The organism is Streptomyces sp. BL1, from assembly GCF_057628045.1.
Genome location: NZ_JBXYWZ010000002.1, coordinates 7959196 through 8015803, shown reverse-complemented (window position 1 = coordinate 8015803; position 56608 = coordinate 7959196). Strand labels below are relative to the sequence as shown.

52 protein-coding genes and 1 pseudogene (2 of these 53 running past the window's edge) are annotated in these 56608 nt (G+C 71.9%); 29 read left to right on the top strand and 24 right to left on the bottom strand.

Going from position 1 to position 56608, the window contains the following annotated elements; all coding sequences use genetic code 11:
- From AC3AGO_RS35415 to AC3AGO_RS35390, 6 genes are all read right to left on the bottom strand, one after another.
- On the bottom strand, positions 1-1565 hold the 5' portion of the coding sequence (locus AC3AGO_RS35415; protein ID WP_487824919.1) for a C69 family dipeptidase. 244 nt of this gene lie to the left of the window's left edge; 1565 of the gene's 1809 nt are visible here — the first part of the coding sequence; it begins with the start codon at positions 1563-1565; the stop codon falls past the left edge of the window.
- Between the two features lie 262 nt (positions 1566-1827).
- A complete protein-coding gene (gene larC, locus AC3AGO_RS35410; protein WP_487824410.1) occupies positions 1828-3027 on the bottom strand; it encodes a nickel pincer cofactor biosynthesis protein LarC in 1200 nt (399 codons plus the stop codon).
- Positions 3024-3791 (bottom strand): nickel pincer cofactor biosynthesis protein LarB, encoded by a 768-nt coding sequence (gene larB, locus AC3AGO_RS35405; RefSeq protein WP_487824409.1) that lies wholly within the window; start codon positions 3789-3791, stop codon positions 3024-3026. Before larB ends, larC begins: the two co-directional genes overlap by 4 nt.
- A complete protein-coding gene (larE, locus tag AC3AGO_RS35400) occupies positions 3791-4618 on the bottom strand; it encodes an ATP-dependent sacrificial sulfur transferase LarE (protein ID WP_487824408.1) in 828 nt (275 codons plus the stop codon). Before larE ends, larB begins: the two co-directional genes overlap by 1 nt.
- Before the next feature lie 45 nt (positions 4619-4663).
- Entirely contained in the window at positions 4664-5962 is a 1299-nt protein-coding gene (larA, locus tag AC3AGO_RS35395) for a nickel-dependent lactate racemase (protein WP_487824407.1), read from the bottom strand.
- Between the two features lie 36 nt (positions 5963-5998).
- Positions 5999-7765, bottom strand: coding sequence for an L-lactate permease (locus tag AC3AGO_RS35390; protein ID WP_487824406.1), 1767 nt, complete (start codon positions 7763-7765; stop codon positions 5999-6001).
- Between the two features lie 167 nt (positions 7766-7932).
- On the opposite strand from AC3AGO_RS35390, the gene AC3AGO_RS35385 reads away from it, so the two are divergent.
- The 4 genes from AC3AGO_RS35385 to AC3AGO_RS35370 all read left to right on the top strand — a co-directional run bounded on the left by AC3AGO_RS35385 (position 7933) and on the right by AC3AGO_RS35370 (position 11568).
- Positions 7933-8595, top strand: a complete 663-nt coding sequence (locus AC3AGO_RS35385; protein ID WP_487824405.1) for a GntR family transcriptional regulator — start codon at positions 7933-7935, stop codon at positions 8593-8595.
- Positions 8596-8741: 146 nt separating this feature from the next.
- Complete coding sequence (locus tag AC3AGO_RS35380) at positions 8742-9275, top strand: 2,4'-dihydroxyacetophenone dioxygenase family protein (protein ID WP_487824404.1); 534 nt, start codon at positions 8742-8744, stop codon at positions 9273-9275.
- Positions 9276-9301: 26 nt separating this feature from the next.
- A complete protein-coding gene (locus AC3AGO_RS35375; protein WP_487824403.1) occupies positions 9302-10402 on the top strand; it encodes a 2,3-butanediol dehydrogenase in 1101 nt (366 codons plus the stop codon).
- A gap of 182 nt (positions 10403-10584) precedes the next feature.
- A complete protein-coding gene (locus tag AC3AGO_RS35370) occupies positions 10585-11568 on the top strand; it encodes a helix-turn-helix domain-containing protein (RefSeq protein WP_487824402.1) in 984 nt (327 codons plus the stop codon).
- A gap of 39 nt (positions 11569-11607) precedes the next feature.
- Here the strand turns inward: AC3AGO_RS35370 and AC3AGO_RS35365 are convergent, their stop codons facing one another.
- From AC3AGO_RS35365 to AC3AGO_RS35340, 6 genes are all read right to left on the bottom strand, one after another.
- Positions 11608-13848 (bottom strand): 2-dehydropantoate 2-reductase, encoded by a 2241-nt coding sequence (locus AC3AGO_RS35365; protein WP_487824401.1) that lies wholly within the window; start codon positions 13846-13848, stop codon positions 11608-11610.
- Positions 13849-13957: 109 nt separating this feature from the next.
- A complete protein-coding gene (locus AC3AGO_RS35360; RefSeq protein ID WP_487824400.1) occupies positions 13958-14761 on the bottom strand; it encodes an SDR family NAD(P)-dependent oxidoreductase in 804 nt (267 codons plus the stop codon).
- The gene (locus AC3AGO_RS35355; protein ID WP_487824399.1) at positions 14761-16077 is read right to left on the bottom strand and encodes an MFS transporter; all 1317 of its coding nucleotides are present in this window, start codon (positions 16075-16077) and stop codon (positions 14761-14763) included. Before AC3AGO_RS35355 ends, AC3AGO_RS35360 begins: the two co-directional genes overlap by 1 nt.
- The gene (locus AC3AGO_RS35350; protein ID WP_487824398.1) at positions 16074-17027 is read right to left on the bottom strand and encodes a polysaccharide deacetylase family protein; all 954 of its coding nucleotides are present in this window, start codon (positions 17025-17027) and stop codon (positions 16074-16076) included. The genes AC3AGO_RS35355 and AC3AGO_RS35350 overlap by 4 nt, the downstream gene beginning before the upstream one ends.
- A gap of 182 nt (positions 17028-17209) precedes the next feature.
- Positions 17210-18202 carry an Lrp/AsnC family transcriptional regulator gene (locus tag AC3AGO_RS35345; protein WP_487824918.1) on the bottom strand — a complete coding sequence of 331 codons (993 nt, stop codon included), beginning with the start codon at positions 18200-18202 and terminating at the stop codon, positions 17210-17212.
- 234 nt (positions 18203-18436) lie between these two features.
- On the bottom strand, positions 18437-19030 hold the full coding sequence (locus AC3AGO_RS35340) for a TetR/AcrR family transcriptional regulator (RefSeq protein WP_487824397.1): 594 nt from the start codon (positions 19028-19030) through the stop codon (positions 18437-18439).
- Positions 19031-19189: 159 nt separating this feature from the next.
- Here AC3AGO_RS35340 and AC3AGO_RS35335 point away from each other — a divergent pair, with 159 nt between their 5' ends.
- Both AC3AGO_RS35335 and AC3AGO_RS35330 read left to right on the top strand, forming a co-directional pair.
- Positions 19190-20044, top strand: a complete 855-nt coding sequence (locus AC3AGO_RS35335; RefSeq protein WP_487824396.1) for an NAD(P)H-binding protein — start codon at positions 19190-19192, stop codon at positions 20042-20044.
- Positions 20045-20376: 332 nt separating this feature from the next.
- Positions 20377-20619 (top strand): hypothetical protein, encoded by a 243-nt coding sequence (locus tag AC3AGO_RS35330; protein WP_487824395.1) that lies wholly within the window; start codon positions 20377-20379, stop codon positions 20617-20619.
- Between the two features lie 178 nt (positions 20620-20797).
- On the opposite strand, the gene AC3AGO_RS35325 is transcribed toward AC3AGO_RS35330, so the two are convergent.
- Positions 20798-21496 carry a GNAT family N-acetyltransferase gene (locus tag AC3AGO_RS35325; protein WP_487824917.1) on the bottom strand — a complete coding sequence of 233 codons (699 nt, stop codon included), beginning with the start codon at positions 21494-21496 and terminating at the stop codon, positions 20798-20800.
- A 166-nt stretch (positions 21497-21662) separates the two neighbouring features.
- On the opposite strand from AC3AGO_RS35325, the gene AC3AGO_RS35320 reads away from it, so the two are divergent.
- The 4 genes from AC3AGO_RS35320 (at position 21663) to gndA (ending at position 24487) form a co-directional block, all read left to right on the top strand.
- The gene (locus AC3AGO_RS35320) at positions 21663-21854 is read left to right on the top strand and encodes a toxin-antitoxin system HicB family antitoxin (protein ID WP_487824394.1); all 192 of its coding nucleotides are present in this window, start codon (positions 21663-21665) and stop codon (positions 21852-21854) included.
- The gene (locus AC3AGO_RS35315; protein WP_487824393.1) at positions 21851-22147 is read left to right on the top strand and encodes a hypothetical protein; all 297 of its coding nucleotides are present in this window, start codon (positions 21851-21853) and stop codon (positions 22145-22147) included. Before AC3AGO_RS35320 ends, AC3AGO_RS35315 begins: the two co-directional genes overlap by 4 nt.
- A 236-nt stretch (positions 22148-22383) precedes the next feature.
- A complete protein-coding gene (locus AC3AGO_RS35310; protein WP_487824392.1) occupies positions 22384-22737 on the top strand; it encodes a DoxX family protein in 354 nt (117 codons plus the stop codon).
- Positions 22738-23041: 304 nt separating this feature from the next.
- Positions 23042-24487 (top strand): NADP-dependent phosphogluconate dehydrogenase, encoded by a 1446-nt coding sequence (gene gndA / locus AC3AGO_RS35305; protein ID WP_487824391.1) that lies wholly within the window; start codon positions 23042-23044, stop codon positions 24485-24487.
- Positions 24488-24977: 490 nt separating this feature from the next.
- On the opposite strand, the gene AC3AGO_RS35300 is transcribed toward gndA, so the two are convergent.
- Entirely contained in the window at positions 24978-26498 is a 1521-nt protein-coding gene (locus AC3AGO_RS35300; RefSeq protein WP_487824390.1) for a potassium/proton antiporter, read from the bottom strand.
- A gap of 42 nt (positions 26499-26540) precedes the next feature.
- On the bottom strand, positions 26541-26840 hold the full coding sequence (locus AC3AGO_RS35295; protein WP_487824389.1) for a DUF3040 domain-containing protein: 300 nt from the start codon (positions 26838-26840) through the stop codon (positions 26541-26543).
- Positions 26841-27079: 239 nt separating this feature from the next.
- Here AC3AGO_RS35295 and AC3AGO_RS35290 point away from each other — a divergent pair, with 239 nt between their 5' ends.
- The gene (locus AC3AGO_RS35290) at positions 27080-27751 is read left to right on the top strand and encodes a response regulator transcription factor (RefSeq protein ID WP_487824388.1); all 672 of its coding nucleotides are present in this window, start codon (positions 27080-27082) and stop codon (positions 27749-27751) included.
- Between the two features lie 314 nt (positions 27752-28065).
- Positions 28066-28905, top strand: a complete 840-nt coding sequence (locus AC3AGO_RS35285; RefSeq protein WP_487824387.1) for a response regulator transcription factor — start codon at positions 28066-28068, stop codon at positions 28903-28905.
- A 213-nt stretch (positions 28906-29118) separates the two neighbouring features.
- Here AC3AGO_RS35285 and AC3AGO_RS35280 read toward each other — a convergent pair whose 3' ends face one another.
- Positions 29119-29535 (bottom strand): hypothetical protein, encoded by a 417-nt coding sequence (locus AC3AGO_RS35280; RefSeq protein ID WP_487824386.1) that lies wholly within the window; start codon positions 29533-29535, stop codon positions 29119-29121.
- 24 nt (positions 29536-29559) lie between these two features.
- Between AC3AGO_RS35280 and AC3AGO_RS35275 the strand changes: the two genes are divergently transcribed.
- Complete coding sequence (locus AC3AGO_RS35275) at positions 29560-30564, top strand: sensor histidine kinase (RefSeq protein WP_487824385.1); 1005 nt, start codon at positions 29560-29562, stop codon at positions 30562-30564.
- 261 nt (positions 30565-30825) lie between these two features.
- On the opposite strand, the gene AC3AGO_RS35270 is transcribed toward AC3AGO_RS35275, so the two are convergent.
- Together AC3AGO_RS35270 and AC3AGO_RS35265 are read right to left on the bottom strand one after the other, a co-directional pair.
- Positions 30826-31545, bottom strand: coding sequence for a GNAT family N-acetyltransferase (locus AC3AGO_RS35270; protein WP_487824384.1), 720 nt, complete (start codon positions 31543-31545; stop codon positions 30826-30828).
- Positions 31542-33074: an APC family permease gene (locus AC3AGO_RS35265; protein ID WP_487824383.1), complete on the bottom strand. Its 1533-nt coding sequence runs from the start codon at positions 33072-33074 to the stop codon at positions 31542-31544. The genes AC3AGO_RS35270 and AC3AGO_RS35265 overlap by 4 nt, the downstream gene beginning before the upstream one ends.
- Positions 33075-33470: 396 nt before the next feature.
- Here AC3AGO_RS35265 and AC3AGO_RS35260 point away from each other — a divergent pair, with 396 nt between their 5' ends.
- The 12 genes from AC3AGO_RS35260 (at position 33471) to AC3AGO_RS35205 (ending at position 47635) form a co-directional block, all read left to right on the top strand.
- On the top strand, positions 33471-34619 hold the full coding sequence (locus AC3AGO_RS35260) for an acyl-CoA dehydrogenase family protein (RefSeq protein WP_487824382.1): 1149 nt from the start codon (positions 33471-33473) through the stop codon (positions 34617-34619).
- 126 nt (positions 34620-34745) lie between these two features.
- On the top strand, positions 34746-35882 hold the full coding sequence (locus AC3AGO_RS35255; protein WP_487824381.1) for an SDR family oxidoreductase: 1137 nt from the start codon (positions 34746-34748) through the stop codon (positions 35880-35882).
- A complete protein-coding gene (locus tag AC3AGO_RS35250; protein ID WP_487824380.1) occupies positions 35879-37243 on the top strand; it encodes an aspartate aminotransferase family protein in 1365 nt (454 codons plus the stop codon). Before AC3AGO_RS35255 ends, AC3AGO_RS35250 begins: the two co-directional genes overlap by 4 nt.
- Positions 37244-37247: 4 nt before the next feature.
- Entirely contained in the window at positions 37248-37844 is a 597-nt protein-coding gene (locus tag AC3AGO_RS35245) for a type II toxin-antitoxin system RatA family toxin (protein ID WP_487824379.1), read from the top strand.
- A 1-nt stretch (position 37845) separates the two neighbouring features.
- Positions 37846-38361, top strand: a complete 516-nt coding sequence (locus AC3AGO_RS35240; protein ID WP_487824378.1) for a flavin reductase family protein — start codon at positions 37846-37848, stop codon at positions 38359-38361.
- 115 nt (positions 38362-38476) lie between these two features.
- A complete protein-coding gene (locus tag AC3AGO_RS35235) occupies positions 38477-39415 on the top strand; it encodes an SDR family oxidoreductase (RefSeq protein ID WP_487824377.1) in 939 nt (312 codons plus the stop codon).
- The gene (locus AC3AGO_RS35230) at positions 39412-40059 is read left to right on the top strand and encodes a sterol desaturase family protein (RefSeq protein WP_487824376.1); all 648 of its coding nucleotides are present in this window, start codon (positions 39412-39414) and stop codon (positions 40057-40059) included. The genes AC3AGO_RS35235 and AC3AGO_RS35230 overlap by 4 nt, the downstream gene beginning before the upstream one ends.
- On the top strand, positions 40056-41246 hold the full coding sequence (locus AC3AGO_RS35225) for a nitric oxide synthase oxygenase (protein ID WP_487824375.1): 1191 nt from the start codon (positions 40056-40058) through the stop codon (positions 41244-41246). Before AC3AGO_RS35230 ends, AC3AGO_RS35225 begins: the two co-directional genes overlap by 4 nt.
- Positions 41247-41575: 329 nt before the next feature.
- Positions 41576-42958 (top strand): MFS transporter, encoded by a 1383-nt coding sequence (locus tag AC3AGO_RS35220; protein ID WP_487824374.1) that lies wholly within the window; start codon positions 41576-41578, stop codon positions 42956-42958.
- Positions 42958-43866 (top strand): shikimate dehydrogenase, encoded by a 909-nt coding sequence (locus AC3AGO_RS35215; RefSeq protein WP_487824373.1) that lies wholly within the window; start codon positions 42958-42960, stop codon positions 43864-43866. The genes AC3AGO_RS35220 and AC3AGO_RS35215 overlap by 1 nt, the downstream gene beginning before the upstream one ends.
- A gap of 87 nt (positions 43867-43953) precedes the next feature.
- Positions 43954-45786 (top strand): bifunctional sugar phosphate isomerase/epimerase/4-hydroxyphenylpyruvate dioxygenase family protein, encoded by a 1833-nt coding sequence (locus AC3AGO_RS35210; protein ID WP_487824372.1) that lies wholly within the window; start codon positions 43954-43956, stop codon positions 45784-45786.
- Positions 45787-46066: 280 nt separating this feature from the next.
- On the top strand, positions 46067-47635 hold the full coding sequence (locus AC3AGO_RS35205) for an acyl-CoA synthetase (protein WP_487824371.1): 1569 nt from the start codon (positions 46067-46069) through the stop codon (positions 47633-47635).
- A gap of 252 nt (positions 47636-47887) precedes the next feature.
- On the opposite strand, the gene AC3AGO_RS35200 is transcribed toward AC3AGO_RS35205, so the two are convergent.
- Positions 47888-48310 (bottom strand): (deoxy)nucleoside triphosphate pyrophosphohydrolase, encoded by a 423-nt coding sequence (locus AC3AGO_RS35200; RefSeq protein ID WP_487824370.1) that lies wholly within the window; start codon positions 48308-48310, stop codon positions 47888-47890.
- Between the two features lie 95 nt (positions 48311-48405).
- Positions 48406-49347, bottom strand: coding sequence for an SDR family oxidoreductase (locus tag AC3AGO_RS35195; protein WP_487824369.1), 942 nt, complete (start codon positions 49345-49347; stop codon positions 48406-48408).
- A 345-nt stretch (positions 49348-49692) separates the two neighbouring features.
- Here AC3AGO_RS35195 and AC3AGO_RS35190 point away from each other — a divergent pair, with 345 nt between their 5' ends.
- The 3 genes from AC3AGO_RS35190 (at position 49693) to AC3AGO_RS35180 (ending at position 52556) form a co-directional block, all read left to right on the top strand.
- Positions 49693-50376 carry a TetR/AcrR family transcriptional regulator gene (locus tag AC3AGO_RS35190; protein ID WP_487824368.1) on the top strand — a complete coding sequence of 228 codons (684 nt, stop codon included), beginning with the start codon at positions 49693-49695 and terminating at the stop codon, positions 50374-50376.
- A gap of 95 nt (positions 50377-50471) precedes the next feature.
- Entirely contained in the window at positions 50472-50831 is a 360-nt protein-coding gene (locus AC3AGO_RS35185) for a 5-carboxymethyl-2-hydroxymuconate Delta-isomerase (RefSeq protein WP_487824367.1), read from the top strand.
- 162 nt (positions 50832-50993) lie between these two features.
- On the top strand, positions 50994-52556 hold the full coding sequence (locus tag AC3AGO_RS35180) for a hypothetical protein (protein WP_487824366.1): 1563 nt from the start codon (positions 50994-50996) through the stop codon (positions 52554-52556).
- Positions 52557-52574: 18 nt separating this feature from the next.
- Here AC3AGO_RS35180 and AC3AGO_RS35175 read toward each other — a convergent pair whose 3' ends face one another.
- The 3 genes and pseudogenes from AC3AGO_RS35175 to AC3AGO_RS35165 all read right to left on the bottom strand — a co-directional run bounded on the left by AC3AGO_RS35175 (position 52575) and on the right by AC3AGO_RS35165 (position 54935).
- Positions 52575-53609 (bottom strand): zinc-dependent alcohol dehydrogenase family protein, encoded by a 1035-nt coding sequence (locus AC3AGO_RS35175; RefSeq protein ID WP_487824916.1) that lies wholly within the window; start codon positions 53607-53609, stop codon positions 52575-52577.
- 142 nt (positions 53610-53751) lie between these two features.
- Positions 53752-53946: pseudogene (locus tag AC3AGO_RS35170) on the bottom strand (DUF6891 domain-containing protein); the annotation flags it as partial.
- A 44-nt stretch (positions 53947-53990) separates the two neighbouring features.
- A complete protein-coding gene (locus AC3AGO_RS35165) occupies positions 53991-54935 on the bottom strand; it encodes an alpha/beta hydrolase family protein (protein ID WP_487824365.1) in 945 nt (314 codons plus the stop codon).
- Positions 54936-55080: 145 nt separating this feature from the next.
- Here AC3AGO_RS35165 and AC3AGO_RS35160 point away from each other — a divergent pair, with 145 nt between their 5' ends.
- The gene (locus tag AC3AGO_RS35160; protein WP_487824364.1) at positions 55081-55668 is read left to right on the top strand and encodes a TetR/AcrR family transcriptional regulator; all 588 of its coding nucleotides are present in this window, start codon (positions 55081-55083) and stop codon (positions 55666-55668) included.
- A 112-nt stretch (positions 55669-55780) separates the two neighbouring features.
- On the opposite strand, the gene AC3AGO_RS35155 is transcribed toward AC3AGO_RS35160, so the two are convergent.
- Positions 55781-56608: the 3' portion of a cytochrome P450 gene (locus AC3AGO_RS35155; RefSeq protein ID WP_487824363.1), read on the bottom strand. Its footprint extends 411 nt past the window's final position; only the last 828 of its 1239 coding nucleotides appear in the window; its start codon lies beyond the right edge, outside the window — the gene reads right to left on this strand; it ends in the stop codon at positions 55781-55783.

Below are 56608 nucleotides of genomic sequence, written 5' to 3'. Positions count from 1 at the left end.
CGTGCGGATTCGGCCCCTCGCAGTCCCATCGGCCGGGAGCGCGCCGACGCGGTGCTGCCGTCGTCCTTCGCCGTGTCGCCCTTGCTCGGCTCGTGGAGGCCGCCCTCGGCCCGTGACGTGCTGAGAATGTCGTCGAGCAGGTGGTTGCCGAGCCTGAGCCCGTCCAGCGCCTGCTTGTCGGTGTAGCCGGTGAGGATGTCCCCGGCCCGGCCGGGGTCGGCGGCGGCCTTCTGCTGCACCTTCTTCCAGTCCTTGAGCTGCTGGGCCTCGAACCCCTCGAAGGCGTCTGTCACCTCGCCCAAGTAGAGACGCGGGCGGGCGCACGTGGCGTACATGAGGCGCTTGAAGGTCTGGGTGGCCGACTCGGTCGCCTCCTGTTCCGCGTACTCGGGTTCGAGGTACTCGGCCGAGGCTCCGGCTGTCAGGTACCGGTGCTGGGTGTATTCGACGGGAAGTTTGCCGGTGCCGATCGCCACGGGGATGTACGGGGCGGTCACGGCGGCTGTGGGCGCCATCCACAGAGTGGCGAGGCGGGGGTCGGGGAGCTCGGGGTCGAGGTCGGCGACCTGCCCGTATCCCGACCGGTCGTCGGACCAGCGGGGGTCACGGACGATCCGCATCATGTCCTCCAGCCTCACCTTGCCCAGTTCGGCGAATTCCTTCTCCAGTGAGACCGGGTTGCGGTACGGAGCCGGGTCCCCGGGGTCGGCGTTCTTGCCCACCGGGAAGGACTTTGTGGGGAACGGCTCCTGATAGACCTTCTGCAGGTCGAAGGTCTTGTCCTCCGACGGGTCGTACCAGCCCTTCTTCTCGGCGAACGAGACGAGGTTCTTCGAACCCATGAAGTCCGGGTTCTTGCCGTCCACGGCGTCGGTGGGGAACTTCTTGATGTAGCCGGGGTAGGAGACGCGGATGTCGTCGGGGCCGAGCCGTTCGGCCGCCCAGAGTCCCTTGCCGCCCGCGTATTCCACGAAAACCCAGCCCTCGTCGCCGTCCGCGAACAGGTGCGAGTTGCCGCCGTATGTGGTGTATCCGTGGGTGTCGATGAGATCGCCGAGTATCTCCACTGCTTCCCGAGCCGAACCGGCGCGTTCCATCGCGATTCTGGAGAGATCGGAATACTGCGGCCCGGTCTGGTCCTTCGGGGTCATGTCCAGCAATTCCTTGCGGGAGTTGGACCAGACGTCCCGCGCGGCGACGCCCTTCTCGTTCAGCCCTCCATTGGTCAGCGGCGCCGGCATGCCGGTGAACTCGGAGTAGTTGGAGGTGAGATAGCGGTAAGTGTGCCTGGCCTGCGGTATCTTGGTCTGCTTGCCGGGCATGTCGGCCTCGTCGGTGGCCCCGACAGTGATCTTGGAGCCCTTCGGGTGGTCCTGTGCCGGCACCACCTCCATCCAGTGACTCGACGGTTCGTGCCCGAAGCCGCCGAGCATGGTGTGGCCGGTCGACGACCGGTTCTTGCCGACATACGCCGCAAACGATTTGTCCGGCTGCCGAAAGCTCTTCTGCCCCGCTTCCGTTGACCTGTCGGGTCTGTGGCGCTCACCGTCCTCCGCGACAGCCACAGAGGGCGTGCCGAGTGCGGCGACCGCCAGAACGGAGACGGCGAGAGTTCCAACGGTGGCCCGACGAGGCCGAGATCGAAGCACATTCTCTCCTGAAATGAAAACTGACTGGATTCACCAGCGAACAAATCAGGAACACGATACAGACCGACCGGTGACGGGAACCGCGCGCAACTTCCCCTGTACTCCGCATCCATGCGGAACAACGCGAGCAGCGGACGTCCCCGAAAGGCCGATTACGTGAGCGTAAACGGGTGGCCGCTCACGGGAACCGGCCGCGCTGGCTTGGCTCTTGGGAGCCCGTACCGGAGATCTGGGCGAGGGCCAGGTCGGTGACCTCTCGTAGCGGGAGGTTGAGGGCTGTGGAGGCTGCCGCGAGGTCGTCGTATTCGGGCTTGGCTCGCCAGGGGCCCTGCTTGATGCGGATGGTGTGGCCGCGGACGGTCACGGTGGTGTGCTCGCGGGGAAGTGCGCGTCGCTGGACGGCAGTTGTGCGCAATCCGAGGCTGCCCGTCTCGGCGAGCAACAGCCGTTCCAGGGCGGGGGCCTGGTCCGGGCGGCACAGGACGTGGATCTCGTGTGCCGGTCGTCCCTTCTTCATCACCATCGGCGTGCACCAAGCGTCGGCGGCGCCTTCGTCCAGGGCCGAGGCGATGACATGGCCGAGTACCTCACCGCTGATGTCGTCCACGTTCGTTTCGAGCAGGAGCAGTTGTTCGTCAACTCCAGTTCCGGACACGGGAGATGAGCCAACCGGTTCGCCCAGGACTGCACTCAGTACGTTGGGCCGCCCGGGGAAGACCTTGGTGCCCGCTCCGAAGGCGTTCGCCCGTACGGTCATGGCGGGTGGTGGCCCGTACGTCGTGCCGGCCGCCCGCAGCAGCGCGGCGCCCGTCGGGGTGACCGTCTCGCCCTGTACGTCGATGCCCACGGTCTGCGCCCCGTGCAGCAGCGCGAGCGTGGCCGGGGCGGGTGCGGGCAAGAGGCCGTGGGCGCAGCGCACCACTCCGCTGCCCAACCCGACCGGCGCTGACCGGACTTCGGTGATGCCGAGCAGGTGCAGGGCCGCGGCGACGCCCACGGTGTCCACCACCGTGTCGTGGCCGCCGATTTCGTGCAGGTGGACGCGGTCCGGGTCGCTGTCGTGGAGGTGGGCCTCCACGTCGCGGATGGCCCGTACGGCCTCGGTGGCGACCGTCGCGACAGGTTCGGGGCGTGCCCGGTGTACGAGGTCGAGGAGTTCGGCGGCGTGCCGCTCGGTGCTCTCGTCGTCGACGTGCACCAGGGCGCGCGTGGCGCGGATTCCGCCGTTCTGGACGTCCTCGTGCTCGAGCCGCCAACCGGTCAGCCCGGTACGGGAGATGGCGTCGCGGATGCCGTCGACGGGAGCGCCGAGGCCGATGAGCGCGCCGAGCAGCATGTCGCCCGAGACTCCGCTGCACGGGTTGAGCCACAGGATCATCGGCCGGACTCCCCCGCGTGACCCGCCGGGGCGGTGGAACCGGCAAGGTCCGTACGGGAGTTCCGCATGACGTGCGCCAGCCGGTGCGCGGCCATGGCCGCCCCGAATCCGGAGTCGATGTTGACGACGGTCATGCCGGCGGCGCAGGAGGTGAGCATCGCGAGCAGTGCGGTCACTCCCTCAAGTGCGGCCCCGTAGCCGGTGGAGGTCGGTACCGCCACGACCGGGCAACCCACCAGGCCGCCCACGGCACTTGCCAGCGCGCCTTCCATCCCGGCGACGACGATCACGATGTCGGAGGCCTGCAACTCCGGGGCGCGGGCCATCAGTCGGTGGATTCCGGCGACGCCGACGTCCGTGATCAGCTGCGCGTCCAGGCCGATGGCGCGGGCCACCCGCAGTGCCTCCTCGGCGACCGGTCCGTCCGCGGTCCCCGCGCTCACCACGCGCACCCGCGTGTCGTGTTCGGACGCCGCCCGCCAAGTGAGCAGCCGGGCCCGCGCGTGATACGTACCGTCCCGCACATCGGAAACGTCCTGCGAGCCGGGCGCATGCCCGTCCACCGCGCCGAGGACGGCCTCGGCATCCTCCGCTTCGATACGGGTGACGAGGACGGGACCGCTGCTCTCCGCGAGCAGCCGCGCCACGATGGCGACGATCTCGTGCCGCTCCTTGCCCGGCGCGTACACCACTTCCGGGAGCCCCTGGCGCTGCTCCCGGTCGGTGTCCACCGAGGCGAAGCCCAGGTCGGCGATGCCGCTCATCACGCCGCCCCACTGCCCACGACGGTCAGCGGCAGCAGCGCGTTCATCCGCCCGCTGCTGAACCCGGCCAGGTCCAGCGCGCAGAACTCGAAACCGGCTGCCCGTACGGCGGCGTCCAAGTCGCCCCTCACGCCCGCCGCTTGCTGGATCTCGCCGTCCGGTACCTCGATACGGGCGACCGTGCCGTCCGCGTGAGCCCGCACCCGGAACCGGGTGAAGCCCAGCGCCCGTACGGCCTCCTCCGCCGCCTCGATCCGGGCCAGGAGCTCCGGGGTGACCTGATCTCCGTAGGCCACCCGGGAGGCGAGGCAGGCGGCGGCCGGTTTGTCGGCGGTACGGAGGCCGAGGGTGCGGCTCGCGTCGCGTACCTCCTGCTTGCCGAAGCCGGCGTCGACCAGGGGTGCGACCGTCCCGCGTTCGGCGGCCGCGCGCAGTCCCGGCCGGTGGTCGCCGAGGTCGTCCTGGTTGGTTCCCAGGGCGATGCGGGCTCCGAGCGCGTCGGCGAGCGGGCCGATCGCGTCGAACAGCGCGGACTTGCAGTGGAAGCAGCGGTCCGAGCCGTTGGCCACGTACTCCGGGCGTTCCGCCTCGTCGGTGCACACCTCCACGTGGGCGATCCCGTGGTCGGCGGCGAACTGCTTGGCCTTCCGGCGTTCCGAGTCCGGCAGGCTGGGCGAGACCGCGGTGACGCTCAGTGCGGCCGGGCCCAGTACGTCGCTGGCCACCGCGGCGAGCAGCGCCGAGTCCACGCCGCCGGAGTAGGCGACGATCAGCCGCTCCTCCCGGTCGATGCGGTCGCGCAGCGCTGCTAGCAGGTCGTCTGTCACGTCAAGTCCTTCCCGTTGCGGGGGTGTTGCCGTCGCCTGGCGCATTCAGCTCGCCTCGCCCGCGACGAAGGGGATGGTCTGCGGGCCCTCGGGCAGGACGCACACCCGGGCGTCGGGCCCGGCCTCGGCCAGCGCCGTGTCCACGGCTGCCGCGATGTCCGGGGCGGGTTCGAGGTGGGCGGAGCGCAGGTCGTCGTCGGCGAGGTATCCGCTGTGGACCAGCACCCTGGCCTTGCTCTGGATCTTGGCCTGCACCTGTACCTGCCACTGGTCCGGCACCGTACGTTCGCGCGCCGCGATCTCGCCGAGAAGGCCCTCTGGTGACGGCGCGGAGGAGAGTACCTCGCGGTAGGAACCGTGGTCGGGGAAGCCGTCCTCGCACTCCGCGGCGCAGATGATCATTCCGCCGGGCCTGACGACCTTCGCGGCTGCGGACATGCCCTTGACCGCCTGGTAGAGGTTCTGGTCCAGCGGATAGCCGGAGTTGGTGGTCACGACGACGTCGAACGGCGCCGGCACCTCCCGCATGGCGATCCGCCTGGCTTCCGTACGGGCGGCCAGGTGCATCTCCTCCAGCCGCCCGCCGAAGGCCCGGACGATCTCGTGCTCGCGGTTGAGGATGACATCGAGGGAGAAGTCGACGCCGGTGCCCGCGGCGATCGCCCGGATGTCGTCGTGCACCGGATTGCCCTCGCAGCGGCCCCAGGTGGCGTTGGGATGCCCGATGCGGGAGGCGTCGTGCAGGGTCAACACCGTTTCCAGGCCCGCAAGTCCGGGCGCCGCGAGCTTGGGTCCGCCGGAGAATCCGGCGAAGAAGTGCGGCTCGACGAACCCCGTCGTGATCCGCACATCGGCCGCGCGCCACTCCCGGTTCATCCACACCGGGACCCCGTTGCCGTACGTGCCGCACCACACCAACGAGGCGTCGTCGCGGGCGTCGTGGTTGACCACGCGCACTGTGTCGACGATCTCGTCGCCGAGCATCTCGCGCAGTTCGGCGTCGGTGTTGGCGCGGTGCGTACCGGTGGCGACCAGCAGCACCACGTCCTCCAGCCGCACCACGCCGTCCAGTTCCTCCAGCAGCGCCGGGATCATGAGGTGGCGCGGCTGGGGCCGGGTGCTGTCGCAGAGGGATACCGCCACGGTCTGCCCCTTGCCGACCAGTTCGCGCAGCGGAGGTCCGGCCACCGGTTCGCGCAGCGCCGACCGCAGTTCCGCGCGCGGGTCCTCGGCGCCGGGCAGGTACTGCGGCTCCACGACGGTGGTGCGGTCCGCGGGCAGATCGACGAGCAGGCCGGTCCGGCCGTAGGCCAGTCGTACGGACGTCGTCGGGGACTCAGGCATGGTGCTCCTGGCGGTGGTTCGAGGGGGCGGCCGGGCTCACGGGACCATCCAGCCCAGGACCGGGGTGGACTGGAGGTAGACGATGACCGAGAAGATCACGAGCAGGCCGAGGCTCCAGCCGATGACCTTGCGCAGGATCTCCGGTTCGCTGCCGGGCTTGTCGATCGCGGCGGCGGCCACCGCGAGGTTCTGCGCGGAGATCATCTTGCCGAGCACGCCGGCGGAGGAGTTGGCGGCGGCCAGCAGGACCGGGCTCAGCCCCGTCTTCTCGGCGGCGGCCACCTGGAGCGCGCCGAAGAGGGAGTTGGAGGAGGTGTCCGAGCCGGTGACGGCGACGCCGAACCAGCCGACCACCGGGGAGAGCAGGGCGAACAGTCCGCCCGCCGAGGCCAGCGCGTTCCCGAGGCTGGCGGTCTGGCCGGAGAAGTTCATCACGAAGGCGAGGCCGAGCACGGCGGTGACCGTCACGATCGTCCACCGCAGCTGGACGAGGGTGGCCCAGTAGCAACCGGCGCCCTGGCCGGGCTTCAGCCGGTAGACGGCCATGGTGAGCAGGCCGGCGAACAGCAGGAACGTACCGGTGCCGTTGAGGTGTTCGAGCTCGAACGCCGTGTCCACCGGCTCTCCCCCGGCGGCGACCATGTGCAGACCGGGCCAGTTGAACGTCGTCGTGCCGACCTCGGCCAGCCAGGCGTTGACCGGGCCGATCTGTTTGATCGCGAACAGCCCGATGATGAGCAGGTACGGAGCCGCGGCCATCAGGGTCGACGCCCGGCCGGCGTCGGCCCCCTCCGGCGCGCCGTCGGCGCCCGCACCTCCCGCGGAACGTGAACCGTGGCCGGTGCCGGTCCCGGAGCCGGTGCCGCCGGTGGCCGGGCCGTCCGCGGAGCCGGAGCCGCCGCTCGAAGCGCCCGCGGTCACTGCGACCTTCGTCCCGTCCGCCGGGGCCGCCCCGTCCGCCGGGATCCCGTCCGCCGAGACCGTCTCGCCCGCGGGCTGCCAGACGCGGAGGAACCCGAGCACCGCCGCGATGGTGACGATGCCGGCCACGATGTCGGTGATCTCCACGCTGATGAAGTTCGCACTGACGAACTGGCTTATCGCGAAGGCGAATCCGCCGACCAGCGCCACCGGCCAGGTCTGGCGCAGACCGCGGCGGCCGTCGACCAGGTACACCAGGATCAGCGGGACGAACACCGACAGCAGCGGCGTCTGACGGCCCGCCATCTGCCCGAGGACGTCCACCGGCAGGTTCGTCACGGAGGCCAGGGCGGTGATCGGTACGGCCATGCTGCCGAAGGCGACAGGCGCGGTGTTGGCGACCAGCGCCACGACAGCGGCCTTGATCGGCCGGAGGCCCACGGCGATGAGCATCACGGCGGAGATGGCCACCGGTGCGCCGAAGCCGGCCAGCGACTCCAGGAGCGCGCCGAAACAGAACGCGATCAGAATCGCCTGCACCCGCATGTCGGGCGAGACGAGGCGGATCTTGCTCCCCAACACGGTGAACCAGCCCGAGACTTCGGCCATCTTGTAGATCCACACCGCGTTGACGAGGATCCACAGAATCGGGATCACCCCGTACACGGCGCCGTAGACGGCCGCGCTCACGGTCTGGCCCAGAGGCATCTGCCAGCCGAGCGTCGCCAGGCCCATGGCCAGCAACAGGGTTGCCATCGCGGCCACATGGGCCTTGACCCGGAACACCCCCAGCAGCACGAACAGCGTCACCGGCGGGAGCGCGGCACAGATCGCGGTCAACGGCAGTGACCCCGCGATCGGTGCCAGTACTTGCTCGAACATCCAGCCTCCTCCTTGAGGCGCGGACACGGTGTCCACAGACCCGTATACTTGTAAGACAATATTTCTCCGCTGGTCAAGAGGTGGTCTGGAATACTTCGGCGGCGGAGCGCGGGCCTGCCCCGCCGGAAGGGGGCGCCCGAGCGGAACGACTGGGAGTGGGGAGCGGCATGTCACGCAGGCTGTCGGTGCTGTCGGTCACGGACGCGCTCGCGGAGGACCTGCGGCTGCAGATCTTCCGCGGTGAACTGTCCGGCGGCGCCCGGCTCACCGAGACCGAACTGGCCGGCCGGTACGACGTGGCCCGTCCGACCGCCAAGGCCGCGATCGAGAAACTGGTGGCCGAGGGCCTTCTCCGCCGGGACGCCCACAAGACCGCGCACGTACCGCAGATGGGCAAGGCGGACATCGAGGACCTCTACTTCGGCCGCGCCTGCATCGAGAAGGAAGCCGCGCGCACTCTGGCTCCCGATGGCGCCGTGCCGCAGGCCGTCCACGACGCCCAGGCCGAGATCGCCGCGGCCGGGGACGTGTGGACGATCGACATTGTCGAGCCGGACGTCCGCTTCCATCAGGCGCTGGTCGACGCCGTCGGCAGCCCCAGGATCAGCCGGCTGTACCAGGTGCTGATGGGCGAGATGCGGCTGTGCATGGCCCAGATCCAGACGTACGGCGTGACGCGGGCCGGCACCATCCACGCCGAGCACCAGGCGGTGGTGGAACGGATCGAGGCCGGCGACGCCGACGGCGCGGCCCACGCCGTCGCAGCCCACCTCGAACGCGCCTGCGGCGACCTCACTCACTCCCCGCGGGAATCCGGCACGGAGAGCTGACAGGCCCTCAACTGCCGCACTGGTTTCCGCTGCGCCCGTCTCTACGCCCGTCCGGAACGGGCAACCCGTGATGTCCCTCCCGGGCAAGACATGCGCGGACTCTGCGGGTTCACTGTCGGCGACCGACAGGCGGAAGGGAGCCCACCGTGCCCGAGGAAGCCGGCAGCGAGTTCTGGAAAGGCCTCAAGCCGATCCCGAACTCCTTCAAGCCGGACGCGTTGCCCGAGGTCCACCTCTCGCAGGTGGCCACCGACGACGACCGCTACTACGTACCGTTCACCGAGACCGTCGGCTCGCGTCCTCTGTGGATCAACGTCAAGGACAACTCCTGGTCCGACATTCTGCGGGCCAAGGAAGCGGGACTGGTCAACCGGCATTACCACCCGCACGAGGTGTTCGCCTACACGATCTCCGGGAAGTGGGGCTATCTGGAGCGCCCCTGGACCGCACACGCCGGCGACTTCGTCTACGAAGCACCCGGCGAGGGGCACACCCTGGTGGCCTACGACAGCGACGAGCCCATGAAGACGCTCTTCATCGTCAAGGGGCCGCTGATCTGGCTGGACGAGAACGGCGCGACCGCCGGCTACTTCGACGTCCACGACTACATCGACATGTGCCGGAAGCACTACGAAAGCGTCGGCCTCGGCGCGGACTCCGTCGACGCCCTCTTCCGGTGAACCGGCCCTCCCCCACCGGCCGTTCGATGAGAGCCGCGGTCTGGTACGGAGCCGGGGATGTCCGCGTCGTCGATGCGGACTTCCCCGTACCCGGCCCCGGCGAGGTGCTCATCAAGGTGGCCGCCTGCGGAATCTGCGGCAGCGACCTGCACGAATACACCGACGGCCCACTCGCCGTGCCGGTCGCCGAACCGCACCCGGCCTCCGGCCGGAAAGCGCCCCTCGTCCTCGGCCACGAGTTCTGCGGTACGGTCGCGGCCCTCGGCACGTCGGTGACCGGGCTCGCCATCGGAGACCGGGTAGCGGTCGAGCCCAACTACCGGTGCGGGACGTGCCCGCGCTGCCGGGCCGGCGAGTACAACGTCTGCCGGCACTTCGGCTTCGCGGGCCTGATGGGTGACGGCGGGCTGGCCGAATACACCGCCGTCCCCGCCTACATGGCGCATCCCCTCCCGGCGGCCGTACCGCTGGAGCAGGCCGCACTCTTCGAGCCGGCCTCGGTCGCCCTCCATGCGCTGCGGCGTGCGGGAACTCCCGTCACCACGGCGGTGGTTGGCCTGGGGCCCATCGGCCTGTTCACCGTTCTGCTGGCCGCGGAACGCGGCGTACGGCGGATCGTCGCCGTCGACGTGGACCCGGCCCGGGTGGAGACCGCCGCGCGGCTCGGCGCCACCGACGTCGTCGTCGCCGGCCGGGGCTCGGACGGGGGCGAGGAGATACGCCAACTGACCGGCGGGGAGGGCGTGGACGTGGCGTTCGAGGCCGTCGGCTCCGAAGGCACCCTCGGCACCTGCCTCACCGCGACGCGCCGCGGCGGACGGGTCGTCCTCATTGGACTCGCCCAGCAAGTTCGCCTCAACGCCTTCGATCTGGTCAACAACGAGCAGTCGATCGTCGCCGCCGTCGGATACCGGGACACCTACCCCGAGCTCATCCGGCTGGTCGCTGAGCGCGGCCTCGACCTGACACCGGTCGTCACCGCCACCATCCCCCTCGAGGACGTGGTCACGGACGGCTTCGAAGCGCTCCTGCACGGCACCGGACAGCACGTCAAAATCCTGGTGGATCCCGGACGTTCACCCTCCGACGCCTCCCCTCCGCCGGCCGGACGCGGAAGCCTGAGGTGACCCCAGGGCTCCCCCGACGCGTGCACCGGCCGAAGCAATCACTGGTGGGGTCTCCGGCATCGCTGCCACGACGGCCTTCCTGCGCCCCGTTACCGACGCCGGGCAGCACGCTCCCTGCTTGCGCGGACCCGTGGGAGCATCATCGCTGTCCCGTCGAAGAGCGCGCGGCAAGGAGGCCCGAGATGCCCGTACACACCGTCTCCACCGTCTCGACCCGGTCCGTCGCCCCCGCGGACCGGGTCGGCTTCTGGGAGGAGTACAACCGGCGGGCGCTGGTGGGGCTGACTTGCTCGCCCTACTCCGAGAAGGGTCTGCTGGCCACACAGACCAACATCGGTCTCGGCAGCCTGCGGCTCGCGGACATAGCCGGCAACGAACACGTCATCGAGCGAACTCCGCGCACGTGCCGGGACCTTCCGAAGGACTCCGTGTTCGCCACCTTGCTGACCGCCGGCACGGGAATGTTCTTCCACCAGGGCGGCTGCCTCCTCGTGGAGGCGGGCGACCTGATCCTCTACGACACCCGCCGCTCCTACCTGTTCGGCTTTCCGCAGGCGATGCGTCAGTTGCTGGTGGACATTCCCCGTGAGGTTTTCGTCGAGCGGTGCGCCGCCGGCGAGCTGACAGCGCCGTTGCTCTTCGGCCGAGGGGCGGCAGCCGAGGGGGCGACGGTCGCCACGCTGCGGTCGGTGCTCTTCAGCTGGGCCGCGCGGGCGGCGGAGGGGGCCGAGGATCCCGCGAGCGCCGAGGCCTCCGTACTGAACCTGGTCGGGTCTCTCGCCGGACCGGCGCTGGGCGACCGCAACGCGACCGCCGGCCGGTCCTCTCAACTGGCCGTCGCCACCGACTACATCCGCCGCCACCTGTCCGACTCGCGGCTGTGCGCCGAGCGGGTCGCGGACGCAGTCGGTGTGTCCGCCCGGCACCTCAGCCGGATCTTCGAACCCACCGGAGTGAGCCCGGCACGCCACATCCTCGAACAGCGGCTGGCGAAGGCACGCGAACAGCTCTCCGAGCCGGGCTCGTGTCACCTCACCGTCGCGCAGGTCGCCCACCGCTGGGGCTTCGCAAGCCAAGCGCACTTCACCCGGGTGTTCCGGGACCGCTTCGGACACACCCCCGGCGAGGGACGCCCGGCCTCCACCCGGCGCCGGGCGTGCTCGTGACGCAAACTGAACGGAGCACGCCCGGCCGGGAGTTGGGGCTCAGGCGGTGAAGGCGACCAGGAGGGCAGCGGCGAGCGCGGCGCGGGTGGTCATGCCCGAGACGGTGGCGTGTTCCGTACGGGCGTGCGCGCCGCCGCCGACGGCGCCGAGTCCGTCGAGCACCGGAGTGCCCGCGGACTGGGCGAAGTTGCCGTCGCTGGCGCCGCCGACGGCGGCCTCGCGCAGGTCGAGCCCGAGAGGTGCGGCGCAGGCGCGGGCCAGCGAGTAGAGGGCGGCGACGTCGGGGGTGCGTTCCAGGACGGGGCGGTTCCAGTCGCCGGTCACGCGGACCGTGGTGTCCGGGTGCGCGGGTTCCCGTGCGGCGAGGGCCGTGGTGATGCGCTGTTGTTCGGCGGCGCCGGCCACCCGTACGTCCAGGTCGGCGACGGCCTGTCCGGCGGTGACGTTGCTGCGTGTTCCGCCGTGTACGACACCGACGTTGACGCTGGTGCCCGCCGGATGGTCTGCGAGCGCGGCGAGGCCGAGGATCTGGTGCGCTGCCTCGTGGACGGCGCTGGCTCCCACGGTGGGGTCCAGCCCGGCGTGCGCCTCCTGCCCCTCGACGGTGAGGCGGAACAGGCCGACGCCCTTGCGGGCGGTCTTCACGGCGCCGTCGGCGCTCGCCTCGAAGACGAGCGCCGCGCGCGACGTACGGGCCTCGGCGACGATCGTCTCGCTGGAGGCGAGGCTGCCGGTCTCCTCGTCGCCGTTGAGCAGCAGCGTGCAGGCGGGACGCGGCAGGCCCAGCGCATCGAGTGCGCGCAGCGCCCAGACGGCCTGTACGAGACCGGACTTCATGTCGAAGACGCCCGGCCCTGTCATCACGTCGCCGTCGCGGTGGAAGGGCCACTGTGCGAGCGTCCCGGCGGGCCAGACGGTGTCGTAGTGGCACAGGAGCAGGAGGGGTCGCGGGTCGCCGCCATGCGCCGGTCCGGCGGCTGCGTAGCGGCGGATGAGGATGTCTCCCGCGTTGTCGCGGGGCAACAGTTCCTCGGTGTCGGGTGCGCCGAGAGCCGTGTCGAGCCATTGCCGCAGCCACTGCAGGCAGGTGTTGAGCGCGGCGGGGTCGTCGCTGGGGCTCTCCAGGCGGGTGTAGGCGGCGAGTTCGGCCACCATCTCCTCTTGGTGCTCGGCCAGCCAGGTGTGCACCGCGCGGGTCTGTTCCTCGGTGAGGGCCGGTCGCGCGGGCAGTGCCGCGGGCTGCGGTGCGCGGTCCGCGGCGAGGGCGTCCAGAGCGTCGAGCCGGGTCTCGCTCATGCGGTCCGGGGCGCCCTCCAGTTCCTTCAGTCCACCGATCACCGCGTGCAGTACGGGAGTCGGTATCCCGGCCCGGTCTGCCTGTGCGAAGACGGTCTCGTAGTGCGTGGTGACTTCGACGGGGCGGTGGCGTACGGCGAGGTCGCGCCAGATGCCGCTGCGGTTCTTGGGCTGGGAGCGCAGCCAGGCGGTGAGGCGTGTGGTGGCCGCGGCGCGTGCGGCGGGGCCGGCGGAGCGCCGGAAGGCCGGCGCGTCGAAGGCGTCGAACGGCTCCAGGCGTACGCCCAACGCGTCGGCGACATCGAAGACTTCTCGTGTCACAGCGTGCATGGCGGCGGGGTGCCGGTCGATGAGGTCGGCCATCGCGTCGTCGGCGAGTGCGGTTGCCGCCAGCATGGCGCCGAACCCGGCCTTGGCCCACAGGTAGCCCTCGACGTTGTCGCAACTCTCGGCGCCGGTACCGGGGTTCAGGTCGGCCACCAGAGCGCGGACCCGGTCGCCGGCGGGGGCACCGTCCGGTTCGCCGATGACGAGGGCGCCGGGACCACCGTCCCGTACGACGCCGGGCTCCGCGACGTCGGCGAAGATGTTGACGAAGGCCGGGACGGTGCGTGCGGTGCCGATGTGCTCGGCGATGAGCGGCTCGTTGAACCCGTTCTGTACGGACACGACGAAGCCGTCGTCCGCCAGGCGGGGCGCGATCCAGCGGATGGCGGTCTCGGTGGCCTGGGCCTTCACCGCCAACAGCACCTCGTGCAGGGGGCCTTCGAAGTCTTCGGGGGTGCAGGCGTGGAGGCGGACGGTGTCGGTGCTGCCGTCCTGGCGCAGCATCCGCAGCCCGTGCTCGCGGAGGGCGGAGACGTGGGCGTGGTCGCTGTCGACGAGGGTGACGGGGTGTCCGGCGCGCGCCAGTTCGTACGCGAGGGTGCCGCCGATGGCGCCACCGCCGACCACGGTGCGGGCCCGTACGGGCTGCACGGTCATGAGGTGTCCTTTCCGGGTGCGGTCTCCTGGTGCCGCGCGGCCCGGTGCGACAGGGCGTGGCGCGGCGGCCCGCCGGCTGGGCCGGTACGGGCGGGGGCAGGAGGCAGGCTCAGGTGTGTGAGGTGGGCCGGAGGCGGGGCAGGTGGGCGGCCCCGGCATTCGAGCCGCCGTCGACGCGCAGCACCTCGCCGGTGATCCACTCCGCTTCGTGGCCGGCGATCCAGCGCACGGCGCGGGCGATGTCGGCGGGTGTGCCGGGGCGGCCCAGCGGGTTGCGGGAGACGATCGCCGCGTACTCGGGTGCGACGGGATTCACGTCGCTGTCGACCGGCACGAAGCCGGGGCTGACGGCGTTCACGCGGATGCCGTACGGGCCGAGTTCGAGTGCGGCGGCCCGGGTCGCCATCTCCAGCGCCGCCTTGGTCGCCGCGTACGGGCCGCCGCCGGGGCGGGAGCGCAGGGCGGCGCCGGAGGAGATGTTCACGACGGAGGCGGGGCGGCCCGACTCGACGGCGCGGCGGCCGAGTTCGGCGGTGGCGAGGACCGGAGCGCGGGTGTTGAGCGCGAACAGGTCGTCCCAGTCGGTGGCGGTCACTTCCAGCATGTCGATGGACGGGTAGGCGCCCGCAGCGTTGACCAGTACGTCCAGTGGGCCGTCCGTCGTCCAGGCCGCCGCCACGGCCGCGCCCGGCGCGTCGGGGCCGCTCAGGTCCAGGTCCTGGACTGTCACGCGCACGCCGTACCGTTCCCGCAGCCCGTCCGCCGTACGGGTCAGCGGTTCGGCGTCCCGGTCCACCAGGGTCAGCAACCCCCCGTCGGGGCCATCCTGTTCGCTCCAGGCGCGGGCGTACTCCTCGGCGACGGCCCTGCCGATGCCACGGGCCGCGCCGGTGACCAAGACGTGCGGTGCCATCAGTCGAACTCCTTGTCCTTGGTCTCCGGCATCGTCAGATACACGACGAGGGAGATCAGCGAGGCGGCGGCGACGTACAGCCACAGCCAGTCGCGGTGCCCGGCCTCGTTGAGCCAGGTGGTGACGTAGGGCGCGGTGCCGCCGAACAGGGCGACCGCCAGCGCGTAGGGCAGGGCGATGCCGGTCGCGCGAACCTCCGGCGGGAACTGTTCGGCCATGATGACCGCGCAGTTGGCGGAGTAGCCGAGGATCAGCAGCATGCCCGCGAGCTGGACCAGGAAGAGACTGAGGAAGCTGCCGCTCATCAAGTGCAGCAGCGGCCAGGCCAGCAGCACGAACCCGGCGGCGAAGACCGTCATGGTCGGCTTGCGCCCGAAGCGGTCGGAGAGCAGCCCGGCGAAGGGCAGCAGCACCACGAAGACGACCAGGCACAGGGTCTGCGACAGCAGCGCCTTGTTGAGCGGGATGCCGGTGGTCAGATTGGCGTATGTGGGCAGGTAGTTGACCCAGATGTAGTACGTGAGCGTGCCGGCGATGGTGATGCCCGCGACGCGCAGCGCGGCCGCCGGGTGCTCGACGAACATGGCCTTGAGCGGGTTGACCCTGGCCTGTCCGGCCTCACGGGCCCGGGTGTAGGACTCGGTGTCCTCCACGGAGACACGCAGCCACAGGCCCAGCAGCCCGAGCAGCCCGCCGACGACGAACGCGATCCGCCAGCCCCACGCGTGCAGCGCCTCGTCGCCGAGGAGGGAGGTGACGAGAGTGCCCAGCAGCGAGGCGATCAGCACTCCGCCGGCGACCGAGACCTGCTGCCAGGACCCGGCGAAGGCACGCCGGTTGGCGGCGGCGGACTCGACCAGGAAGGCCGAGGAGGAGCCGAACTCACCGCCCGCGGAGAAGCCTTGGACCAGCCGCGCCAGCAGCAGGACGACGGGCGCGACGATTCCCATCGTCTCGTAGCCGGGGGTGAACGCGATGACGAAGGAAGCGCCTGCCATGAGCGCGATGGTGAGGGTGAGGCCCTTCTTGCGGCCGTGCCGGTCGGCGTACGCGCCGAGGAACGCGGCGCCCACCGGGCGCATCACGAAGCCGACGGCGAAGACCGCGAGGGTGGCGAGCAGTGCGACGGCGCCCTCGGACTTCGCGAAGAAGACATCCGCGATGATCTTCGCGAAGATCGAGTAGAGCGCCCAGTCGACCCACTCGACGGTGTTGCCGATGGTCCCGGCGACGATGGCCTTGCGCTGGGCGCGGGTCAGCTTCTGCGGCGGCGCGGTGTCGGTGACGGACTTCGTGGCTGTTGTGGAAGGTCTCATCGGGCGCCCTCCGGGGAGGAGTCGGGGCGGACGTCGAGCTGCGCACGTGCGGCATCGGCGAGTTGGGCATGGGTGGTGTACCAGACGCCGGAGTGGGCGCCGATGTGGTCGAGCAGTTCGCGCAGGATCACCAGGCGCGAGCGGTGGCCGATCACGTGCGGGTGCAGGGTGAGTTGGAAGACGCCGCCCTCCCGGTAGGCCGCGTCGAATTCGTCCCGCCAGATCTCCAGCACGTCGCGCGGCCGGGTGTAGGGGCGTACAGAGCCGTAGCGGTCCATCGTGAAGTACGGCGCGTCGTCGCGGATCCAGTCCACCGGGATCTCGACCAGGCCCGTCGGCTGCCCCTCGGCGACCACCTCGTACGGCTCGTCGTCGGCCATGAGGGAGGAGTCGTAGGCGAAGCCCAGGTCGAGGATCGTCCGCAGCGTGGAGTCGGAGAAGTCCCAGGAGGGCGTGCGGATTCCGGTCGGCCGGGTGCCGGTCACGTCTGTGAGCGTGTCCAGCGCACGGCGCATCAGGGCGCGTTCGTCCTCGGCCGCCAGCAGCGTGTTGCGCTCGTGGATCCACCCGTGCACGGCGATCTCGTGCCCGTCCTCGGCGTACTGGCGTGCTTCGTCGGGATGCAGCAGCGCGGAGACGGCGGGCATGAAGAACGTCGCGGATATGCCCCGGCGCTCCAGGAGTTCGAGGACGCGTACGGAGCCGACGCGCGCGCCGTACTGTCCCTGCGCGAGCCGTCCGGGGCTGGTCTCCCCGTCGCGCAGCGGAATGGTCTCGTGGTCGGAGTCGAAGGACAGCGCGACCGCCACCCGTGCGCCGCCGGGCCAGCGGGCGGGGGTGAGTCGGCGTCCGGCGCGGACGGCCTCGACGTGCCCGCGCCACACGTCTTCCGGCCACTGCCAGGAGGGGGATTGCGAGTGATCGGACGCGCTGGAAGCAGGGTTCGACATGGTGCCTCTCCGGTAGGGGGAGCTGCTGGATGAAGTGGTGCGCGCAGAAGGGGCGTTCGGGACTTCGGGGCTTCGGGACTTCGCGGCTTCGCGGCTTCGGGCCAGGAGGCGTTCGGGGCATTGGCCGTTCGGACGCGGACCGGCGTGCGGCGGGTGGGCGGCGTGTCAGGGGCGTGGAGGGCTCACTCGAACTGGTCCATGCGGGTCCACGCGCCCTTGAGGGTGACGAGATGGAGGGTGATGTCGGAGGCGTCGAGGCCGGGAAGCGCCCCGATCACGTCGTCGGTGTAGCGGAACAGGTCGGTGCGGCGCGGCAGCACCATGTGCCCGACCAGGTTGAAGCGGCCCGTGGCGGCGGCCAGGAACTTGGTGCCCGGATGCTCCGCGAGCTGCCGTCCCGCCGCCTCCAGCCGGCCCGGCTCGATGGACAGCCAGAGCATGAACTCCGCCTCGAACCCCAGCAGTGCGGGCTCCACGAGGGTGCGGAAATGCAGGCTGCCCCGCTCGACCAGCCGGTCCAGCGCCCGGGCCACGCTGGACTCGCTCCGGCCGAGCGTCCGGGCCAGGGCACTCACGGGCAGCCGCCCGTCCCTGGCCAGTTCGGCGACGACGTCGTTCTCCAACGCGGACAACGGCCGCGGCGCCTGGTCCCAGCCGGCCCGCTCGTACGGCCGCTCGTACGGCGAAGAGCGCGCGGGGCGCAGGTCGGTCACGGCCTCGGGCGGCAGCAGGTTGGTGTCCCACAGCGCCGCCGAGGTGAAGGTACGGATCACCGCGACATGTTCCGTACTGGTGATCAAGTCCGCGCCCGGCAGATCGGTGTAGAGCAGACGCAGCAGTTCCTCGTTGTCCCGCGCCACGAAGTCGACGATCAGATCGGCGGCCCCCGTGACGAGCGCGAGGAACCGGACCTCCGAACGCTCGGCCAGCAGCTCCGCCAACTCCAGGCCCTTGCCCGGCCGGGCCTGGGCCCGCACCAGCATCGAGGAACCCGACCCCGTCCGGTCCAGCTCCACGGCGCCGACCACGTGCAGCAGCCGGCGCTCGCGCAGCGACTCGTACCTGCGCTGCGCCGTCGACTCGCTCGTGCCCGCCCACCGGGCGACCTTGCTCCACGGCGCACGCCCACTGAGCTGGAGCGCCGCGATGATGCGGCGGTCCAGCTCATCGACCATGTCGGCGCTCGCCCGAGGAGTCATGGCCGAGACCGTAGGCAGCCGGAATATGGCCGTCAATGCCGGAATCCCGCATGCGACGGCCCTCGACTCGGGGGAATCCGCCGTCTCTTGGCGTCTGCTGAGGGATACGCCCAAGTCGCAAGCGGAGGGGCCGGTTACGGCACCGTGCGGGATCCCGTCGCCACGAGTTTCACAACGCCCGGCCCACAGCGACCCTCGGGTCGGTTCGGCTCAGGCTGCGCGGCCGGGCCATCGGATTCCGTCCAGGAGGTACAGGGTGCGGCGGTCGTAGGCGTCCCGGGGAGGCCGCTCGCCGTGCTTGAGGGCGAGGGCGTTGTCGACGACGAGTGCGTAGAGGTCGTCCGCCGTGAACTCGGGCCGCAGCGCACCGGAGGTCCGCGCCGCCGCGATGAGCTCTTCGTTGGCCTCGCCTCCGACCCGGCAGATCTCCATGAGCTGCTGGGAGTGCGGATATGTCTGCAACAGGACGTCGTTGAAGGCGGGCTGGCGGTACTGGAGGTCGCGGATCGCGGTGAGGTAGTACGTGATCCGCTCGCCGACGTCGTCGATGGTCCGCGTGTGGTCGATGACGGCGAACAGGTCACTCGCCACGACCTCTTCGATGACGGCTTCGATGAGGCCGATCCGCCCGCCGAACCGGTTGAAGATCGTGGCCTTGCTCACCCCTGCCGCCTTGGCGACCTCCTCCAGCGGCACCGTCAGGCCCTGTCCCTGGAAGGCGCCGATCGCGGCAGAGCGGATCTGTTCGGAATTGCGCCGGGCGTCGGCGCGCAGCCGGGATCCCGAAGGCACCGCACCGGCCATGGCCCTCACCGTCTCCCTCTGTCGCTCCCCGGCGTAACTTGACTCGCCGAGTCAGCTTACCTACGGTCGCAGGCAGAAGGGAAACTGACCCGGTTGGTCAACTTACGATTCCGCCCACCGCCGAGACGGGCACCGTGGGCACTCAGGAAGGGCGAGCACATGATCGTTGTCACCGGCGCCACCGGTGGGCTGGGCGGCGCCACCGTCGAGCACCTCCTCAACCGCATACCCGCCGACCAGATCGGCGTCAGCGTCCGCGACGTCGCAAAGGCGCAGCACTTCGCCGACCGCGGCCTGCGCGTGCGGCAGGGCTCGTACGAGGACCCGGCCGCGCTGCGTGACTCGTTCGCCGGTGCCGAGCAGGTCCTGCTGGGGTCCGGCAACGACCCGGCCGCCGACATGGTCGGCCTGCACCGCGATGCCATCGAGGCCGCCGTCGCGGCCGGCGCCCGGCGGATCCTCTACACGAGCCAGCAGGGCGCCGTCCCCGGCAACCCGTACCGCCCTTCGGACTTCCACGTCGCCACCGAGTCGCTGCTCGCCGCGTCCGGAGTCGCCTGGACCGCGCTGCGCAACGGCGCCTACGGCCCACTCGGTCAGGTGCTCGGCCCGTGGCAGCGGACCGGCGTGATCGCTCAGCCGGAAGACGGCCCCGTCCCGTACACCGACCGGGACGACGTAGCGGAGGCCACTGCGGTCGTCCTCGCCGGTGACCGCTCCTTCGACGGTCCTGTCTCCCTCACCGCGCCGGCCGCCGTCACCTTCGACGATTTCGCCGAGATCGCCTCTGACCTCACCGGTCGCACCATCGAGCGCATCGTCGTGGACGACGAGCAGTGGGTTGCCGACCAGGTCACGAGCGGTGTGCCGGAGCAGATGGCCCGCCTCATGCTCACCTGGTATCAGGCAGCCCGCGCAGGCTACTTCGCCGACACCGGCCCCTTGCTGGCCGAACTCCTCGGCCGCGAGCCCCACACCGCCGCCGACCGACTCGCAGCCAACATCGCGACCTGAAGCGGAGCTTCCTTCCGGTCGATCGAACGTTGACCTCGCCGCCGGCCGGCAGCGGGCAGACCCGGGCCCGGTGCTCGTCGTTCAGAGCCGACGCGGCCACCTCCGCGACGAGCGTCGCGCCGCCGATCGCGATGCCGCCCTCCCGCGGATCGCCCCAGCAGGACCCCCGGATGCCGAAGGACTCATCGCGGACGGCCGGAAGCGGCCTCGGTCGGTCCGGGGCGCGCCCCGCCAGTCATCGACCGGATCACCCGCTCCCCGACGGGCCTCACGCCACTTTTACCCCTCAATACGAACAATGGGGATGTATCCGCATAGAAAGTGGCTCCGTTATGGCAGGACTTCGCTGGCATCTCTCGCTCTCCGTGCCCTTCGCCCTCCCCGGCGGCGGCCGGCACCGCGTCTCCCGCGCCCTCGATGATTCCGCGGCCGCGCAGAAGCCCGACCCCCGCCCCGGTCGCACGGACGGCGCCGGAGAATCGCATCGCGCTCAGGCCCGGGAGCGCCTCGCCAAGGCCCAGGCAGAGCGGGCAGCCCGCCGCGGATACCGCTCCTCCGGCCGCTACTACGTCTGACCTCAGACGGAACCCCGAAGGCGGGCCCGCCCGCCGCGCCCGTCCCGCCCACGGGCGCGGCTCGGCACCGGCCCGTCGACCTCGGCACCACTGTGCCCCCGCCCCGGCCGGGCACAGTGGTGCCGTTCACGGGCGCCCGTGGCAGCCAACTCGGCCGGGAACGGGCGCCGTTGTCGCGTCAGGCTCCCGCGTCGTCCGGCACTCGCGCGGCGAGGAACGTGGGGCGGGAGCGGAGGCGGAAGCCGAGCGATTCGTAGAGGCCTATCGCGGGGTTGTCGTGGCCGGTGTGCAGGAGCGGGGTCTCGCCGCGCTCCTTGATTCCCGCGGAGACGGCGAGGATGAGGCGCCGGGCGAGGCCCTTGCCCCGGAAGTCCGGGTCGGTGCACACCCCGCTGATCTCCGTCCAGCCGGGCGGGTGCATCCGCTCCCCCGCCATCGCCACGAGCGCGCCGCCGCTGCGGATGCCGAGGTAGCCGCCGAGTTCGACGGTGCGCGGCAGGAACGGGCCCGGGCGCGTACGGCCGGTCAGGTCCAGCATCTCCGGTACGTCCTCGGGCCCCAGGCGCACGGCGTCGCTGTCGTGGACGGCCTCGACTCCGTCGTCGACGAGCTGTACGCCCGGCAGTTCGAGGGTGATCTGCCAGTCCTGCGGCGGCCGGACCGGCGGCGCGGCGAACATGACCGAGCCGCCGGGGCCCGCGAGTCGGGCGACGTCGTCCCACTCCTGCCGGCCGGCGTCCTCGGGCAGCGCGTACCAGGGCGAGATCTCGGTCCCGTACCGCAGCACCCGCCCGCGGCGCTCGGCGAAGCGGGCGTCCGGGCCGTTCAGCGCGGCGTGGGCGGGGTTGTCGAGGGGGTGCGGTGCCGGCTGCGGCATCAGGGCGTTCTCCAGGGTCGTGTCGAACGGGCGCCGACCCGTACGGATCGGCGCCCAGCGCATCATCATCACCGCCAACACCGAAGCCGTGACCAGACTTCCCCTCCGGCAGACGTACGCGCTGATGCCACCACGGTGCGGTGGCATCAGTGCCACCATGGCGAGCATGACGACGATGACGCTGCGGCTCCCCGACGAGCTCGACCCCACCCTGCGCTCCAGCGCCGAGGCCGCGGGCATGTCGCTGAACGCGTACGTGGTGCGCGCCGTACGCCGTCAGGCCACCCTGGACGCCGCCCAGGAACTCGCCAGGCTCGGGCTCGGCCAGGAGCTGTGCGGCGAGGGCGACTCTCTTTGAAACGCGGCGAGATCTGGACTCTGGCCGATGGCCGGAGCGTCCTGGTCGTCTCGCTCAACGGCCTGGAGACGTTCTACGGCACTCTCCTCGCCATCGTGCTCCACCCTGCGGGCCAGTACCCGGACACGGCCATGTCCGTCGTGATCACGGACCCGATCCCCCGCACCGCCGTCGCGGTCAACCTCCAACAGCTGCGCACCACCCGCTTCGAGGACGCCCAACTCCTCGGTACCGTCCCGCCCGACGTCCTGGAACGCATCGACCAGGCCCTGCGCGCCGTACTCGATCTCTAGCGTCTGCGCGGACGCCGGCCCCGCGCCTCGCCACCGCCGCCTGCGGCCGCGATCATGGAGTGGAACGCGGTTCGGGAGCCCGCAACCGCCCGTCACATTCTGCTCGGCTCCCCCGCGTCACCCCGGCTTCCTCAACTCCTGTTCCGGGTACGGCACTCGGGTGGCACCCTGGCCTCCCGAGGAGCGCTCCGCGCACCGGCACCGGCCGGCTGCGCGACGCCGAAGGAGACGGTCCCGTGAACATCACTTTCGCTGTTCTGTCCCTGATGCTGGCCGCGGTGATCCTCTTCGCGGGGATTCCCAAGGTCCTGAAGCGGCAGCAGATGACGGAGGGTGCCGAGCATCTCGGCTACTCCGTCAAGGCGTTCCAGATGATCGGCGCGCTGGAAGTGGCTGCCGCCGCGGGCCTCGTGATCGGCCTGTTCTGGGAGCCGTTGGGCATCGCGGCGGCGGTCGGGCTGGTGCTGCTGCTGAGCGGCGCGGTCATCTCGCACCGGCGTGCCGGTGACGACGTGAAGGTCTTCCTGCCCCCGCTCGTCCTCACCCTGGTCTCCGCGGCCACCGTGATCGTCGGCATCTCCGCCCTCTGACGGCGGCCCGCAGCGGGCACACGGGCCGGAGCCGGCGACCGTACGTGCCGTGGCGCGCGAGATCCCTCGGCCGGAGGACCTCATAACCACCTGGCCGCGCCCCGCTCTCCCGCGCCCCGTACGCATGCCTGCCCGCCCCCGTACGACCGGCCGCGCGCCCGTACGGACAGCGCGGGGCGTTCTCGCGCGACATCATGTGCCGGGGGCGGGGATGTATCGCCGCCCCGTCAGCCGGATACCCGCGTGGCTGCCGTGCCCGGAAGGGCCCGGGGCCGATGACCGCCCGCCAAAGGGAGCGACCTTCATGAGCACACGCGCACAGATCGGCGTCACAGGTCTCGCCGTGATGGGCCGCAATCTCGCCCGTAACTTCGCCCGCCACGGCTACGGCGTCGCCGTGCACAACCGCAGCGCCGCCAAGACACGTGATCTGGTGGAGCAGTTCGGGGACGAGGGCACCTTCGTACCGGCCGAGTCGCCCGAGGAGATGGTCGCCGCGCTGGAGCGCCCCCGACGGCTCGTGATCATGGTGAAGGCGGGCGAGCCGACGGATGCCGTGATCGAGGAGTTCGCGCCGCTGCTGGAGGACGGCGACATCCTCATCGACGGCGGCAACGCGCACTTCGAGGACACCCGCCGCCGCGAGCAGGCGCTGCGCGAGCGCGGCCTGCACTTCGTCGGTGCGGGGATCTCCGGCGGCGAGGAGGGCGCGCTGCACGGGCCGAGCATCATGCCGGGCGGCAGCCCGGAGGCGTACGAGGCGCTGCGGCCGCTGCTGGAGTCGGTGGCCGCGGACGCGCCGGACGGTACGCCGTGCACCACGCACATCGGCCGGGACGGTGCCGGGCACTTCGTGAAGATGGTGCACAACGGCATCGAGTACGCCGACATGCAGCTCATCGGCGAGGCGTACCACCTGCTGCGGAACGTGGCCGGGTACGAGCCGCCGCGGATCGCGGAGATCTTCCGCGGCTGGAACGAGGGCCCGCTCGACTCGTACCTCATCGAGATCACCGCACAGGTGCTGTCGCACACGGACGCGGACACGGGCAAGCCGTTCGTGGACGTCGTCGCCGACCAGGCCGAGCAGAAGGGCACCGGCCGGTGGACCGTACAGACGGCGCTGGATCTGGGCGTGCCGGTCTCCGGCATCGCCGAGGCGGTGTTCGCACGTTCGCTGTCCGGGCATGCCGGTCTGCGCGACGCCACCGCCGGACTGTCGGGGCCTGACGTGCCCGTGCTGGAGGGCAAGGACGCGGAGGAGTTCGCGGAGCAGGTCCAGCAGGCGCTGTACGCGTCGAAGATCGTGTCCTACGCGCAGGGCTGGCACATGATCCAGGCCGGCAGCGAGCAATACGGCTGGGACATCGCGCCGGGTGCGGTGGCCGCGGTGTGGCGTGCGGGCTGCATCATCCGGGCGGCGTTCCTTGACCGGGTGCGCAGCGCGTTCGCCGCCGATCCGCAGCTGCCGTCGCTGCTGGCCGACGAGGGCTTCGCCAAGGAGATCGGCGAGGCGCAGAACGACTGGCGTGCGGTGGTGGCCACCGCCGTACGGCGCGGTGTGCCGGTGCCGGGCTTCTCCGCGGCGCTGGCCTACTACGACTCGCTGCGCAGTACGCGCCTTCCGGCGGCGCTCACGCAGGGGCAGCGCGACTACTTCGGCGCGCACACCTACCGGCGCACCGACCGCGACGGCGTCTTCCACACGCTCTGGGCGGAGGACGGCCGCCGGGAGGTGCAGTCCGGCTGAAGTACGTACCGCCGGCGGCGCGTTGGCCTCCCCCGCGCCCTCGCGCCCGGCGGACGAGCCGTGTCCGTGAACCTCGCGGATGCGGACCCCGAGGAGAGAAGGAGAGCACGTTGAGCACTCCGCCCCCTGACCCCGTTCCTCCGGCCCCGACCCCGGATCCCGGCGGTCCCGGCCCGGGACCGCTGCCGGGGCCCGTACCGGCGCCGCCCGCTCCCCCGCAGCCGGGCCCCGACCCGATCCCGCCGGCCCCGCCGCAGCCGGAACCCGAACCTCCGCCACAGCCCGAGCCGGGACGCGCGGGGAGCTGACCGCGGGTCACGCGTGACCGCAGGGCACGCGTGACCCGCGCGGCGGCGCGCGGGACCGGCCGTACGACGGGCCGGCGAACGATGGGCCCCGTCCGGAACCCTCCGGGCGGGGCCCGTCGCCTGCTCTGCTTCTCCGTTCGACGAACCTTCCGCCCCGCAGGGCAGCAACACCCGCCGGCCGTCTAGGGGTTGGGGCGTGCCGGGGGTTCGGGGTCGCCGTGTTCGCCCAGCCAGCGGGCGAGTTTGCCGCGTCTGCCGATGGCGCGCAGGCGGCGTTCCGCGGGCTCCCGCGTCGATGTGGTGGTGATGAGCAGGAGTTCGTCGCCCGCTCGGAGGGCGGTGTCGTGGCGGGGGACGATGCTCGTACCGTCACGGACGATGAGGGTGACGACGGCCGGTGGGGGCAGGCGGAGTTCGAAGACGGCGACGCCGTCGAGCCGGGAGCCCGGGGGGACGGACACGGTGAGCAGGTCGGCGTCCAGGACGTCCAGCGGGGCGGTCTCGACCTGTACGTCGCGCAGCGCGCCGGGTCTGGTGAGGCCGAGCCATCGCGCGGCGGCGGGCAGGCTCGGGCCCTGGACGAGCGTGAACACGACGACCAGCACGAACACGATGTTCAGCAGGCCCCCGGCGCCGTCGACTCCGGCGACGATGGGGAAGGTGGCCAGCACGATCGGCACGGCGCCGCGCAGCCCGGCCCAGGAGATGAACGCCTGTTCGCGCCAGGGTGTTCGGAACGGCAGGAGGCAGGCCGCGACGGAGACGGGGCGGGCGATCAGCAGGAGGACGAGGCCGACGGCGAGGGCGGGGAGGACGGCGGAGGGCAGTTCGCTCGGGTTGACGAGCAGGCCGAGCATGACGAACAGGCCGATCTGGGCGAGCCAGCCGGCGCCTTCGGCGAAGGAACGGGTGGCGGCGCGGTGCGGCAGCCGGGAGTTGCCGAGGACGAGGCCGGACAGATAGGCGGCGATGATGCCGCTGGCGTGGGCGGCTCCGCCCGCGGCGAAGGCGATGATGCCGAAGGCCACGGTCGCCAGCGGGTAGAGGCCGGTGGCGGGCAGCGCGATGTGCCGCAGCGCTGCCACGCCGATGCGTCCGACGAGCAGGCCGAGTGCGGCGCCGACGGCCAGTTGGTAGAGCACGTCGCCGACGATGGCGGCCGGTCCCGGCAGATCGGTGGCGGCGGTGCTGAAGACCAGGACCAGGATGATGGTGGGCGCGTCGTTGAAGCCGGATTCCGCTTCGAGCAGGCCCGTGACCTTCTGCGGGAGCGGCAGGGAGCGCAGGACGGCGAAGACGGCCGCAGCGTCGGTGGAGGAGACGATCGCCCCGAGCAGCAGCGCCAGATGCCAGTCCACGCCGAGCAGCAGCTGGGCTCCGGTGGCGGTGACGACGACGGAGACGGTCACCCCCGCGGTGGCGAGCGCGCCGGCGGGTGCCAGCAGGCGGCGGACGTCCGTCCACTGGGTGGTCAGGCCGCCTTCGACGAGGATGACGGCCAGTCCCGCGGTGCCGAGGGACTGGGCGAGCTGGGCGTCGTCGAAGTCCAGGCCGAGGACGTCCTCGCCGAGGATCACGCCGACGCCGAGGAACAGCAGGAGGCTGGGGAGGCCGAGCCGGTGGGCGGTGCGCGCCGCCGCGATGCTGGCGAGCAGTACCGTGCCGCCGGTCAGCAGCACCACGTACAGCTCCTGCAGCGTCATCCGGTCTCTCCGTACTGGTTCCGGCGCCTCGGGCCGGCGCCGTCAGCCGGTGTCACCTCCCGGGGGAGAGCGACGTCCCCGTGGCGGGTTGCGCTGAGGTTCGAAGAGGGGGCCCGCGGCGCCTGCCATGACCAGGCTCGCAGCGATGAGCAGCCCGTGCCCGGCGGCGATGCCGATACCCAGGAGGGTCAGGGCGAGGGTCAGTACGATCCAGGCCCGGCGGTGCCGGTACTCGCGCGGCCGGCAGGGGCGGCCGGTTCCGAGAGCCTCGGCGAAGTGCGGGTCGTCGCGGCGCAGTCGGGCCTCGATGTCCTGCAGATGCTCGTCGTCGAAACGGGGCATGGCTCCTCCCTCCCGCGGGGCGGAGTCTGAGTGTCCGGTGCCTGGCCTCCACGCTCGCCCGCTGCATGGGCCCGCAGCCATCCGTACCGGCACCCATTTCCGGGGGTGCCGACCATGTAGGCGCGGCCGCGTGCGGAACGGAATGTGGGTGCTGGGCCCGATGGACGGCGGCCCCGTGATCCCGGCACGCTGGGGGTACGGCCCGCTCCATCGTTGCAGGCCAGGAGACGGAGGCCGATGTGCACACGGGTCAGCCCGAACCGGGGACGACTCGCATCCTGCTCGCCGACGACCATGCCCTGGTCCGGCGCGGGGTGCGGCTCATCCTCGACGGCGAACCGGATCTGACCGTCGTCGCCGAGGCCGGGGACGGCGCCGAAGCCATCGACAGGGCCCGTGCCGAGCTGCCCGATCTGGCCATCCTCGACATCGCCATGCCCCGCCTGACGGGCCTGCAGGCCGCACGTGAACTCTCGCGTCTCCAGCCGGATCTGCGCATCCTCATCCTGACCATGTACGACAACGAGCAGTACTTCTTCGAGGCGCTCAAGGCCGGCGCCGCCGGGTACGTGCTCAAGTCCGTCGCGGACCGCGACCTCGTCGAGGCCTGCCACGCGGCCATGCGCGACGAGCCCTTCCTCTACCCCGGCGCCGTCAACGCGCTCATCCGCAACTATCTCGACCGTGTCAGGGACGGTGAGGATCTTCCCGACAAGGCCATCACGGACCGGGAGGAGGAGGTCCTCAAACTCGTCGCCGAGGGCCACAGTTCGCAGGAGATCGCCGCGCTGCTCTTCATCAGCGTCAAGACCGTCGAACGCCACCGCGCCAATCTGCTGCAGAAGCTCGGTCTCAAGGACCGCCTGGAACTCACCCGGTACGCGATCCGGGCCCGCCTGATCGAGCCGTGACGCGCGGCCGTCGAGCCGTGACGCCTGACTGCCGGGCCGTGTCGCACGACCGTGAACCCGTGACGAGCGAGCCGCTCCTGTGCGTAGTGCGGGCACGCACTGTGCGCGCGGCCGCTCCCCGCTCCTCCCCCACGGGGACGGCGGTGGGCGCGGGTGCGGTTCGGCGCCATCTGCCGGGGCCGGTACGGGAGTTCGCGCAATCGGTGGTGTTTCTCGAACGGTGACGCCTTCCGCCCTAGGCTCGAAGGGAACGCCGTGCGTCCGGGAACATGCCCGGGCCGCACGTGAGTTACGGGGGTTTCGGGGGAACAGCAATGCACGTTTTGGTGGTGGAGGACGACGAGCACATCGCGGGCCCGCTCACGGAGGGGCTGCGGCGGTTCGGGCACGAAGTGCGGCATCTGCAGGAGGGCGGGCAGGCAGTGGCGCTCGCGAGAGACGCCGACTTCGTACTGCTCGATCTGGGACTGCCCGACCTGGACGGGCACGAAGTGTGCCGACGGCTGCGCGAGCGTTCCTCCGTGCCGGTCATCGTGGTGACCGCGCGCGAGGATGAGCTCGACCGGGTGCTGCTGCTGCAGGGCGGAGCGGACGACTACGTGGTCAAACCGTACGGCCTGCGGGAGTTGCTCGCCCGGATGGAAGCGGTGTGCCGCCGGGCGCGCGGCAACCGGCACTGCGCGGAGGCACAGGAGCCGGGTACGGGCCGGTCCGGTGGCGGCGAGCGCGGCACCCGCGTACGCGGCACGGACGTGCGGGACGCGGGCGTACGGGGCGCGGACACCGTGGGCGGGATGCCGGACGGTGCGGTGGTGCGCGACGGTGCGGTGGTGCGCGACGGCCGGGAGGCGGTGGAACCCGACCGGTTCGGGCCGCTGGTGGTCGACTCGCGTGCGCGGCGGGCCGTGCTCGACGGCCGGACGGTCGAGCTGACCCGCAGGGAGTTCGACCTGCTGGCCGCGCTGATGGCGGACGCCGGAGCGGTCCGGCTGCGCGAGGACCTCATCAACGAGGTGTGGGACACGAACTGGTACGGCTCGACCCGCACGCTCGACGTCCATGTCGGCACGCTGCGCACGAAGTTGGGCCACCGGCAGTGGATCCGGGCGGTACGCGGAGTGGGATTCCGCCTCGCCCCTCCCGGGACGGCGTGACCCCGGGCCCGGGGCGGCGTACGAGCCTCGGGCGCGAGCGCGCCGGGCGGTGAAGTGGCCGTACGGGAACGGGTGTTGAACGACGGACCGCGGCTGCCCGTATGACAGTGAGACGTCGACGGCATGCGCCGGCAGGGCGTCCATGGAGTTCTGTCGCCGCATCTGCCGGAACCCGTCCGGACGGGCGCGGCGACACATCAGGGGTGCCGGCCGTCATCCGTTGGCCGGCACCGGCCGGGGAGGACGGGGGACCCCGTGCGACAACGCCTTTCTGTGCGGCACCGCCTGGCGGCGCCGGCAGTCCTGCTGGTCCTGCTGGTGGCGCTTCCGGCGGTCGTGCTGTTGACGTTCGGTGTGCCGTTGCCCGTGGACGACGGGCGGCCTGCGGCACGCGAGCTGGCTGCGGAACAGCTGGCGGAGGCACACCAGTTGACCGGTCCGGCTGTACGGGTTCTGCGGGACCGCCCTGACCGTTCCCTGGACGGGCGGCCGCTCGGCAAGCGCGGAGAGCCGGTGCGCGAGAGAGGAGAACGGGCCGGAGAACGAGGGCAGCGGGGCGGCGAACGCGGGGAGCCGGTACGCGCACGCGAGCCAGTTCGCGATCAGCGCGCTCTCGGGGGCCGGGCTCAAGTATTCGACCGGGGCGGCAGGTTGGTGACAGGTACGGGCTGCTCTCCCGCTTCTGCCGGACTCGCCGCCCGCCCCGAGGTCCGTGCGGCCCTGGCCGGGCGCCCGCTGGACTCGTCCACGTACACGATGCCGCCACAGGGCAGAGATCTGGTCGTGGCGGCGCCGGTTGTCGACGGTGGGCGGGTGGCCGGTGCGGTGGCGGTCTGCTCGCAGGCGGAGCCGCCGCACCGCCATCTGCACGGCGCGTGGCTGGTGTTCGGCGCCCTGTGGGTGCCGGCGCTGGCGGCCGGCGTCCTGATCGCCGTACCGCCGGCCAAGCGGCCGCCCTGCCCCTGCCGGCGCCCCAAAGAGCGGGCAGCCGCCCGCAAGGCGTTCCTCACCGACGCCTCCCACCAGCTGCGCGGCCCGCTGCTGGCGCTGCGCCTGCGGCTGGAGAACCTGGAGCCGCATCTGGCGGCCGAGGGCCAACCCGGCCTGGATCACGCGCTGGTGGAGGCGGACCGCATGAGCGGAACCCTGTCCGCGCTGCTGACCATGGCGCGCTGCGAGGGCGGCAACAACGCCCCGGCCCGGCCCGTCGACCCGCTGGCCATCGTCCGGGAACGGGCGGACTCGTGGCAGGCGACGGCCGAGGAGCGGCAGGTGTCCGTCGAGGTGACGGGCGATGCCGTGCCGGCGGCGGCCGTACCGGGCACGCTCGAACAGATCCTGGACGTCTTCCTCGACAACGCGCTGACCGTCGCCCCTCCGCGCTCCCGCCTGCGGCTCGCCGTCCAGGCGCAAGGCCGCCGCGTCCGCGTCTCGTGCCGCGATCAGGGCCCCGGCATGAGCGAGGCCGAACGCCGGCACGCGTGCGACCGCTTCTGGCGCGGCGGCAACGCGGTCCCCGGCGAGGGCTCGGGCCTCGGGCTGGCCATCGCCTCGTCGCTGGCCCGCGCCAACAACGGCCGCCTCACCCTCGACCCGGCCCCCGGCGGCGGCCTGGAAGCGGCCGTACAACTGCCGGTGTGGACACGGAAGTTCAGATGAGGGCGCGCCCGGTGAGGTACGGAGTGCCGTGCCGGTGCGCGCCGGACCGCGGGACTGCGGGACTGCAGCCGTGGTGGCGATGCGGGAGAGCTGGTGCCGCCGTCATGCGCCTTGCGGGGCAGGCCAGTTGGTGGGAGCCCGCCCCGCTCCCAGCCGGCACGGCTGCACGGCTGCACGGCTGCACGGCTCCACAAGCGTGTCTTCCCGGCGGACTGCCCGGGGGCGGGGGCGGGGGCGGGCCGCGCCGTCGAGGCCCACCACTCACCGCTCCCCCGACACCGCCACCGGCTCTCGCCACATCGGCCACATTCGCGGGCCGTCGGGGTGGAGGGTGAAGGGGTCGCCCATGTCGCGGTAGCCGTGGCGGGTGTAGAGGGCGCGGCTGCGTTCGCTGGATGCCTCCAAGTAGCCCGGGAGTCCGGCCGCGTCGAGGGTCGTGTGGTGGCGGCGCAGCAGCAGCGTGCCCAGTCCGTGCCCCTGGCGGGAGGGGTGTACGGCGAGGAAGGCGAGGTGGTGGTGCGGGGCGTGCGGGTGGCTGGCGGCGAAGGCGCGGTCGAGGGTCTGGAAGCGGGGCAGGTGCGGCCCGGCGGACGCTGCGAGTCGGGCCTCGTAGTCGTCCGGCTCCGGCACCTCGGGCGCTCCCGGGTCCTGGTGGACCCATACGGCGGCCCCCGTACGGTCGTCGGTCCAGTCGATGTGCCCGTGGCGCAGGGCGTGTTCGACGTGGAGGGCGAAGTTGGCCGTGAGGCGCCGTACGCGTTCCGCATCGCGGCGATGCCCGCCGACACCCCTGCCGGTGCCGGAGGCTCCGGATGCCGCGGAGGCAGCGTCGCCGTCGGCTCCGGCTCCCCCGCCCTCCGCGTCGGGGACCAGCCAGCGCGCCACGGCCAGCGATGCGAAGGCCGTGGCGATCAACTCCGCGACCGTGTCGACGTGTTCACGCCCGGCAGGTACGACGGCCGTCGTGCGGTACCCGGTCATCGGGACGCCTCCTTGTCCGGTGTGCCACCGGCCGGTACGGCACCGCCGCCGCCCACCTCACCGCCCCGCCCGAGCGCCGCGTACACCAGTGGCCGCCGGCCCCTCAGCCGCAGGCCCCAGAGCGCACCGCCCAGCAGGAGCACCCCGTACGCGACGGGGACGCCCCAGCGCAGGGGCGAGGACTCCGGAACGCCCAGCAGTGTCGCGAAGTTGGCGAGGGCGAGTACGAGGACGCCGAGCAGCATCAGCGCGGCGGGTACGGGGGCGAGGACGCGCCGCGCGAGGGTTTCCGTACCCGGGTGGCGGGCGAAGTGGGCGACGACGGCGAGCGCGGTGGCCGTGATGAGCAGCAGCACGCCGAGGCCGCCGATCGTTCCGCCCCAGTAGAAGAGGTGCACCAGCGGGTCCCAGCCGCCGGCCGCGTATACGGCGATCACGACGAGGGCGAGCACCGTCTGGAGGAGGGAGCCGGCCCGGGGCGCGCCGGTACGCGGTGAGGTGCGGCCGAACGCGGCGGGCAGGACGCGTTCGCGGCCGAGGGCGAAGAGGTAGCGGGCCGTGGTGTTGTGGAAGGAGATCATCGCGGCGAGGACGCTGGTGACGAACAGGGCCCGGCCCGCGTGGACGAAGCCCGCGCCGAGGTGGTCGGCGGCGAGGTGGAAGATGAGGTCGGCGCCCTCGGCCCGGGAGCGCGCGACGACCTTGTCGGGGCCTGTGGCCACGCTCATCGCCCACGAGGCGACCGTGTAGAGCAGGGCGATGAGGGCGACGGCCGTGTAGGTCGCCACCCGTACCGTTCGCTGCCGGTCGCGGGTCTCCTCGCTGAAGACGACGGAGGATTCGAAGCCGACGAAGCCCAGGACGGCGAGGGCGAGCAGCGCGCCCAGCCCCGTACCGAAGAGGTTTCCCGGGGCCAGGGTCGCGGTGGACACCGTGCCGCCCGCCGGGTGGGCGAGGTCGGCGGCGCTGTAGAGGACGATCACCGCGACCTCGGTGACGAGGAGGACGGCGAGGACCGTTCCGTTGACCCCGATGTCCTGGAGTCCGAGTACGGCGACGACTGCCCAGGCGACGAGCGCGATCAGCCACCAGCTGACGTCGAGTCCGAACCAGTCGTCGAGCAGGGGGCGCGCGGCGGCGCCGATCGCCCCGTAGAGGCCGATTTGGAGCGCGTTGTACGCGGCGAGTGCCACCCATGCGGAGCCGACGCCGAGGGGGCGGCCCAGGCCGCGGCCGATGTAGGCGTAGAAGGCGCCGGCGTTGGCGACGTCCCGGGCCATCGCGACGTAGCCGACGGAGAACAGGGCGAGCACGGCGCCGATGACGACGTACGCGAGGGGCAGTCCGGTCAGGCCCGTGGTGGCGTAGCCGGTGGTGACGACGCCGGCGACGACGGTCAGCGGGGTGGCGGCCGAGACGACGAAGAAGACGACGGAGGGGATCCCGAGCCGGTTGGCGGCGAGGGTCCGCTCTCCGGGTGCGGCGGTGTGCGGAGGTGCCGGTTCGGAGGCGTACGTGGATTCGGGCACGGAGCCTCCAGGGGCGTCGGCCAGGCAACGGTGGGGGCGGCGCCGGTGGGACGGTCGGCGCGACGCGAGGGAAGAGTACGCGGACGAGGGTCGGACGTCTGTACGGCGTCGAAGGGCTACGACCATGGCAGGGCCGGGAGTTGGACATGAGTCCGAGGTGCCCTACGTCTGACCCTGTGAACGCCCCGGTCCCGAACGCCCGGACACAGCCCCGCACTTGTTCACGCCCCGTTCTTGCCGCAGCCCTTACCGCCGGCTGCATGCGCGCTGCACGTCCCCTGAAGGGGCCGTTCCTAGCGTGGGACCTCATGCACCGGGCCCCGGCCGATGGGGACGAGGGAGGCGGGGGCCCGGTGCGGCCAGTCGTCCGGTCTGTCGACGCACGGGGGGTGTCCGGTGGGCACGAGGTATCTGGAGCGCGAACGAGAACATCTGGGGCAGGTCCTGCCCGGCCTGGAGGAGTTCCTGGCCGGCACGCCGCTTGCCGAACTGGAGCAGCCGGGCGGCGGAGCCCTCGCGGCGTTCCGCGCCGCCGGCGGTCCCGGTCTGCTCGTGCCTGCCGAACACGGCGGCAAGGGCGCCGACTTGCTCGACGCGGTACGGGTGCAGCGCGCTGTCGGCTCCCGTTCGCCGTCGCTGGCCGTGGCCACCACCATGCACCACTTCTCCGTCGCCTCTCTGGCGGAGGCCGCCGCGCTCGGCGGCGGGATGGAGTGGATGCTGCTGGACGCCGTCGCCCGGGACAACCTGCTCGTCGCCTCCGGCTTCGCCGAGGGCAGCACGGGGCAGGGCATCCTCTCTCCCACCCTCACAGCGCGGATGGAGGGTGACGGGGCGAACGGCAAGATCTGGCTGAGCGGCGTCAAGAAGCCCTGCAGTCTTGCCCGTTCGATGGATCTGCTCACCGTGTCCGTGGCCCTGCCGGGTACGGACGGCGAACCGTCGCGGCTGGCTGTGGCGCTGGTGCCGGCCGACGCGCCGGGGATGTCGGTACGCCCGTTCTGGAACAGCCCGGTCCTGGCGGGCGCGGAGAGCGACGAGGTCGTCCTGGACGAGGTCGAGGTGCCCGCCGGCCTTGTCGTGCGTACCGAGGTGACGGAGGACGGGCGGCTGGATCGGCTGCAGACGGCGGGCTTCGTGTGGTTCGAGGCCCTGATGACCGCAAGCTATCTGGGAGTTGTCTCCGCACTGGTGGAACGCGTGCTGGCCGCGCCGAAGACGGGCCACGCGGTGCGGGCGGAGGTCGCCACCGCCGTACACGGCGCCGTACTCGCCCTGGAGGGGATGGCGCGTACGGCCGCCGCCGGTCTGGACGAGCACGCCCTGGCCGATGCGCTCGCCTGCCGCTACAGCGCGCAGACGGTCATCGGGCGGGTCGCGGAGCAGTGCGTGGAGGCGCTGGGCGGCATGGCGTTCATCTCCTCAGGGGACGTCGCCTACCTCAACTCCGCCTGCCGCGCGCTGGCGTTCCACCCGCCCGCCCGATCCCGCATGGCCGAAGGGCTGGCCGACCACTTCACCGGCCGTCCGCTGCGCATCTCCTGACGACCCGTCACCGGCGACCACTCCCCTGAACCCGGGCCCCGTACGCCCGTTGCGCAGGCCACCACCCGCGCACCGTGCGGGCCCGTACCGCTTCTTCCGATTCCTGATCAGCGAGGTGACACTTCCGTGTCCTTGAACACGCTCGTTTCTCTGTCCCTGCCCGCAGCCGGCGGTCCGACCGTCCTGCTGACCGGTGGTTCCGGTGTCATCGGCAGCGCGCTGCTGCCGGAGCTGTCCGGCTGCCGGGTCATCGCGCTCACCCATCGCACGCCGTGCCCCGGCGCGGACGAACAGCTGCGCGGTGATCTGACCGCGCACCGTTTCGGGCTGGAGAAGGGGACGTACGCCGCTCTCGCCCGGCGCGTCGACGTGGTCGTGCACGCCGCGGCCGAAACCGGCTTCTCCGGCGGCGCGTCGGCGACCCACCGGATGAACGAGGCGGGCACCCGCAGGATCACCGAGTTCACGGCCGACGCCGGTGCGCGGCTGTATCACCTGTCGACCGCGTTCGTGGCCCGCCGCGAGCTGACCCGCGCCGGTCTCGGCCGGGACTCCGGGGACGCCGCGGCCCGCCCGGAGGACTACGTGGACTCCAAACGGGCCGGCGAAGCCGTGGTGCGCGACAGCGGCGTACCCGCCGTGATCATCCGCCCGTCCGTCGTCATCGGGGACTCGGCGACCGGTCACATCTCGGCGTTCCAGGGCATGCACGGCGTGCTCCAGGCCCTGCTGCGCGGCCTGTTGCCGCTCATGCCGGTGCCGCGCCACTCGCGGGTGGACTTCCTGCCCTGCGACGTGGTGGCCCGGGTCATCGCCCAACTCGTCGCCGAGGAACGTACGGAGGGCGAGGTGTGGGCCACGGCGGGCGAGAGCGCGCTGACGGTCGCGCGGGTGCTGGAGCTGACCGCGCAGGCAGGTACGGAGCTGGGGCTCGCTCCGAAAATGCCCCGCATGGTCGGCCAGGACATGGTCGACCGCCTGATCCGCCCGGTGTTCATCAGCACCCTCCAACCGGGCGCACGGCGCCGTTTCGACGACATGCTCGCCATGACGGCGCTGTTCGCGGGTGCCGGCGCATTCCCCACCAGCCTGGGCACGCTGCCCGCTGGTGTGCCGGCACCCGTGACGGACGAGGTGGAGGCCGGGTTCCTGCGCACGGTCACCCACCTGGCACACGTGAAGGGCCTCGCCCCCGCGCAGAGCACTCCCCGCACCCGCCCCGCTCAACTGGCGGGCCCCAGCGAGGAGTTGCTGGCCGGATGAGCACCCACGAGACGCGCGGCGCGTACGAGGCACGGACGAAGCTCACCCTGCACCACGGCAGCGGAGGGAGTCGCAGGGCACTCGACCGCGACGACCCCGAAGCCGTGCTGGAGGCCTACCGGCGGCACGTCAGCCAGGGCCGGGCGCGGCTCGCCGCGATGACCGGCTCCGTGGTGGAGGTCGCCTCCGAGGGCGCCAAGGTGTGGGACGCGTACGGCAAGGAGTACCTGGACTGCGCCGGGTACGGCGTGTTCCTGCTGGGCCACCGGCACCCGCGGGTCATCGAGGCGGTCGTCGACCAGATCCGCCGTCACCCGATGGCCACCCGCATCCTCCTGGAGCCGTCCGTCGCGCACGCGGCGGCCGCGCTCGCCCGCGTCACCCCGCCCGGCCTGGACCGCGTGCACTTCGTGACCTCCGGCGCCGAGGCGACCGAGACGGCCGTCAAACTCGCCCGCGCGCACGGGAAACAGCGCCTCATCTCCGCCGTCGGCGGCTACCACGGCAAGACCACCGGCGCCCTGGCCCTCACCGCCAAGCCCCTCTACCAGGACCCTTTCCGGCCGCTGCTGCCCGCCGAGCACGTGCCCTACGGGGACGCGGCGGCACTGGAGACGGCGCTGCGTTCCGGGGCGGAGGCGTGTGTGGTGATCGAGCCCGTGCAGGGTGAGGGCGGGGTGGTGCTGCCGCCCTTCGGCTATCTGGCCGACGTACAGCAACTGTGCGCCCGGTACGGGGCGTTCTTCGTCCTCGACGAGATCCAGACCGGGCTGGGACGGCTCGGTACCTGGTGGGGCGCGGACGCGGAGGACGTACGGCCGGACGTGCTGCTGGTGGGCAAGAACCTCTCCGGAGGGATCGTCCCCGTCGCCGCCGCGGTGGCCACACCGGCGGCCTACGCGCCCTTCGACCGCGACCCATTCCTGCACTCCTCCACCTTCGCCGGCGCTCCGGTGGCGATGGCCGCTGCCGAGGCCGCGGTGCACGTCATCGACGACGAAGGGCTGGTGCAGCGCGCCGCCTTCCTCGGCGAGTCGCTGCGGCGCCTGCTGCACGAGGCGCTCGCGCCGCTGCTGGGCGACGCGGTCGTGGAGATCCGCGGCCGGGGCCTCCTGATCGGCATCGAACTGGCCGACGCGGCACTCGCCGGCGAGCTGGTGCTGCACCTCATCGAGAACGGCGTGCTGGTCAACCACTCGCTCAACGCCCACCGCGTGCTGCGGCTGACCCCGCCCGCGCTGCTCACACCCCGCGATCTGGACACGCTCCGCGAGGTGTTCACCGCCGCGGGCCGCGCCCTGGCCCGCTCCCGGAGCCGGAGCCGGAGCCCCGCCCACACCACCGTACGGAAAGGGATATGAGCCCATGCCCAGCGTGACTCTGGAGGCGACCGTTCCCGGCGCCGATCCGGCCGCGGTCTTCACCCGGCTGGCCGACTTCTCCGCCTACCCGCGCTACACCGCGGCCGTACGGGAGGTGACCGTCACCGGCGTGGACGACGACATCGTCGCCTCGCACTGGGCGGTCAACTTCCGCAACGGCGTGCTGTGCTGGTCCGAGCACGACCGCATCGACCCCGCCGCGCTCACCATCGACTTCGCCCAGGTCGAGGGCGACTTCGAGCGCTTCGACGGAACGTGGCGGGTGACGGAGCTGACGGCCGCGGACTCCGGCGGCGGGGAGGGCGGCGGGCACGGGCAGGCGGGCAGTCCGGGACCGGCCGGCACCGCACCGGATGCGCCCCAAGTGCCGGACGTACGGGTGCACTTCAGCGCGTCGTTCGACCTCGGCATGCCGAGTCTGGCGGCGATTCTCGACCCGGTCGCCCGGCAGGCCCTGGCCGAGAGTATCGGGCTGATCCTGCGCGGCCTGTTCGGCGAACACATCGATGTCGCCGAAGCCTCCGCTGCAGCCGCGGAATCCGACGCCACTCCCGCTCCCACCGTGGCAGCGGGTGGGTGACATGACCCGTCCGACGCTCGCGCCCGCCGTGCTCGCCAAGGGGCAGGTGTCCGACCGGCAGTTCCGGGACGCCTTCGCCCAACTCCCGTCCGGCGTCAGCATCCTGACCACCTACGGCTCCGAAGGGCCCTGCGGGATGACGGCCAGCGCCGTGTGCTCGCTGTCCCAGGATCCGCCGCTGGCCCTGGCCGCGCTCGCGAACGACAGCCAGACGCTGGCCCGCATCCGCGCCCACGGCGCCTTCGGCATCAACGTGCTGCGCGACCGGCACGCCCCGGTCGCCGCGGCGTTCGCCCGGCCCACGCCCCACCCGGCGACGCGCTTCAACGGCCTGCCGTACGACCCGGTCGCCTCGGTGCCCATCCTGCGCGCGGCCCTCTCGTGGCTGGCCTGCGAGGTGACGGACCTGCACCCCGGCGGCGACCACACGATCGTCACCGGACTGGTCCGCGCCGCCGGGCACCACGCCGGCTCCCCGCTGGTGTGGCACGCGCGCCACTTCACCTCGGCGAAGTGAGAGCTCGTACGTCCCCCGGCCGGGACTCCGCACGGTCCGTCCTGGACCCCGCGCGGTCCGGCCGGGACCACTCCAACTGCCCGTAACCAGCACCTGCTTCAGCTCAGGAGGAACCGTGTCCATCGATCTCACAGGGAAGGTCGTCGCCATCACCGGCGGCAGCCGCGGCATCGGCCTCGCCACCGCCGCGGCGTTCCGCCACCGCGGCGCCCACGTCGCCATCGGCGCCCGCGACCTGGCCCACGCCCGCGTCGTCGCGCAGCGGGTAGGGGCCCGCGCGTACGCGCTCGATGTCACCGAACCCGCCTCCATGCGGGCCTTCTTCGAGGACGTGGAGCGTGACCACGGGCCCATCGACATCTTCGTCAACAACGCCGGCGAAATGCTCGTGGGCCGCTTCGAAAGCGAGACGGAGGCCGCCACGCACCACCAGTTGGGCGTCAATCTGCTCGGCACGCTGCACGGCATGAAGACCGCCCTGCCCGTCATGCGCGACCGCGGCCGGGGCCACGTCATCAACATGGTGTCGGCCGTGGGCATGGTCGGGCTGCCCGGCTGTGCGACCTACTCCGCCGCCAAGCACGGCGTGACCGGCCTGTCCGAGGCCGTACGGGGTGAACTGCGCGGCTCCGGTGTGCACTTGTCCATCGTGCTGCCCATCCCGGCCGCCACGAAGCTCACTTCGGGCGTCGGCAAGGGACGCTTCGTACCGCTGCTCACGTCCGTCGACATCGCCGAGCGGGTCGTCAGCACCGCCCGCCACCCGCGCCGCTACTCGGTGTACGTACCGGGCTGGACCAACCCGGTCACCCGCCTGATGTTCCTCGTCCCGCAGAACGTACGCGATGTGCTGGGCCGCTTCCTCAAGGCCGACCAGCTGCTGCACACCACCGACACCGCGGCGCGACGCCCGTACGAGGAGCGCGTGTTCGGCCCCGCTGCGGCCTCCGCCGACGACCGGGTCGTCTCCCTGCACGCCCCCGCAAGCGGCTCCGCACCCGAAGCACCGGAGACCGCTCCGGAGGCTGTCGCGGAGAACAGGACCGGCGCATGAGCACCGCACCCGCGTCCACCAAGGGCGCCATCCGGCGCGGCACCGCACCGGCCGAACTGCCGCCGGTGCTGGACCGCCTCGTCCACGTCCATCCGCTCGTCAGCGCGCTGCTGTTCGTTCCGGTCATCGCGGTCTGCGTGTACGGCGCGCGGGGCCAGGCAGGGGGCTGGGCGCTGGCGGGGTGGGCGGCGGCCGGGTACGCGGTCTGGACGCTGTCCGAATACTGGGGTCATCGCGTGGTGCTGCACTACGAGCCCGAACAGGGCCTGGGCGCACGGATGCACTGGCTGTTGCACGGTGTGCACCACGCCTACCCGCAGGATGTACGCCGCTCCATCCTCAGCCCGCTGCTGAGCGTGCCGATGGTCGGTGGGGCGCTCCTTCTCGGCTGCGGCGCCGGCTCGCTGCCGCTGACCTTCGGCGCCGGCTACACCGCCGGCTATCTGAGCTACGACCTGTTCCATCTCTATCTGCACCACGCCCGCCCCCGGAACCGGCTGCTGCGGCACCTGCGCAGGCTGCACATGCGCCATCACTTCCGCGACGACACCCGCGGCTTCGGTATCTCCGCGCCGTACTGGGACCGCGTGTTCGGCACAGCGTTGGCGGACGAGAGCCGCGCCGGCACGAAGGGGGCGCCGTGAACACCGCGACCGGAACGTACACAGGCAGTGGCCTCAACAGCGCCTCGGCACACGGGAAGAGGCCGGTCGTCCCCGTCGCCGACCGGGACGAAGCCGCGGAGTTCCTGCGGCAGTTCCACACCGAGCAGCCGGAACAGCCCACTCCCCTCGCCCGCCGGCTGGCCGAGGTCGGTGCCGCCATCGACGCCACCGGAACGTACCGGCACACCGAGGCCGAGCTGACCTTCGGCGCACGCGTCGCCTGGCGCAACTCCAGCCGCTGCATCGGCCGCCTTTACTGGAACAGCCTGCGCGTCCTCGACCGGCGCGGGTCCACCACCGCCGAGCACATCCACCGCGATCTGTGCGACCACCTGGGCCTGGCCACCAACAACGGCCGTATCCGGCCCGTCATTTCGGTCTTCGCGCCCGACACGCCGGGCCGGCCCGCGCCCCGCGTGTGGAACGACCAGCTCATCCGCTACGCCGGGCACCGCAACGAGGACGGCACCGTCACCGGCGACCCGGCGCTCGCGGACTTCACCGACGCGGTACGCCGGCTGGGCTGGCGGCCACCGGGCAGCCCCTTCGACATCCTGCCGCTGGTCATCGACACACCGGACGACAAGCCCCAGCTGTTCGACGTACCGCGCGGGCTCGTACACGAAGTGCCCATCGTCCACCCGCACTTCGAGCAGATCACCGCGCTGGGCCTGCGCTGGTACGCCGTACCCGCCATCTCCCACATGCGGCTGCGCATCGGGGGCGTCGACTACCCGCTCGCGCCCTTCAACGGCTGGTACATGGGCACCGAGATCGGCGCCCGCAACTTCGTCGACACCGACCGCTACAACCTCCTCCCGGTCATCGCCCAGTGCCTCGGCCTGGACACCGGGAACGAGACCACCCTGTGGCGGGACCGCTCCCTGCTCGAACTCAACATCGCGGTCCTGCACTCCTTCCACACAGCAGGAGTGCGGATCGCCGACCACCACACCGAGTCCCGCCACTTCCTCACCCACGTGGCCCGGGAGGAACGGCACGGCCGCACCATACCGGCCGACTGGAGCTGGGTCGTCCCGCCGGTCTCCGGCGGCGTCACCCCGGTCTTCCACCGCTATTACGACCAGGCCGACCAGCGCCCCAACTTCTATCTGGACGCGGAGGCCCGCGAGCGGGCGCGGGGGCGGTGCCCGTACGCGGGGTGAAGGGCCGGCGGGGCGGGCCGCTTTCGGAGCGAGGACGGCCAGGACCGGTCCCCGGGGCCGTCCGGGCCCCGGGGCCGTCCGGGTCCCGGGCGGATTTCGCGGGAGCCATTGACAGCCCGGAGCGGCGGACGCAACATCCCTGCAGCATGTAATGAACTACCTAGTGCGTTAACAGAGTTCGGGCCCGGCGAACGCGCCGCTGCAGGCGTTCCAGGCCCCGCCCGGGTGACCGCGTCCGTGGCCCAGAGCCGTGGTGCCGACGGCCGCGCACCCGCCCCGCACCGCTCCCCGCGTTCCCGCCAGGAACGCGCCCTCCCCCTGGAGTCCCCGTGTCCCGACCTCCGGCCGGTGCCCCGGCCCCGTCCCCCGCCTCATCGGGCAGCCCGCGCAAGGCCGCGATCGCCGCCTGGATCGGCAGCGCCCTGGAGTACTACGACTTCTTCATCTACGGCAGCGCGGCGGCGCTCGTCTTCCCCAAGGTCTTCTTCAGCCCGGACGACCCCGCCAGTGCCACCCTGATCTCCCTGGCGACCTTCGGCGTCGCCTACGCGGCGCGCCCCGTCGGCGCCGTCGTCCTCGGGCACTTCGGCGACAGGCTGGGCCGCCGGAAAATCATGGTCCTGACGCTGATCCTGATGGGTCTGTCCACCTTCCTCATCGGCTGTCTGCCCTCCTACGCGCAGGTCGGCACCCTCGCCCCGGTGCTGCTGGTCCTCATGCGCGTACTGCAGGGACTCTCGGCCGCGGGCGAGCAGGCCAGCGCCAACTCCATGACGCTGGAGCACGCTCCCGAGCACCGCCGCGGCTACTACGCCAGCTTCACCCTGAACGGGACCCAGGCCGGCCAGATCCTGGCCACCCTGATCTTCATCCCCGTCGCGGCCCTCCCGGACCATCAACTGCACACCTGGGGCTGGCGGATACCGTTCCTGCTCAGCGCGATCGTCGCCGTCGTGGGCTACGTCATCCGGCGGAAGCTGGAGGAGACACCCGTGTTCAAGGAGGCCGCGGCGGGCAACGCGGTCGCCAAGCTGCCGCTGGTCGATCTGGTCCGGGGCCACTGGCCCAACCTGCTGCGGGTGATCGCCGCCTCGCTCATCTCGACGGTGAGCACCATCTTCACCGTCTGGGCCCTCTCCTTCGCCACCAGCGACGCCGGCGGCCTGGAGGATTCGTCGATGCTGTGGGTCGGTGTCCTCGCCAACACCGTCGCACTGGCCGCCATCCCGCTGTGGGCGCACCTCTCGGACCGCGTCGGCCGCAGGCCGGTCTTCCTCGTCGGAACCATCGGCTCGGGCGTCATGACGTTCGTGTACCTGTGGGCCATCACCACGGGCAGCTACGGGCTGGTCCTGCTGACCGGCATCCTGCTGTTCGGCGTCGTCTACAGCGCGGCCAACGGCATCTGGCCGTCCCTCTATGGCGAGATGTTCCCGACGCAGGTCCGGCTCTCCGGCATGGCCATCGGGACGCAGATCGGCTTCGCCGTCTCCGGATTCGCGGTGACCTTCGCCCAGCAGATCGCGGGTCCGGACAACTCCGGGTGGATCGGAGTCGCCGTCCTCACCGGCGCCTTCTGCATCGTCAGCTCCGTCGCGGCGCTCAGCAGCCGCGAAACGCACCGGGTGCCGACGGCGGAGCTCGGGCTGACACCACGCGGGCCGTCCGGGGGTACGCGTACCGCCGAGGCGTCCCCGACCGGAACCGTGTGATGGCGGCGGTCGCCCACGTACGTACGCCGCGCGCCGGCCACTCGTACCTGACCGGTCTCATCGGCTCCGGCATCGGGCCCTCGCTCAGCCCCGTGCTGCACGAGCGGGAGGCCGACCGGCACGGGCTGCGCCTGGTCTACCGCGTCATCGAGCTGGGCGCCGCAACCGGTACGGGAGTCGACGACGCCACCGGTGAACTGCTGCACGCCGCGCGGACGGTGGGGTTCGACGGGTTCAACGTCACCCACCCCTGCAAGCAGTCCGTCATCAAGCATCTCGACGAACTGGCGTCAGAAGCCGCCGAGTTGGGAGCCGTCAACACAGTCGTCTTCCGGGCCGGCCGCACGGTCGGGCACAACACGGACGTGACCGGCTTCGCCCGGGCCTTCACCCGCGGGCTGCCCGGCGCACCGCTGGACCGCGTCGTCCAGCTCGGCGCCGGCGGCGCCGGGACAGCCGTCTCGCACGCACTGCTCGCCCTCGGTGCCGGACACCTCGCCGTGCTGGACACGACGCCGTCCCGGGCGGAGGTGCTGGCCGGGGACCTGAACCGGCGCTTCGGGCCGAGCCGCGCCGTCGCCGTGGCCCCGGCGGACCTCGACGGTGAACTGGCGCGCGCGGACGGCCTCCTGCACGCCACTCCCGTCGGTATGGCCGGGAGTCCGGGCCTTCCCCTGCCGGCCGCGCTGCTGCGGCCCGGCCTGTGGGTGGCCGAGGTCGTCTACCGGCCGCTGGAGACGGAGCTGCTGCACGAGGCCCGCCGTATCGGCTGCCGCACCCTCGACGGCGGAGGCATGGCCGTCTTCCAAGCGGCCGACGCCTTCCGGCTGTTCACCGGTCTGGAGCCGCACACCGACCGGATGCTCGACGACCTCGCCGGCCTCGTCGGCGCCCCGCCCGGGGCCTGACCGCCGCACACGGCACACCCGGGGCGGCACGGGCATCCCGCCGGACGGGACCCGTACCGCCCCGGCCCGTTCCCTGAGGAGTACGACATGCGCAAGTCCATCGCCACCGTGTCCCTGAGCGGATCGCTCTCGGAGAAGCTCACGGCCATCGCCGCAGCCGGCTTCGAAGGTGTCGAGATCTTCGAGAACGATCTGATCGCCTCTCCGCTCGCCCCCGAGGACGTACGGTCACGGGCCGCCGATCTCGGTCTGACCCTCGACCTCTACCAGCCGTTCCGGGACTTCGAAGCGGTCCCCGCCGACGTACTGGCACGCAATCTGCGGCGCGCGGAGCGCAAGTTCGCCGTCATGGAGCGGCTCGGCGCGGACACACTCCTCGTCTGCTCCAGCGTCTCCCCCGACGCCGTCGACGACGACGCGCTCGCCGCCGCGCAGCTCCACGAGCTCGCCGATCGGGCACAGCTGCACGGCATCCGCATCGCCTACGAGGCGCTGGCCTGGGGGCGGCACATCAGTACCTACGACCACGCGTGGCGAGTGGTCGAAGCCGCAGGCCATCCGGCACTGGGGGTGTGCCTGGACAGCTTCCACATCCTCTCCCGCGGCACGTCCGCGCAGGGCATCGAGGAGATCCCCGCCGAGAAGATCTTCTTCCTGCAGCTCGCCGACGCCCCGCTGATGGCGATGGACGTGCTCCAGTGGAGCCGCCACTACCGCTGCTTCCCCGGACAGGGCGGCCTGGACGTCGCCGGCCTGGTGGCGCACACCGTCAAGGCCGGCTATCAAGGCCCGCTGTCGCTGGAGGTGTTCAACGACGTGTTCCGCCAGGCCGACGCGGGCCGTACCGCCGTCGACGCGCGGCGCTCGCTCCTGGCGCTGGAGGAGGCGGCCGGGCTGGCCGTTCCGCCCGCGCCGGTGGTCCCCTCCGGTTTCGCCTTCGCCGAGCTGACGGCGGCCGACCCCGAGCCGCTGCGCGGCCTCCTCGGCGCGCTCGGCTTCGCCCGTACGGGCCGGCACATCGGCAAGCCGGTGGAGCTGTGGGAGCAGGGCGAGGCGCGGCTGCTGCTCAACTCCTCGGTGCCCGGCACGCGTTCGGGCCCGGCGCTGGCCGCTGTCGGGCTGGAGTCGCCCGATCCGGCGGCAGCCGTACGACGGGCGGAAACGCTGCTGGCGCCCGTGGTGCCGCGCCGCCGCGGGGAGCGGGAGGCGCCGCTGGACGCGGTGGCCGGGCCGGACGGCACCGAGTTGTTCTTCTGCCGCACGGGGCACTCCGACCATCCGAGCTGGACGGACGACTTCGCCCCGGCCGAACACCCGCCGGAGCAGGACGCGGTGGAGCCGGACGGGGTGGAGCCGGGTGCGGCGGGCGCCGGGATCCGGGGCATCGACCATATGGCCCTGCCGCAGCCCTGGCACCACTTCGACGAGGCGGCGCTGTTCTACCGCAGCGTGCTGGGACTCGACCCCGATGAGAGCCAGGAACTGGCCGACCCCTACGGCCTCTTCCGCAGTCGGGCCGTCGCCAACACCGCCGGGACCCTGCGCATCGCGCTGAACGTCGCACCCAGCCCGGAGGACGCCGGGAACCGGCCGCAGCACATCGCCCTGGCGACCGACGACATCGCGGGCACGGCACGCGAACTGCGCCGGCGCGGAGCGGCACTGCTGCCGGTTCCGGCCAACTACTACGACGACCTCGACGCGCTGTACGACCTGCCTCCGGACACCCTCTCCACGCTGCGCGAGCTGGACATCCTCTACGACCGGGACGCGGACGGCGAGTTCTTCCACTTCTACACCGTCACGCTGGGCCGGGTGTTCTTCGAGATCGTCCAGCGCACCGGGGGCTACCGCGGCTACGGCGCCCGCAACGCGACAGTCCGCCTCGCCGCCCAGCACACGGCGCAGCACGGCGGATGAACGGACCCGGCCGCCGTACGGACGGGGAGCGTTCCGGGGCCCGCCCCCCCCCGCAACGCTCCCCCGGCGGGCGTGACTTCGCGGGCCGACCCTGACACCGGGACGGGACGACGGCGGCGGCCCGACGCCAACTCCCCTCCGCGGCCGCCGTGTCGGCTGCTGCGCCGCCCCTTGTACGGGGCCGCGGGTGCGGGCACGATGCCCTCAACTCCCCGGCTCCTCCCGCACGACCGCTCCAGCACTCCTCTTGCCTGCCGGACTCACGGAACGGGAGACGTTCATGGGCGCTGCCGCCTCGGCTCCACGCAAGACAGACATCGGGAGCTGGATCGCCCGCCATGCGGCACGCGACCCGCACTCCACGGCGCTCATCGACGGCGCGACGGGAGCCCGTACGAGCTACGGCGAGCTGGACCGTCGCACCGACGCGCTCGCCCGGGGCCTGCGGCAGCTCGGCCTGGAGCCCGGCGACCGGCTCGCCGTACTGATGGAGAACTCCGTCACCTACCTCGAACTGCTCGTCGCCGCCTCGAAGTCGGGCGGCGTCACCGTACCGGTCAACTACCGGCTCGCCCCGGCCGAAGTGGCGTTCGTACTCGCCGACTCCGGCGCACGGGCACTGGCCCACTCCGAGCAGACCGCAGGGCTGGCCACGGCCGCACTGGAGCACGACGGCCACACGGTGACGCACACCCTGAGATCCGCCGCGGACGTCCAGGCCCTGATCGACGGCCAGTTGGCCGACGGCCACCCGGCCGGCCCGCTCGGTACGACAGTCACCGGCGACCGCGTCTGCGCACTCATGTACACGTCGGGCACCACGGGCCGCCCCAAGGGCGCGATGCTCACCCAGGACAACATGTTCTGGAACGCGGTCAACATACTGACCGCCGGGCCCGGCCTGTCCCGGAACGACATCTCGCTCGCGGCGGCACCGCTGTTCCACATCGGCGCACTGGGCCTGTCGGCGCTGCCGGTGCTCTACGCGGGCGGCACGGTCGTACTGCAGTCGGCGTTCGAGCCGCAGCGGACGGCCGAGTTGATGGCGGAGTACGGGGTGACGTACCAGTTCCTCGTTCCGGCGATGTGGGCCGCACTGCTGCGGGTCCCGCACCTCGCCCACTCCACGCGCTCCCTGCGCTGGCCCCTCTGCGGCGGGGCGCCGTGTCCACTGCCCGTCATCGAGGGTGCCCGGGCGCTCGGCTGGAACTTCACCGAGGGCTTCGGCATGACAGAGACCGCGCCGGCCGCCCTCGCACTGGACGGCGACAATGTCGTCGACCGCGCCGGATCGGTCGGCCTGCCCTTCCCGCACGTGGAAGTCCGCATCGTCGACGAGCACGACGCGGACGTCCCGGCGGGCACCGTCGGGGAGTTGGCCGTCCGCGGACCCAACGTCTTCGCCGGGTACTGGAACCTCCCCGAGGCGACCGCGGAGGCGCTGCGGGGCGGCTGGTTCCACACCGGGGATCTCGCCGTGGCCGCGGCGGACGGCTTCATCACCCTGGTCGACCGCAAGAAGGACATGGTCATCTCCGGCGGCGAGAACGTGTATCCGGTCGAGGTGGAACAGGCGCTGCACCGCCATCCCGGCGTCGCCGACGTGGCGGTCATAGGGCTGCCGGACGAGAAGTGGGGCGAGACCGTCTGCGCGGTCGTCGTCCCGGAAGCCGGACACGATCCCGACCCCGCAGAGCTGATCGACTTCACCCGCGAGAAGATCGCGGCCTTCAAGAGCCCCCGACGGATCGAATTCCTCGACGAACTCCCCCGCAACGCCACCGGCAAAATCCTCAAGCGCGTACTGCGCGAGCGGTACGCGGGCTTCGGCGAAGCGTTCAGCCGCTGACGCGGCGACGTGACGGGCGGGGCGGGTAGCGGCTCAGCCGGTGACGGTACCGGCAGACCGCCGTCGACGGACCGGATGATCAGGCGATGAGCGCCTGGGCCGGCAGCCGGTGGCGGCGCGGGCCGCCCACCGGTGCATCCCGGGCCGGCGTCGGTCCGCCGGGGCTTGCGGCCGGTGACGGCCCAGACGTTCACCCGGTGACGGCCGAGGCTCCGCGGACCGGACGGCTGAGCCGGCCACGTCCCGGACGACTCACCCGGTGACGGACTCTTCTGCCGCGAGGCGCCGTACGGCTTCCTCCACGAAGGGCAGGTCCTGCTCCAGCCAGTCCACGTCGTACACCTCGCCGGGCGCGAGCCAGCGCAGCGCGTCGTGATCCTGAAGCGGCCGCGGCGTACCGGAGACGAGACGCGCCTGCCAGGCCCGCAGCACGAGCCCCGGCCGCAGCTGCCACTCGCCGGGCAGCGGCGCCACGGGCTCGACGTCCACGCCCAGCTCCTCCCGCAGCTCGCGCACCAGCGCCCGCTCGGGGGTCTCCCCCGGCTCGACCTTCCCGCCGGGAAGCTCCCACCGGCCCGCGCACTCCGGCGGCGCCGTACGCCGCGCCGCGAGCAACCGCCCTCCCTCACACACAGCGCCTGCCACGACCACCGCGGCCCCTGCCTGATCACCCATCCCGCCAGCCTAGGTGTCTTGCCCCGGCGGGTTGTTGACGTGGCTGACGGGTGGCTGGTCAGCGGACGCGGGCGAACACGCGGGGTCGGCTGCGGCTATCCCTCGTAGCGGACGCCGGTGAGTTCTTCGGAGACGTGCCAGATGCGCTGGGCGTCGTCGGTGCCGCGCAGTCGGCTGTAGAGCTTCTGCTCTCCGGGAGGGCCGCCCAAGTGGCCGGGTCCGCTGGGTCCGTAGAAGCCGCCGGGCTTGGCGTCGGGGGAAGTGGCGGCGTAGAGGGCGGGCAGTTGTGCGGTCTGTACCGTCCCGACGAGGATGCCGCGCGCCGACAGGGCGCGGATCGCGCGGACGCCCAGGGTGTCCTTGTCGCGTCCGACTTCGGGGCGGGCGGCGAGCAGGCTGGTGGGAGCGACTCCGGGGTGCGAGAGGTTGCTCGTGATGCCCCAACCGGCCGCTGCACTGCGCCGGTTGAGCTCCAGGCCGAAGAGCCCGAACGCGATCTTCGACTGGCGGTAGGCGCGCATACCGTCGTAGGACCGCTCCCAGTTCAGATCGTCCCAGTTGATGGCGCCGCCGTTCGCCGCGACGCTGACCTGCGAGGTGACCCGGGCCTGGCCGGCGCGCAGGAGGGGCAACAGGCGGGCGGTGAGGGCGAAGTGGCCGAGATGGTTGGTGCCGAACTGCAGCTCGAACCCGTCGGCGGTCGTCTGCCGCTCGGGCGGTGTCATGACGCCGGCGTTGTTGATGAGGAGGTGAAGGGGCCGGTCCTCGTCCAGCAGGGTCTTGCCCAGCGCCTCGACGGACGCGAGGGAGGACAGGTCGAGTTCGCGCAGTGACACGTCCGCGCCGGGCACTTGCCGGCGGATCGTGGAGAGTGCCGCCTCGCCCTTGCGCGGGTTGCGGACCGGCAAGAGGACCTCCGCGCCGGCGGCGGCCAGGCGCGTCGCGATGCCGAGTCCCATTCCGTCGCTCGCCCCGGTGACGACAGCACGCTTCCCGGACAGGTCGGGAACGGTGATGTCGATGTTCTTGCGTGACATGTGTTCACTTCCGGATTTCGTTCGTGCCCTTGCCTCAGCTGTGACGGCGTCGGCGCTGACATCGGCCCGGGGTTCTCCCCGGCACTTGATCCGCGTGGCCGGAGCGGGAGCACCACCTTGCGCCAGAGCACCCCCTTGCGCTGGAGCGCCACCTTTTAATTTCCACGCGTCTAATTTCTACCATCAGCATGCTCCGCCGACCCGGCCCCGGGCAACTCCGCGTGGCGCTCCGAGAGGCTCGCCCCCGTGTCACCCGGGAGCCGTAGCCGCAGGTCAGGCACCTGGACGGCGCGTAAATTGGGCACATGTAAAATTTTGCGCGGCCGACAGGAGAGGAGCCGGACCATGGCACGTCAGGGGCAGGAGAGCGGGGCGGCTCGCGGCCGGGGCCGGCCGCGCACCGGCGAGGAACTCGATCCCGGCCCCCTGCTGGTGGCCGCCCTGGACGCCTTCGCGGAGACCGGCTACGACGGCACGTCGGTCCGTGCGCTCAGCCGTCGACTGGGCATCAGCCACGCGCTGTTCACCGCACGCTTCGGCTCCAAGGAGCAGCTGTGGTACGCGGCCATGGAGCACGCCCTGACCCACGCGGAACGCGTGTGGCAAGAGGCCGCGGAGAGCCCGGAGGCCGACGACCTGGAGGCCCTGCGGCAGGGCATCGTCCGTCAGGTCCTGTTCGCCGCCACGTACCCCCAGGTCGTCAGGATCATGAACCACGAGGGCGCCGTCGACAGCCCACGCATCCGCTTCGTCGTCGAACGGTTCATCAATCCGCTGCGCCCCGGCGTCGAGCGTCTCCTCGACCGCCTGGTCGCCGCCGGCCGGATCCGCCCCCTCCCCTACGCCACGCTCCACTACCTGGTCACCAATGGAGGCTGCGGCCAGTTCGCCCTTTCCGTGGAGGCGCGGCTGCTCGGAGCCGACGTTCCGCGCACTCCGGCCGAGCTGCGGGAGCACGCCGAGACCGTCGCCGACATCCTCCTGACGGGGATCACCGTCCAGCCCGCCCGGGCCGAACCGCCACAGTGACGCCACACACCGGGCCGTTACGGGAGGGGCCCTGCTCCGGTGCCGGACGCCGCGCGCGAGAATAGTTGTAGTCACCACTATTCACCGGAGCCCGCATGCCGCACATCACCGTCGACTACTCCGCACACCTGGAGGACGTCTTCGACCGGCACGCCTTCGTACAGCAGCTGCATCCCCTCGTCGTCGAGACGGCGGATTCGACCGGCGTGTGCAAGACGTTCGTACGCCCCGCCGCGGAGACGTACATCGGCGACACCGAGGCCGGACAGGCCTCGTTCGTCCACGTGGAGATCGGGCTGCTGCCCGGCCGCGACGCCGGACTGCACGACCGGCTGTCCGAAGCCGTACTCGCCCTGCTGGACAAGCACCTCTCCCCCGACCCCACGGCGCGCCGCGTCCACTCCGTGGAGGTACGCAGCCTGGCCCCCTCGTACGCGCTGTCCGTCGATCCCTAAAGGTGGATCCCTGGAGGTGGATCCCTAGAGGTGGATCCCTAGAGGCTGCGCTGAAGCGGCCCCGCGGTCCCTGTCGGCCAACACCCGCTGTGGCATGGACTGTTGAAGAGAGTGTCCGTACGGTCGCCGGGTTCGCCGCTTGCCTGCCGGAGGGTGACCGTCGTGTCCAGCAGACCGCTGTGCTCCACCACGCCCGTGCTCGCGCTGCTCGTCGCCACCCTTCTCGCCCCTGCCGTCCCCGCTCAGGCGCGGGAGGTGCCGCGCGCGCCGGGGCACCGGCTGGTCGAGCAGTACAGCGGGGCGCCCGCCGCGGCGCGGCCCGTACCGGGCGAGAAGCCGCCGCAGAATCCGTATCTGGCGCCCAACGGGCGCAGCGGCATGCATGGTGACGGGGCGTCGAGCGACACCCACCCGTACTCCGGGCCGCTCGGTCGTACGCCGCAGGTGCGCAGTGCGGCGATGGCGGCGGTGGGCGGGGAGTGCGCGACGCTGACGTTCGACCGGGGCGGGCGCATCGTGACGGTGTGCGGTACGTTCCAGGGCTTCCGGGTGAAGCTGCTGGCACCGCGGACCATGCGGACGCTGGCCGAGTACCGGCTGCCACAGCGGCCGTCGACCGTGGAGGCCGTCTCCCGGCTCGACTTCTCGAAGATCTTCAAGGACACGTCCGGGGGCGCGTACGCCTATCTCGACCACGAGGACCGGCTCGTGCTCGCCGACTCACGGCAGCACATCCTTCGGCTGACGCACAGTCAGGACGCCGACGGTACCTGGCGGTTCCACCGCGACGCGGACTGGGACCTCACTGCGCACGTGCCGCACGACTGCGTGTCCTGGACGAATCTGTACCCGCGCGGCAGCTGCGATCCGGTCACCTCCGTCGCACCCGACTGGCAGGGGCGTATCTGGTGGGTGACGCGCAAGGGCCGTATCGGCACGGTCGATCCGGGCACAGGGATCGTCCGCGCCACCAGGCTGCGCGGGGAGGAGATCCAGAACTCCTTCTCCACCGGGCCCGAGGGCGTCTCGATCGTCTCCGACCACGCCCTCTACCGGTTCGGTACGGACAGCGACGGGCGTCCGGTGGTGCGCTGGCGCACGCCGTACGACCGGGGTACGCGGTCCAAGCCCGGTTCGGTGAGCCAGGGTTCGGGCACCACGCCAACGCTGCTCGGCGCCGGCGGCAAGGGCTATGTGGCCATCACCGACAACGCCGACGACCGGATGCGCGTCGAGGTGCGCCGGCGGGACACCGGCCGTCTCGTGTGCCGGGTTCCTGTCTTCGGGCACGGCGCCTCAACCACCGACAACTCCCTCATCGGCTGGGGCGACAGCCTCGTGGTCGAGAACAACTACGGCTACGAGAACCCGGGTTCACTGCCGTTCGGCAAGAGCGTGCCCGGCGGGGTGACCCGGATCGACGTACGCCGGGACGGCAGCGGCTGCGACCGGGTGTGGACGAGCCCCGTCAAGGCGCCCTCCAGCGTCGCGAAACTGTCCACCGGCAACGGGCTGCTGTACTTCTACACCAAGGAACCGGACCGGCGCGGCGTCGACGCCTGGTACCTCACGGCAGTCGACCACCGCACCGGCAAGGCCCGCTGGAAGCAGCTCACCGGCACCGGCCCGTTCTACGACAACAACTGGGCGCCCATCACCATCGGCCCGGACGGCACCGCGTACGCCGGTGTGTTCAACGGCCTGGTCTCCGTCCGGGACCGGTGAAGGGCGGCCGGGGCGGCGTCAGTTCGTCCAGGGGCTGATGACGGTGACGCCGCGCGGGGAGGCGGTCCCCATCGCTGCCAGCGCCGCCGGGGTCTCATCGAGGGTGAGGGTGCCCTCCAGCAGCAGGTCGGGGCGCAGCACCCCGGCGTTCACAAGTTCCAGCATCCGCGGATAGGCGTGGGCGGCCATGCCGTGACTGCCGAGGATCTCCAACTCCCAGGCGACGGCGCGGTCCATCGCCACCGGCACGGGCCCGGGCAGCAGCCCCACCTGTACGTGCCGGCCCCGCCGTCGCAGCCCGGCGACCGACGCGGCGCAGGTGCCCGCCGAGCCGAGAGCGTCCAGCGAGAGGTGCGCGCCGCCGCCCGTCGCCTCGATCACGCCCTCGGCGGCGTCGCCCTGGGAAGCGTCCACAACAGCGGCGGCGCCCAACTCCCGTGCCAGGTCCAGGGCTTGGGGCGAGATGTCGACGGCGACGACGCGGGCCCCGCACGCCGCGGCGACCATGACGGCGGACAGGCCCACTCCCCCGCAGCCGTGCACCGCCACCCATTCACCGGCGGCCACCCGGCCCTGGTCGGCGACGGCACGGAAGGCGGTGGCGAAGCGGCAGCCCAGCGACGCGGCGGTGGCGTACGACATGCCGTCGGGGATCGCGACGAGATTCACGTCGGCGTGATGCAGGGCCACGTACTCGGCGAAGGAGCCCCAGTGCGTGAACCCGGGCTGCTCCTGCCGCTCGCACACCTGGTGATCGCCGGCGACGCACGCGGCGCAGCGTCCGCAGGCGCAGATGAAGGGGACGGTGACGCGGTCGCCGGGCTTCCACTCATGTACGTCGGGGCCGACTGCCTCGATACGTCCGGCCAGTTCGTGCCCGGGTACGTTCGGGGCTGTCACGCCGTCGTCGTGGCCCTGCCAGGCGTGCCAGTCACTGCGGCACAGGCCCGTGGCCTCCACCCGTACGACCACTCCGTCACGCGGCGGCGAGGGCTCCGCCACCTCCCGCACCTCGGGAACCCGTCCGAACTCCTCGTACACCACCGCACGCACCCTGACCGCTTCCTTCCACACCACTCGGCTCACGCCCGACACCCGGCGCACACACCGCACGCCGACTGCCATCCTCCCTGGTCCGGGACCTGACGGCGCATCCGGGCCCCAGTCTCGTCGACCGCGGACCGCCGGACAGCCGCTAGCCGATCAGGCGACGGCGCCAGTCCAGCGGGGTGACTCCGATCGGGCGGCCAGGGTCACCGTCCCACTCCGCACGGAGGCCGACCGTTTCGAGGGCGGACACGACCTCGTGGCCGATGGCCGTGGTGGTCTCGGCCGAGTCGTCGAAGCCGCCGAAGTGGAGCATCAGGCCGGCGCCGGCCGCACACCCCTCGGACACCTCGACGGATGGTCACCCTTGGCCTCTTGCCGCGGAGGTCACTTGGATTCGATGCGGCCCAACGGGGCTTCGCTGTGGGCCAGTTCCCGCTGAACCGCCGTCCAGCCCGCGTCCTCGACGCCGAGGGCGTGGCGGAGGTAGGCCCAGGTGACCCGCTGGAGGAGGGCGACACGGTCGGGGTTCTCGTCCGTGGTCTCCTGGACCTCGTAGCCGGCGATCCCGCCGAGGGAGTGCTCCGCCCCGTACAGGGTGAGCAGGCTCTTCTCGCCCGGGCTCAGGACGTACGGGTCGGCCATCCACTCCGGCCCCCTGACCGTGAGCGGGGAATCGTCCTTGTCCCCGGCGACCACGAGGGCCGGTGTGGTCATGTGCGAGAAGTCCGGGTTCATGAACGGGAAGTGCTCGGCTGCGAACGCCGACAGATCGGCTCCGCCCGTACCGGCGGTGGCGAGCAGCACGCCTGCCCGGACCCGCGCGTCGGACAGGTCCTCTCCCTCCCCGCCGGCCGGATCATTGACGCGGAGCCCCAGCAGGTTGCCCGCCGTCTGGCCGCCGACGGAGTGCCCGGCCACTGCGATGCGGCCGCGGTCGAGGCGCCCTTCGAGGCCGGGGACGGCGGCTTCCAGCACGTCGAGCCGGTCGAGGACGCGGATGAGGTCCTCGACGCGGAACCGCCAGATCCGCGGCGTACGGGGATCGTCCTGCGGCAGGCCCACTGTCCTGGAGTCGAGATGGGTGGGCTGGATGACCGCGAAGCCGTGGGCGGCCCAGAAGTCGGCCAGCGGGCCGTAACCGTTGAGCGAGGAGCCGAAGCCGTGCGAGAGGACCACGACCGGCAGTTCGCTTCCGGTCGTCGGCGCGGAGACCTTCACCTGCAGGTCCTCGCCCCGGCCCGGCGCCTCCAGTACGACGGCCCGCACCGAGACGACGGGCGTGGGTTCGGGAACGACCAGGTGTGTGGCCGCTGCGTCTGATGCGTTCATGGGGGGGTCTTCCTTCCAGCTGACACGTGGGCGCAGGTTGGTTCCCGGCTCCCGGCCTGCCACCATGGACAACCGGGACACCGTCCCGTTTCGAATATACGGGACACTGTCCCGCTTAGTGCGGCGGCAGCGAAGGAGACATCCGGTGAGCGGCAGCGAGCGGAGCGCGGAACGGCCGGCCAGGCCCAAACGGGCGGACGCGCGACGCAACGAGGAAGTGCTGCTCGACGCGGCAGCGGCGGTCTTCGTCGTCTCGGGCGTGGAGGCACCGATGCGCGACATCGCAGCCGAGGCAGGCGTCGGCACTGCCACGATCTACCGGCACTTCCCGACGCGCGCCGACCTCATCGTCGCCGTCTACCGGCATCAGGTCGAAGCCCTCGCCGAGGCGGGCCCTCGCCTGCTGGTGGACAGCGCGAGCCCGTACGCGGCCCTCGGGCAGTGGATCGACCTCTTCGTCGACTTCGTCGTCACCAAACAGGGGCTCGCCACCGTGCTGCAGTCCGACGACCCCTGCTTCGACCCGCTGCACTCCTACTTCCTCGAACGGCTCGTACCCGTATGCGGCCAACTGCTCGACGCCGCGGCCGATTCGGGCGAGATCCGTTCCGGCATGGATGCGTACGAGCTCATGCGCGGCGTCGGGGGCCTGTGCGCCGGCGCCGGCAGCTCCCGCTACGACGCGCGTCGCCTCGTGGGGCTCCTCGTCGCGGGGCTGCGGCACTCGGACTGACACGTGCGGCAGCCGAACCCGCGGTGTCCGGGCGGCGCGCAGGAGACGCGACCGCTGAGAGCGTCGCTCAACTCGCCCTGTTCACGCACGTCTTGCCGGGACCGCGCTTCACCTACCAGGTGACGGGGAGTTCGTGGACGCCGTAGATGACGGCGTCGTGTTTGAAGGGGACCTGGTCCAGGCCGGTTGCGGCGCGGAGGGTGGGGACGCGGCGGAAGAGGGTGGGGTAGAGGATCTGGAGCTCCATGCGGGCCAGGGGCTGGCCGACGCAGTGGTGGGTGCCGGCGCCGAAGGCCAGGTGGGCGCGGGCGTCGCGGGTGATGTCCAGGGTGTCGGGTTCTTCGAAGACCTCGGGGTCCCGGTTGGCGAGCTCGCTGAGGAGGATGACGCCCTCCCCCGCACGGATCGTCTGCCCGGCGATGCCGATGTCCTCCAGCGCTGTCCTGCGACGCCCGAGGTGGACGATGGAGAGGTAGCGCAGCAGCTCCTCCACCGCGGCGGTGATCACCTTGGGGTCGTCGGTGTCGCGGATGACGGCCAGTTGGTCCGGGTTCTCCAGCAGCAGGAGCGTGCCCAGGGTGATCATGTTGGCGGTGGTCTCGTGCCCGCCGAGGAGCAGAAGGACGCCCATACTGGCCGCCTGACGGCGGGTCAGCTCCCCGGCCTCGATGCGACGGCCGAGCTGGGAGAGCAGGTCGTCGCCCGGGTCGGCGGTCTTCTTGCCGACGAGGTCGTCGAGGTAGCCGGCGAGGTTGGCGTGGGCGGTCTGCCGGGCCTCGGCGGTGGCCACGGAGGAGACGATGGTCTTGCTGTTGGCCTGGAAGAACTCGTGGTCCTCGTAGGGCACGCCGAGCAGTTCGGAGATGACGAGGGACGGCAGGGGCAGGGCGAGCGCCTGGACCAGGTCGGCGGGTTTGGGGCCCGCGAGCATGGTGTCGAG

Excerpts from the sequence above, each read along its gene's own strand:
- AC3AGO_RS35325 (WP_487824917.1), bottom strand. The coding sequence starts at position 21,496 with ATGCCGCAGCCGGCACCGCACCCCCTCGACAACCCCGCCCACGCCGCG.
- AC3AGO_RS35340 (WP_487824397.1), bottom strand. The coding sequence starts at position 19,030 with ATGGCCGGTGCGGTGCCTTCGGGATCCCGGCTGCGCGCCGACGCCCGG.
- larA (WP_487824407.1), bottom strand. The coding sequence starts at position 5,962 with ATGCCTGAGTCCCCGACGACGTCCGTACGACTGGCCTACGGCCGGACC.
- larC (WP_487824410.1), bottom strand. The coding sequence starts at position 3,027 with ATGATCCTGTGGCTCAACCCGTGCAGCGGAGTCTCGGGCGACATGCTG.
- AC3AGO_RS35245 (WP_487824379.1), top strand. The coding sequence starts at position 37,248 with ATGCCCAGCGTGACTCTGGAGGCGACCGTTCCCGGCGCCGATCCGGCC.
- AC3AGO_RS35205 (WP_487824371.1), top strand. The coding sequence starts at position 46,067 with ATGGGCGCTGCCGCCTCGGCTCCACGCAAGACAGACATCGGGAGCTGG.
- AC3AGO_RS35285 (WP_487824387.1), top strand. The coding sequence starts at position 28,066 with ATGCACGTTTTGGTGGTGGAGGACGACGAGCACATCGCGGGCCCGCTC.
- AC3AGO_RS35375 (WP_487824403.1), top strand. The coding sequence starts at position 9,302 with ATGAGAGCCGCGGTCTGGTACGGAGCCGGGGATGTCCGCGTCGTCGAT.
- AC3AGO_RS35165 (WP_487824365.1), bottom strand. The coding sequence starts at position 54,935 with ATGAACGCATCAGACGCAGCGGCCACACACCTGGTCGTTCCCGAACCC.
- AC3AGO_RS35390 (WP_487824406.1), bottom strand. The coding sequence starts at position 7,765 with ATGTTCGAGCAAGTACTGGCACCGATCGCGGGGTCACTGCCGTTGACC.
- AC3AGO_RS35250 (WP_487824380.1), top strand. The coding sequence starts at position 35,879 with ATGAGCACCCACGAGACGCGCGGCGCGTACGAGGCACGGACGAAGCTC.
- AC3AGO_RS35370 (WP_487824402.1), top strand. The coding sequence starts at position 10,585 with ATGCCCGTACACACCGTCTCCACCGTCTCGACCCGGTCCGTCGCCCCC.
- AC3AGO_RS35195 (WP_487824369.1), bottom strand. The coding sequence starts at position 49,347 with ATGTCACGCAAGAACATCGACATCACCGTTCCCGACCTGTCCGGGAAG.
- AC3AGO_RS35190 (WP_487824368.1), top strand. The coding sequence starts at position 49,693 with ATGGCACGTCAGGGGCAGGAGAGCGGGGCGGCTCGCGGCCGGGGCCGG.
- larB (WP_487824409.1), bottom strand. The coding sequence starts at position 3,791 with ATGAGCGGCATCGCCGACCTGGGCTTCGCCTCGGTGGACACCGACCGG.
- AC3AGO_RS35200 (WP_487824370.1), bottom strand. The coding sequence starts at position 48,310 with ATGGGTGATCAGGCAGGGGCCGCGGTGGTCGTGGCAGGCGCTGTGTGT.
- AC3AGO_RS35240 (WP_487824378.1), top strand. The coding sequence starts at position 37,846 with ATGACCCGTCCGACGCTCGCGCCCGCCGTGCTCGCCAAGGGGCAGGTG.
- AC3AGO_RS35210 (WP_487824372.1), top strand. The coding sequence starts at position 43,954 with ATGCGCAAGTCCATCGCCACCGTGTCCCTGAGCGGATCGCTCTCGGAG.
- AC3AGO_RS35300 (WP_487824390.1), bottom strand. The coding sequence starts at position 26,498 with ATGACGCTGCAGGAGCTGTACGTGGTGCTGCTGACCGGCGGCACGGTA.
- AC3AGO_RS35355 (WP_487824399.1), bottom strand. The coding sequence starts at position 16,077 with ATGAGACCTTCCACAACAGCCACGAAGTCCGTCACCGACACCGCGCCG.
- AC3AGO_RS35185 (WP_487824367.1), top strand. The coding sequence starts at position 50,472 with ATGCCGCACATCACCGTCGACTACTCCGCACACCTGGAGGACGTCTTC.
- AC3AGO_RS35350 (WP_487824398.1), bottom strand. The coding sequence starts at position 17,027 with ATGTCGAACCCTGCTTCCAGCGCGTCCGATCACTCGCAATCCCCCTCC.
- AC3AGO_RS35330 (WP_487824395.1), top strand. The coding sequence starts at position 20,377 with ATGGCAGGACTTCGCTGGCATCTCTCGCTCTCCGTGCCCTTCGCCCTC.
- AC3AGO_RS35320 (WP_487824394.1), top strand. The coding sequence starts at position 21,663 with ATGACGACGATGACGCTGCGGCTCCCCGACGAGCTCGACCCCACCCTG.
- AC3AGO_RS35335 (WP_487824396.1), top strand. The coding sequence starts at position 19,190 with ATGATCGTTGTCACCGGCGCCACCGGTGGGCTGGGCGGCGCCACCGTC.
- AC3AGO_RS35230 (WP_487824376.1), top strand. The coding sequence starts at position 39,412 with ATGAGCACCGCACCCGCGTCCACCAAGGGCGCCATCCGGCGCGGCACC.
- gndA (WP_487824391.1), top strand. The coding sequence starts at position 23,042 with ATGAGCACACGCGCACAGATCGGCGTCACAGGTCTCGCCGTGATGGGC.
- AC3AGO_RS35365 (WP_487824401.1), bottom strand. The coding sequence starts at position 13,848 with ATGACCGTGCAGCCCGTACGGGCCCGCACCGTGGTCGGCGGTGGCGCC.
- AC3AGO_RS35270 (WP_487824384.1), bottom strand. The coding sequence starts at position 31,545 with ATGACCGGGTACCGCACGACGGCCGTCGTACCTGCCGGGCGTGAACAC.
- AC3AGO_RS35215 (WP_487824373.1), top strand. The coding sequence starts at position 42,958 with ATGGCGGCGGTCGCCCACGTACGTACGCCGCGCGCCGGCCACTCGTAC.
- AC3AGO_RS35345 (WP_487824918.1), bottom strand. The coding sequence starts at position 18,202 with ATGGTCGATGAGCTGGACCGCCGCATCATCGCGGCGCTCCAGCTCAGT.
- AC3AGO_RS35385 (WP_487824405.1), top strand. The coding sequence starts at position 7,933 with ATGTCACGCAGGCTGTCGGTGCTGTCGGTCACGGACGCGCTCGCGGAG.
- AC3AGO_RS35360 (WP_487824400.1), bottom strand. The coding sequence starts at position 14,761 with ATGGCACCGCACGTCTTGGTCACCGGCGCGGCCCGTGGCATCGGCAGG.
- AC3AGO_RS35295 (WP_487824389.1), bottom strand. The coding sequence starts at position 26,840 with ATGCCCCGTTTCGACGACGAGCATCTGCAGGACATCGAGGCCCGACTG.